The sequence below is a fragment of the Enterobacter vonholyi genome (genome assembly GCF_040834095.1).
Lineage (GTDB): Bacteria > Pseudomonadota > Gammaproteobacteria > Enterobacterales > Enterobacteriaceae > Enterobacter > Enterobacter vonholyi.
Map to the genome: position 1 here is coordinate 1 of NZ_CP162152.1, position 57,017 is coordinate 57,017.

Here is a 57,017-nt window from a genome sequence, read left to right on the forward strand (position 1 = left end):
GTGTCACTTTCGCTTTGGCAGCAGTGTCTTGCCCGATTGCAGGATGAGTTACCAGCCACAGAATTCAGTATGTGGATCCGCCCGTTGCAGGCGGAACTGAGCGATAACACGCTGGCTTTGTATGCTCCAAACCGTTTTGTGCTCGATTGGGTAAGGGACAAGTACCTTAATAACATCAATGGACTGCTGAACGATTTCTGTGGGTCAGATGCCCCGCAGCTGCGCTTTGAAGTGGGCACAAAGCCGGTCACCCAAACCGTACGTGAAACCGTGAACGTCGCAGCGCCTGCTCAGGCCGCTCCTGCTCCGGCCCCTCGCGTCGCACCTGCTCGTCAGGGCTGGGATAATGTCCCTGCACCGGCTGAGCCAACCTACCGCTCTAACGTTAACGTGAAACACACGTTCGATAACTTCGTTGAAGGTAAATCGAACCAGCTGGCGCGCGCGGCGGCTCGTCAGGTTGCTGATAATCCCGGTGGAGCCTACAACCCGCTGTTTCTTTATGGCGGCACGGGTCTGGGTAAAACGCACCTGCTGCATGCGGTGGGCAACGGCATTATGGCGCGCAAGCCCAATGCAAAAGTGGTGTATATGCACTCCGAACGCTTCGTTCAGGACATGGTAAAAGCCCTGCAAAACAATGCGATCGAAGAGTTTAAACGCTACTATCGTTCCGTTGACGCGCTGCTGATCGATGACATCCAGTTCTTTGCCAATAAAGAACGATCGCAGGAAGAGTTTTTCCACACCTTCAATGCCCTGCTGGAAGGCAATCAGCAGATCATTTTGACCTCGGATCGTTACCCAAAAGAGATCAACGGCGTTGAAGATCGTCTGAAATCCCGCTTCGGCTGGGGCCTGACCGTGGCGATCGAGCCACCGGAGCTGGAAACCCGCGTCGCGATCCTGATGAAGAAAGCCGATGAAAATGACATTCGCCTGCCGGGTGAAGTGGCGTTCTTCATTGCCAAGCGTCTGCGCTCCAACGTCCGTGAGCTGGAGGGGGCACTGAACCGCGTTATCGCCAATGCCAACTTCACCGGTCGTGCGATCACCATCGATTTTGTGCGTGAAGCGCTGCGCGATTTGCTGGCATTGCAGGAAAAACTGGTCACTATCGACAATATTCAAAAGACGGTGGCTGAGTACTACAAGATCAAAGTGGCAGATTTACTGTCTAAACGTCGTTCCCGCTCGGTGGCGCGTCCGCGTCAGATGGCGATGGCGCTGGCAAAGGAGTTAACCAACCACAGTCTGCCGGAAATCGGGGATGCGTTTGGTGGCCGTGACCATACGACCGTGCTGCACGCTTGTCGCAAGATTGAGCAGTTACGCGAAGAAAGCCACGACATAAAAGAAGATTTTTCCAATCTAATCAGAACATTATCATCGTGACGCTATGAAATTTACCGTTGAACGTGAACATTTATTAAAACCGCTGCAACAGGTGAGTGGCCCATTAGGCGGCCGCCCAACGCTGCCTATTCTCGGAAACCTGCTGCTTCAGGTCGCGGACGGTACGCTGTCGCTGACCGGTACAGATCTGGAAATGGAAATGATCGCGCGCGTTACGCTGACGCAGCCGCACGACGCGGGCGCGACCACGGTTCCGGCACGTAAATTCTTTGATATCTGCCGCGGGCTGCCGGAAGGCGCTGAAATCGCCGTGCAGCTGGAAGGCGACCGTATGCTGGTGCGTTCTGGTCGCAGCCGTTTCTCGCTCTCCACGCTGCCAGCAGCGGACTTCCCGAACCTGGACGACTGGCAGAGCGAAGTTGAATTCACCCTGCCTCAGGCGACGATGAAGCGTCTGATTGAAGCCACGCAGTTTTCCATGGCGCATCAGGACGTTCGTTACTACTTAAACGGCATGCTGTTCGAAACCGAAGGTGAAGAGCTGCGTACCGTGGCAACCGACGGCCACCGTCTGGCGGTCTGTTCTATGCCGATTGGCGACTCACTGCCAAACCATTCGGTGATCGTGCCGCGTAAAGGGGTGATTGAGCTGATGCGTATGCTCGACGGTGGCGACACGCCGCTGCGCGTGCAGATCGGCAGCAACAACATCCGTGCACACGTGGGTGATTTTGTCTTCACGTCTAAGCTGGTTGACGGCCGTTTCCCGGATTATCGCCGCGTATTGCCGAAGAATCCGGACAAAACGCTGGAAGCAGGCTGCGACAGCCTCAAGCAGGCCTTTGCCCGTGCCGCCATCCTCTCTAACGAGAAATTCCGCGGCGTGCGCCTGTACGTGAGTGAAAACCAGATCAAAATCACCGCTAACAACCCGGAGCAGGAAGAGGCAGAAGAGATTCTGGACGTCACCTACGCCGGGGCTGAGATGGAAATCGGCTTTAACGTCAGCTACGTACTGGATGTGCTGAATGCGCTGAAATGCGAAAACGTGCGCATCCTGCTGACCGACTCCGTTTCGAGCGTACAGATTGAAGATGCCGCATCACAGTCGGCTGCCTATGTTGTCATGCCAATGAGACTGTAATGTCGCTCACCCGTCTGTTGATCCGCGACTTTCGCAATATCGAAAGCGCGGATCTCGCTTTATCCCCCGGCTTTAACTTCCTGGTTGGCGCGAACGGCAGCGGCAAAACCAGCGTGCTGGAAGCCATCTATACGCTCGGCCACGGCCGGGCGTTTCGCAGTTTGCAGATTGGTCGCGTCATTCGCCACGAGCAGGAATCCTTTGTTCTGCACGGGCGTTTGCAGGGCGAGGAGCGGGAGACCGCCATCGGCCTGACCAAAGATAAGCAGGGCGACAGCAAGGTGCGCATCGACGGCACTGACGGCCATAAAGTGGCGGAGCTTGCTCTGCTGATGCCGATGCAGCTGATAACGCCCGAGGGGTTTACTTTACTCAACGGCGGCCCCAAATACAGAAGAGCGTTCCTCGACTGGGGATGCTTTCACAACGAAGCCGGATTCTTTAACGCCTGGAGCAACCTGAAGCGTCTGCTCAAGCAGCGTAACGCCGCGCTGCGCCAGGTTACCCGTTACGCCCAGCTGCGTCCGTGGGACATGGAGTTAATCCCTCTTGCGGAACAGATTAGCCGCTGGCGTGCCGAATACAGCGCTGGTATCGCCGAAGACATGGCCGACACCTGCAAACAGTTTTTACCTGAATTCTCTCTCACCTTCTCCTTCCAGCGCGGCTGGGAGAAAGAGACGGACTATGCCGAGGTGTTAGAGAGAAGCTTCGAGCGCGACCGCATGTTGACCTATACCGCGCACGGCCCGCACAAGGCGGATTTCCGCATTCGTGCTGACGGTGCGCCAGTGGAAGACACGCTGTCGCGCGGGCAGCTCAAGCTCCTGATGTGTGCGCTGCGCCTGGCACAGGGAGAGTTTCTGACCCGCGAGAGCGGAAGACGCTGCCTGTACCTGATAGATGATTTTGCCTCGGAACTTGACGACGCGCGGCGCGGGCTGCTTGCCAGCCGCTTAAAAGCCACGCAGTCGCAGGTTTTCGTCAGCGCCATTAGCGCTGAACACGTTATAGACATGTCGGACGAAAATTCGAAGATGTTTACCGTGGAAAAGGGTAAAATAACGGATTAACCCAAGTTGAAATGAGCGAGAAACGTTGATGTCGAATTCTTATGACTCCTCCAGTATCAAAGTCCTGAAAGGGCTGGATGCGGTGCGTAAGCGCCCGGGTATGTATATCGGCGACACGGATGACGGCACCGGTCTGCACCACATGGTATTCGAGGTGGTAGATAACGCTATCGACGAAGCGCTCGCGGGTCACTGTAAAGACATCGTGGTCACCATCCATGCGGATAACTCCGTCTCCGTCACCGATGACGGTCGTGGCATCCCAACCGGTATTCACCCGGAAGAGGGCGTCTCTGCGGCGGAAGTGATCATGACCGTCCTGCACGCAGGCGGTAAGTTCGACGATAACTCCTATAAAGTTTCCGGCGGCCTGCACGGCGTAGGTGTTTCGGTAGTAAACGCCCTGTCGCAGAAGCTGGAGCTGGTTATCCAGCGCGAAGGCAAAATCCACCGTCAGCTTTATACGCACGGCGTGCCGCAGGCACCGCTGGCCGTCACTGGCGACACCGACAAAACCGGTACCATGGTGCGTTTCTGGCCGAGCCTCGAAACCTTCACCAACGTCACCGAGTTTGAGTACGACATCCTGGCGAAACGCCTGCGTGAACTGTCGTTCCTGAACTCCGGCGTCTCGATTCGCCTGCGCGACAAGCGTGACAACAAAGAAGACCACTTCCACTACGAAGGCGGTATCAAGGCGTTCGTTGAGTATCTGAACAAGAACAAAACGCCTATTCACCCAAATATCTTCTACTTCTCCACCGAAAAAGACGGTATCGGCGTGGAAGTGGCGCTGCAGTGGAACGACGGTTTCCAGGAAAACATCTACTGCTTTACCAACAACATTCCACAGCGTGACGGTGGTACTCACCTTGCAGGCTTCCGTGCGGCGATGACCCGTACCCTGAACGCCTACATGGACAAAGAAGGCTACAGCAAGAAAGCGAAAGTCAGCGCCACCGGTGACGATGCCCGTGAAGGCCTGATTGCCGTGGTTTCCGTGAAGGTGCCGGATCCGAAGTTCTCCTCACAGACCAAAGATAAGCTGGTCTCTTCTGAGGTGAAATCGGCGGTTGAGCAGCAGATGAACGAACTGCTGAGCGAATACCTGCTGGAAAACCCGTCCGACGCGAAAATCGTGGTGGGCAAAATTATCGATGCGGCGCGTGCCCGTGAAGCGGCGCGTAAAGCGCGTGAAATGACACGTCGTAAAGGCGCGCTGGACCTGGCAGGCCTGCCGGGCAAACTGGCTGACTGTCAGGAACGCGACCCGGCATTGTCCGAACTGTACCTCGTGGAAGGGGACTCCGCGGGCGGTTCTGCGAAGCAGGGCCGTAACCGTAAGAACCAGGCGATTCTGCCGCTGAAGGGTAAAATCCTCAACGTTGAGAAGGCGCGCTTCGACAAGATGCTCTCTTCTCAGGAAGTGGCGACGCTCATCACCGCGCTGGGCTGCGGCATCGGCCGTGACGAGTACAACCCGGACAAACTGCGCTACCACAGCATCATCATCATGACCGATGCGGACGTCGACGGCTCGCACATTCGTACGCTGCTGTTGACCTTCTTCTATCGTCAGATGCCTGAAATCGTTGAACGTGGCCACGTCTACATTGCCCAGCCGCCGCTGTACAAAGTGAAGAAAGGCAAGCAGGAACAGTACATCAAAGATGACGAAGCGATGGATCAGTACCAAATCGCGATCGCCCTTGATGGCGCGACCCTGCACGCGAACTCGCACGCCCCTGCACTGGCCGGTGAGCCGCTGGAGCGTCTGGTGTCCGAGTTCAACGCCACGCAGAAAATGATCACGCGTATGGAACGTCGTTATCCGAAAACGCTGCTGAAGGAACTGGTTTATCAGCCAACCCTGACCGAGGCCGATCTGAGCGACGAGCAGACCGTCACCCGCTGGGTGAACGCCCTGGTGACCGATCTGAACGAAAAAGAGCAGCACGGCAGCCAGTGGAAATGCGATGTTCAGCAGAATGCCGATCAGCAGTTCGAGCCGATCGTTCGCGTGCGTACCCACGGCGTCGACACCGACTACCCGCTGGAGCACGAATTTGTGACCGGTCCGGAATACCGTCGTATCTGCACGCTCGGCGAGAAGCTGCGCGGCCTGATCGAAGACGATGCGTTCATCGAACGTGGCGAACGTCGTCAGCCGGTAGCCAGCTTCGAGCAGGCGCTGGACTGGCTGGTGAAAGAGTCCCGTCGCGGCCTCGCGATCCAGCGCTATAAAGGTCTGGGCGAAATGAACCCGGAGCAGCTGTGGGAAACCACCATGGATCCGGAAAGCCGCCGCATGCTGCGCGTTACCGTTAAGGACGCGATTGCTGCAGACCAGCTGTTCACCACCCTGATGGGCGATGCGGTTGAACCACGTCGTGCCTTCATCGAAGAGAACGCCCTGAAAGCGGCAAATATCGATATTTAATCGACGTTATACCGCACGATAACTGGCCGCGCGTTTAGCGCGGCTTTTTTATGGGCGCAGGCATATCCAGCGACATCACGGATGGTAAACGGCTCGCCAGCGTATCTATCGCTATTCTTACCCTCAGCGGCAGATGCGGCGTCTGCTGCCACACGGCATGAACGTTGAAATGCACATCCGGTGCCTGCTTCAGGAGCGGGACGAGTTTACCCTGGTGAATATCTTTGACGACCATCCAGCAGGGCAGCCATGCAATGCCGTGTCCGGCCAGCGCAGCGTCGCAGATCGCCTGCAAATCATCCATATTGAGTGATGACCGGGGTGTAAAGGTGTGCGACGTTCCTTCGTTATCCATCAGCTGCCAGGACAACACTCTGCCTGTGCTCAAATAGTTGATGGCCGTATGCTGGGATAAATCATTAACGCTTTGCGGCTGGCCTTTTTTCAGCAGATACTCCGGCGCGGCGCACAGCACCATGCGGTGTTCTCCCAGCTTTCTGGCGACCAGCACGCTGCTGTCCTGAAGCGTGCCGTTACGCACCGCCATATCAAACCCTTCCTCCACCAGATCCACCACGCGGTCGCTGAACGACATTTCAAGCTCAAGCCCGGGGTGTTCCTGCGCCAGTTCAATCAGCAGCGGCGCGACGCACTGGCGGCCAAACAGTACCGGCATGGCAACGCGCAGGCGGCCGCTGACCTGCTGTTTCCCCGTTTCAAGCAGCGACTCTGCGCCCCGAATCTCCTCCAGCGCGCGCAGGCAGCGTTCATAAAAAAGGGCGCCGTTATCGGTCAGCCTCTGGCTGCGGGTGGTGCGCTGAAAGAGCCGTACTCCAAGGCGTTCCTCTAGGCGAGCAATGCTTTTTCCCACCGCCGAGCGCGACAGGTGCAGGCGAACTGCGGCCTGTGCAAAGCTTCCTGCCTCCACGGCAGCGACAAAAACAGGAATATCCTTCAGCGTATCGGTCATGGATTGTATCCATTCAGGCATCAATAAAGAGAAAAATTATCGCCATTGGTGACGAAGAGTCAACGCTAGACTGTCGGTACTGAAGATTATTTGATCGCAGGAGAGAAAAATGACAGAGACAATGCAACGCTGGACGATGAACGCCCTCGGGCGCGAGAGCCTTACGCTTATTCAGGAGCCCATTCCACAGCCCGGTCCGGGTGAAGTGCGCGTAAGGGTGAATGCCGTCGCGCTCAACTATCGCGACAAAATGGTGATTGAAGGCACGATGCCGATTCCTCTTTCCTTCCCGTTTACCCCGGCGTCTGACATGGCGGGCGTCGTCGACAGCATTGGTGAAGGCGTCACGCGTTTCCAGCCAGGCGCCCGCGTCATCTCAACCTTCTTCCCGGAGTGGATCGACGGTAAACCGCAGGCTGACGCGCGCAATTTGCCCTATAAAACGTCCGGCGGATACTTCCAGGGAATGCTGGCCGAGTACGTGATTGTGAAGGAAGACGCGCTGGCGGCCTCCCCGGAGACCCTGGATGACGCCGAGGCCAGCACCTTACCCTGCGCAGGGCTTACCGCCTGGTTTGCGCTGGTGGAACGCGGCCAGCTGCGCGCCGGGCAATCGGTGCTGGTACAGGGAACGGGCGGCGTGGCGATTTTCGCCCTGCAAATTGCAAAAGCGCACGGCGCGGAGGTGTTTGTCACCTCGGGGAGCGATGAAAAACTGGCGCTGGCCAAAACGCTGGGGGCCAGCCAGGGCATCAACCGTCTGAAAGGCGACTGGGCTGAAAATACGCTGGCGCTGACTCAGGATCGCGGCATAGACCATATTATTGAAACCGTGGGCGGGGAGAACCTGAAGCATTCCCTGCGCGCCGTTGCCGTTCATGGACGCATATCGGTCATTGGCGTGCTGGCCGGGTCTGACATTTCGCTCTCTGCTGGCGAACTGTTGCTGAAATCTCCCGTCATTCAGGGGATCGGCGTAGGCCCCCGCAGGGCGCTGGAAGATTTCGTTCGCGCTGTTGACGTCACGGGACTGAAGCCGGTGATTGAGCATCGCTACCGCTTTAACGAGCTTGAACAGGCACTTGAACATCTGGATCGCGGCGCGTTCGGTAAAATCGTTCTCACCCGCGAGTAAGCCTTTGTTCCCCGGAATAAACGTAAAAGGGGTGTTCCTGTTGCGCAATGTAGCTCTATTTTTGTGTGCTTAATCGCGTTAGCATGAGGCAGCACTCATTTATCCCGGGGAACTCATGGCTATCAAACTCATTGCAATCGATATGGACGGCACGCTGCTGTTGCCGGACCACACCATTTCTCCAGCTGTTAAAAACGCGATCGCCGCGGCGCGCGCAAAGGGCGTGAATGTGGTCCTAACCACGGGGCGTCCGTATGCGGGCGTGCACAGCTACCTGAAAGAGCTGCACATGAATCAGCCTGGCGACTACTGCATCACCTATAACGGCGCGCTGGTACAGAAAGCCGCGGATGGCAGTACGGTTGCGCAAACCGCGCTAAGCTACGATGACTACCGGTTCCTGGAAAAACTGTCCCGTGAGGTGGGTTCCCACTTCCACGCTCTCGATCGCAATACGCTTTACACCGCCAACCGTGATATCAGCTACTACACGGTACATGAATCCTACGTTGCGACCATTCCGCTGGTGTTCTGTGAAGCCGAGAAAATGGACCCGGCGACCCAGTTCCTGAAAGTGATGATGATCGACGAGCCGGAGATCCTGGATAAGGCGATTGCACGCATTCCGGCCGAGGTGAAAGAGAAATACACCGTGCTGAAAAGTGCGCCGTACTTCCTCGAAATACTCGATAAACGCGTCAATAAAGGCACCGGCGTTAAATCGCTGGCCGACGCGCTGGGCATCAAGCCGGATGAAATCATGGCGCTGGGCGATCAGGAAAACGACATCGCGATGATTGAATTCGCGGGCATGGGCGTGGCGATGGATAACGCTATTCCGTCGGTGAAAGAAGTGGCTAATTTTGTCACCAAATCCAACCTCGAAGACGGCGTGGCCTACGCGATCGAGAAGTTTGTGCTGCAGTAACGCTTATTTTTAATCATCTGCCTCGGTTATCAACCGGGGCTTTTTTTTGCGCTGAATTTATTGAATTGTTCTTTTTGTGATCTTGATTGTAGTACAATATTAAATGATTGTACTACATTACAGCCATGACAAAGACGAACTCCCTCACGTTTGTACTGCAAAAGTGAGGTGAAATTCAGCGGTCGCGGTAAAGTAGTGATGGACATACAGAGCACAAGGACTCTCCATGACACTCAATAAAACCGATCGCATCGTCATCACGCTGGGCACACAGATTGTGGGTGGCAAATACGTTCCCGGTTCGCCGCTGCCGGCAGAGGCCGAACTGTGTGAGGAGTTTGAAACCTCGCGCAACATCATCCGGGAAGTATTCCGCTCGCTGATGGCGAAGCGGCTGATTGAAATGAAGCGCTATCGCGGCGCGTTTGTTGCCCCGCGTAACCAGTGGAACTATCTCGATACCGACGTGCTGCAGTGGGTGCTGGAAAACGACTACGACCCGCGGCTTATCGGCGCGATGAGCGAAGTCCGAAACCTGGTTGAACCGGCCATCGCCCGCTGGGCGGCGGAACGCGCAACTTCCGGCGATTTGGCCCAGATCGAGTCGGCTTTAAACGACATGATCGCCAATAACCAGAACCGGGAGGCGTTTAACGAGGCAGATATTCGCTACCACGAAGCGGTGCTGCAGTCGGTGCATAACCCGGTATTACAGCAGCTTAGCGTAGCGATCAGCTCGCTACAGCGAGCAGTATTTGAACGTACCTGGATGGGCGATGAGGCCAACATGCCGAAAACGCTCCAGGAACATAAAGCGCTGTTCGATGCGATACGGCATCAGGACGGCGATGCGGCAGAGCAGGCGGCACTTACTATGATTGCCAGCTCGACACGAAGGCTGAAGGAAATCACATGACATCTCGCTACATCGCAATTGACTGGGGATCGACCAATCTGCGCGCCTGGCTGTATCAGGGCGAGCAGTGCCTGGAGAGCAGGCAATCAGATGCAGGCGTGACGCGCCTGAACGGTAAATCCCCCGAGGCGGTGTTAGCAGAGGTCACACAAAACTGGCGCGACAGCGCCACGCCGGTGGTAATGGCGGGAATGGTAGGCAGCAATGTAGGCTGGAAAGTTGCGCCTTATCTGCCGGTTCCCGCCCATTTCTCCGCGATTGGCGAGCAGTTAACGTCCGTTGGCGACAATATCTGGATTATTCCCGGCTTGCGCGTTTCTCGCGACGACAACCATAACGTGATGCGCGGCGAAGAGACGCAGCTGCTTGGCGCGCGCGTGCTTTCTCCTTCTTCTGTCTACGTCATGCCCGGAACGCACTGCAAGTGGGTCCAGGCTGACGCTGAGCAAATCCACGACTTTCGCACCGTGATGACCGGCGAGCTGCACCATTTGCTGCTCAACCATTCGCTGGTCGGGGCCGGTTTACCTGAGCAGGAAGACTCGGCAGAGGCGTTTGCTGCCGGGCTTGAACGTGGGATCGCTTCTCCTGATGTCTTGCCGCACCTTTTTGAGGTTCGCGCCTCGCACGTGCTGGGAAATCTCCCGCGCGAGCAGGTCAGCGAGTTTCTTTCCGGCCTGCTGATTGGCGCTGAGGTTGCCAGCATGCGTGATTTCATCGCGCACGAGCAGGCCATCACCATTGTCGCAGGCGCATCGCTGACGTCGCGCTACGAGCAGGCGTTTCGCACCGTTGGGCGTAACGTTTCAACGCTATCCGGCGACACGGCATTTCAGGCAGGAATAAGGAGCATCGCTCATGCAGTGGCAAACTGATCTTCCCCTTATCGCAATTTTGCGCGGCATCACGCCCGATGAGGCGTTAGCCCACGTCGGCGCGGTTATTGACGCCGGGTTCGACGCGGTGGAAATCCCGCTTAACTCTCCGAAGTGGGAAAAAAGCATTCCGGCCGTGGTGGAGGCCTTCGGCGATAGGGCGCTGATTGGCGCAGGCACAGTGTTACGGCCTGAGCAGGTGGATGAACTGGCGAAAATGGGCTGCAAGCTTATCGTCACGCCCAACATTCAGCCAGAGGTGATCCGCCGCGCGGTAGGGCACGGCATGACCGTCTGCCCGGGCTGCGCCACCGCCACGGAGGCCTTTACTGCTCTCGAAGCAGGCGCACAGTCGCTCAAAATTTTCCCGTCATCGGCTTTTGGTCCGGACTACATCAAAGCGCTGAAAGCGGTATTGCCCGCCAGCGTGCCGGTCTTTGCCGTGGGCGGCGTAACGCCAGAAAACCTGGGCCAGTGGATGAGCGCTGGCTGTGTGGGCGCGGGGCTGGGCAGCGATCTTTATCGTGCCGGACAGTCCGTGGAGCGTACCGCACAGCAGGCGGCAGCATTTGTGAAAGCGTATCGAGAGGCAGTGAAATGAAAATAACCAAACTCACCACGTACCGTTTACCCCCGCGCTGGATGTTCCTGAAAATCGAAACCGATGAAGGGGTTGTGGGCTGGGGCGAACCGGTGATTGAAGGGCGGGCGCGTACCGTAGAAGCGGCGGTGCACGAGCTGGGTGAATACCTGATTGGTCAGGATCCGGCGCGCATTAACGACCTTTGGCAGGTAATGTACCGCGCGGGCTTCTACCGCGGGGGGCCGATCCTGATGAGCGCCATCGCCGGCATCGACCAGGCGCTGTGGGATATCAAAGGCAAAGTGCTGAACGCGCCGGTATGGCAATTGATGGGCGGCCTGGTGCGCGACAAAATCAAAGCCTACAGCTGGGTCGGCGGTGACCGTCCTGCGGATGTGATTGATGGCATCACGCAGCTGCGCAACATCGGCTTCGACACTTTCAAGCTCAACGGCTGCGAAGAGATGGGCATTATCGACAACTCGCGCGCGGTAGACCGGGCGGTGAATACCGTGGCGCAAATCCGTGAAGCCTTCGGCAACGAGATTGAGTTTGGCCTGGATTTCCACGGCCGCGTCAGCGCGCCGATGGCCAAAGTGCTAATTAAAGAACTGGAGCCGTATCGTCCGCTGTTTATCGAAGAGCCGGTGCTGGCCGAGCAGGCCGAGTACTACCCGAAGCTGGCTGAACAGACCCACATTCCTATCGCGGCGGGTGAACGTATGTTCTCGCGCTTCGAGTTTAAACGCGTGCTTGAAGCGGGAGGCATTGCCATCCTGCAGCCGGACCTCTCTCACGCGGGCGGCATCACCGAATGCTATAAAATTGCCGGGATGGCCGAAGCTTACGATGTGGCGCTGGCGCCGCACTGCCCGCTTGGCCCGATCGCGCTGGCTGCCTGTTTGCACGTCGACTTTGTCTCCCGCAATGCGGTGTTCCAGGAACAGAGCATGGGGATTCACTATAACAAGGGCGCGGAACTGCTCGATTTTGTGAAAAATAAAGAAGACTTCTGCATGGAAGGCGGTTTCTTTAAACCGTTAACGAAGCCGGGCCTTGGAGTGGAAATTGACGAAGCCAAAGTCATTGAGCTGAGTAAAAATGCGCCGGACTGGCGCAACCCGCTGTGGCGTCATGAGGACGGCAGCGTAGCGGAATGGTAATCGCCATCCCGTAGACCCGATAAGCCTCCGGGCAAAAATCATACATACAAAAATATAACCCTCTGTAAATTACAGGGCATGGTGAGCGGCTTCGCTATGCCCAAAATCTGGAGACAGATTGCGATGGATATTCCAGTTACCGCTACAAAAACCGGGCGTCGCCGCTACCTGACGCTGATTATGATCTTTATTACCGTGGTCATTTGCTATGTAGACCGCGCCAACCTTGCCGTGGCATCGGCCCATATCCAGGAAGAGTTTGGCATCACCAAAGCTGAAATGGGCTACGTCTTTTCTGCGTTTGCCTGGCTGTATACGCTCTGTCAGATCCCGGGCGGCTGGTTCCTTGACCGCGTGGGCTCACGTTTGACCTACTTTATCGCCATTTTCGGCTGGTCCGTGGCGACCCTGTTCCAGGGCTTCGCGACCGGGCTGATGTCGCTGATTGGCCTGCGCGCGATCACTGGGGTGTTCGAAGCGCCCGCGTTTCCTACCAACAACCGCATGGTGACCAGCTGGTTCCCGGAACACGAGCGCGCTTCCGCCGTTGGCTTTTACACCTCCGGGCAGTTTGTCGGCCTGGCGTTCCTGACGCCGCTGCTGATCTGGATCCAGGAGCTGCTGAGCTGGCACTGGGTATTCATCGTTACGGGTGGGATTGGCATTATCTGGTCGCTGATTTGGTTCAAGGTTTACCAGCCGCCGCGTCTGACCAAAAGCATCACCAAAGCCGAGCTGGACTACATCCGCGACGGCGGTGGCCTGGTGGACGGCGATGCGCCGGTGAAAAAAGAGGCGCGTCAGCCGCTGACCAAAGCGGACTGGAAGCTGGTCTTCCATCGTAAGCTGGTGGGCGTTTATCTGGGCCAGTTCGCGGTGACCTCAACGCTGTGGTTCTTCCTCACCTGGTTTCCGAACTACCTGACCCAAGAGAAGGGGATCGCGGCGCTGAAGGCGGGCTTTATGACCACCGTGCCGTTTCTCGCAGCATTCTTCGGCGTGCTGCTCTCCGGCTGGCTGGCCGATAAGCTGGTGAAAAAAGGCTACTCGCTGGGCGTGGCGCGTAAAACGCCGATCATCTGCGGCTTGCTGATCTCAACCTGCATCATGGGTGCCAACTACACCAACGATCCGGTGTGGATTATGACCCTGATGGCGGTGGCGTTCTTCGGTAACGGTTTCGCCTCTATCACCTGGTCACTGGTCTCATCCCTTGCGCCGATGCGGCTGATTGGTCTGACCGGCGGCGTGTTCAACTTTGTCGGCGGGCTGGGGGGGATCACTGTACCGCTGGTCATCGGCTACCTGGCGCAGGACTACGGCTTCGGCCCGGCTCTGGTCTATATTTCTGCCGTGGCGCTGATCGGGGCACTCTCCTACATCCTGCTGGTGGGTGATGTGAAACGAGTAGGCTAATCCCTGCGGATGTTTTACCCTGATGCACTCACCGTGCATCAGGGTATCCTCATGAAACAAATCACCTTCGCTTCCCGCAACCACCAGCTGACCAACATCAATACCTGGACGCCGGACAGCCAGTGGCTGGTCTATGACGTGCGCCCGTCAGGTGCGTCGTTCACCGGTGAAACCATCGAGCGGGTCAACGTCGGCACGGGTGAGGTGGAGGTGGTTTATCGCGCCACTGACGGCGCGCACGTCGGCGTGGTGACCGTTCATCCGGCACAGGACAAATACGTCTTTATCCACGGTCCGAGAAACCCGGATGCAGACTGGCACTACGATTTTCATCATCGTCAGGGGGTGATTGCGCATCACGGCCAGTTGAGCAACCTGGACGCGATGGATATCACTTCGCCGTACACTCCTGGCGCGCTGCGCGGCGGAAGCCACGTCCATGTCTTCAGCCCGAACGGCCTGCTCGTCAGCTTTACCTATAACGACCACGTGCTCCACGAGCGCGATCCCAAACTTGATTTACGCAACGTCGGCGTGGCGGCGCCTTTCGGTCCGGTAAACCCGCAGGGGAACCATCCCCGTGAATACCCGGGCGCTTACTGGAGCGTGCTGGTCAGCCGCACGACGCCCAATCCGCAGCCGGGCAGCGACGAGATTAACCGCGCTTACGAAGAGGGCTGGGTGGGCAACGACAGGCTGGCGTTTATCGGCGATACCCTGTCTGCAACCGGCGAGAAAGTGCCTGAACTTTTTATTGTTAATCTGCCCGAAGACGAGCAGGGCTGGAAGCGTGCGGGCGATGCGCCGCTACAGGGCACGACGGATACCCTGCCAGCTCCGCCAGCGGGAGTAGAGCAGCGTCGTTTAACCTTTACGCATCAGAGGGCGTATCCGGGTCTGGTAAACGTGCCGCGTCACTGGGTTCGCAGTAATCCGCAGGGGACACAGATTGCGTTTCTGATGCGGGATGATAACGGCATTGTGCAGCTGTGGCTGATCTCGCCGGAGGGCGGCGAGCCGCGCCAGTTGACGCGAAACGGAAGCGATATTCAGTCTGCATTTAACTGGCATCCTTCCGGCGATCGTTTGGGGTTTGTGCTCGAAAATAGGATCGCGTGCTGCGACGCACAGACCGGAGAGGTGACGTTTTTGACGTCCGATCACGGCAATCCGCCATCTGCTGATGCGGTCGTGTTTTCTCCGGACGGGCGCGTTATTGCATGGATGGAAGAGACAGCCGGTTTCCGTCAGCTTTGGGTAACGGAAACCGCGCAGCGCTAGCGTGGAGGCATGTCAGCGGGCGGGATGACGGCGTTTGTCGCCAGATTCTCCTGCTCGCTTTTTTCTACCCGTGAGCGTACGGAGTTGTCCTTACGAAACATATCCCACGGCAGCAGAAGCGTATCCGCCACGGCCGTAAACGGCATATCGAGGATTACCAGGGATTTGGTGCCCCAGTTTGTATCGTCATCGGAGAGCATCGTCGCGCTGGCTCGCGTCCCCGGATATGTTCCTTCTTTACCGCCGGTGTGAGACATCACGCTCGAACACCCGCAAAGTAAAACTACCCCGCTGAACGTCGTCAGCTTTATCAGAACATTTTTCATCATCACTCAGTCATCGTTAATGGCACTGCATAGACCTTCAACTCAGGGTTATAGCGAGCCTTATCCAAAATGGATAGCCCGATAACCCCGCACTGTGGCAGCCATCGCAATTTAACCCTTTGTGCTGTTGTCCCAGTCTAAGCGAGATGCAGGAAAGTGCAAAAAAAAGTGCAGGTGTCGTTCTTGAAAAGGCCGATTGCAGACCCATTTTAATCATGTAGCCCGATAACGAACTCGCCTGATGGGTGTTCGGGGGCGCAAAGGCCTGTCCATGGTGGAAGGCTACAATTTCTCGCTGATTTCAGGAGTTTTATTTATGCGTAACTTCGATCTTTCTCCGCTATACCGTTCTGCAATTGGTTTTGACCGCCTGTTTAATCATTTAGAAAATAACCAAAGCCAGAGCAACGGCTACCCTCCATACAATGTTGAGCTGGTTGACGAAAACCACTACCGCATCGCCATTGCCGTCGCCGGTTTTGCAGAAAACGAACTGGAGATCACCGCGCAGGACAACCTGCTGGTGGTGAAAGGTTCCCATACGGCCGAGCAGAAAGAACGTACCTACCTTTACCAGGGCATCGCCGAGCGCAACTTTGAACGCAAGTTCCAGTTAGCCGAGAACATTCACGTGAAAGGCGCGAACCTGGTCAACGGCCTGCTGTTTATCGAACTGGAACGTGTGATTCCGGAAGAGAAAAAACCGCGTCGTATCGAAATTAACTAATTATGCGGGTCGCGCGAGCGGCCCATCCAGACTTGCTTGCCGTAACGGGAGCATATGCGAATCCATCCGGATTTGCAGGAACAACTGCGCACAAAATTAAACTGTGCCGAACTCGCTTCTCAGAAGGAGATTTAGTATGCGTAACTACGATTTATCCCCCTTGCTTCGTCAGTGGATTGGTTTTGACAAACTGGCTAACGCCCTGCAAAACACCGCTGAACAACAGACGTTTCCGCCTTACAACATCGAAAAAAGCGACGATAACCATTATCGCATTACCCTTGCGCTGGCCGGTTTCCGCCAGGAGGATCTGGATATCCAGCTTGAAGGCACGCGTCTGACCGTGAAAGGTACGCCGGAGAAACAAGAGACCGAGACCAAATGGCTGCATCAGGGGCTGGTTAATCAGCCGTTTAGCCTGAGCTTTACTCTGGCAGACCATATGGACGTCTCCGGCGCAACGTTTACCAACGGGCTGCTGCATATTGACCTGACCCGTAACGTGCCGGAAGCCATCGCGCCACAGCGTATCGCCATTAGCGACCGGCCGGCGTTAAACAGTTAACAATCCCACCGAACCTGTAGGTCGGGTAAGGCGCAGCCGCCACCCGACACCGCTCACAGACCGCACAAGGCCCTGCCCCGGCAGGGCTTTTTTGTGCGCCATCGCCCATACAACCGCCCACGGCTCTGAGAGAATCCTTAGCATAACTAAGGTTATGCCAAGGAAGTGGATCATGAGTGATATCGCGTTAACCGTCAGCGTGTTGGCCCTGGTCGCTGTTGTTGGCCTGTGGATAGGGAATATCAAAATCCGCGGCGTCGGGTTTGGGATAGGCGGGGTGCTGTTTGGCGGCATTTTTGTCGGCCACTTTGCCGACCAGCTCGGGCTGGTGCTGAGCGCCGAGATGCTTCACTTTACTCAGGAGTTCGGCCTGATCCTGTTCGTCTATACCATCGGGATTCAGGTGGGGCCGGGTTTTTTCGCCTCTCTTCGTGTTTCCGGCTTACGGCTCAACCTGTTTGCCCTCGGCATTGTGGTGATGGGCGGGCTGGTCACCGCCATTCTGCATAAAATCTTTGCTATCCCGCTGCCCGTGGTGCTGGGCATTTTCTCCGGAGCGGTCACCAACACGCCCGCGCTCGGTGCCGGGCAGCAAATCCTCCGCGATTTGGGCATCGAACCCGGCATCGTCGACCAGATGGGGATGAGCTACGCCATGGCCTATCCGTTTGGCATTTGCGGCATTCTGCTCTCTATGTGGCTGGTCCGCGTCCTGTTTCGCATTAACGTCGATAAAGAGGCAAAGGACCACGAAACCACCCTCACCAACGGCCATATGCCGATCAAAACCATCAACATTCGGGTTGATAACCCCAACCTGAACAATATGGCGATTCAGGACGTGCCGATCCTGAACAGCGCCAATATCATCTGCTCCCGCCTTAAGCGCGACGATATGCTGATGGTGCCCGCGCCCGGCACCATCATTCAGCAAGGCGATCTGCTGCATCTGGTCGGCCAGCCCGGCGATTTAAACAACGCGCGGCTGGTGATTGGTCAGGAAGTGGATACCTCGCTCTCAACGCGCGGCACCGATATGCGGGTGGAACGCGTTGTGGTGACTAACGAGCACGTCCTTGGTAAAAAAATACGCGATCTGCAGGTAAAAGAGCGCTATGACGTGGTGATCTCCCGCCTCAACCGTGCGGGTGTCGAGCTGGTCGCCAGCCCCGAGGCCAGCCTGCAGTTCGGGGATATCCTCAACCTGGTGGGTCGCCCCTCGTCCATCGACGCCGTGGCGGATATGGTGGGTAACGCCCAGCAGAAGCTGCAGCAGGTGCAGATGCTGCCGGTGTTCATCGGTATTGGGCTTGGCGTGCTGCTCGGCTCCATCCCGCTGTACGTGCCGGGCTTCCCGGTGGCGCTCAGGCTGGGCCTGGCGGGCGGGCCGCTGATTATGGCGCTGATCCTCGGGCGTATCGGCTGCATCGGTAAGCTCTACTGGTTTATGCCGCCGAGCGCCAACCTGGCGCTGCGCGAGCTGGGCATCGTGCTGTTCCTGGCGGTGGTCGGGCTGAAGTCCGGCGGGGATTTCGTCGACACCCTGATCAAGGGCGAAGGGATGAGCTGGGTCGGTTACGGCATATTTATCACGGCTATTCCTTTGCTGACGGTGGGCATACTGGCGCGGATGTTCGCCAAAATGAACTACCTGACGCTGTGCGGCATGCTGGCGGGTTCCATGACCGATCCGCCCGCGCTGGCCTTTGCCAATAACCTGCACACCACCAGCGGCGCGGCCGCGCTCTCCTATGCCACCGTCTACCCGCTGGTGATGTTCCTGCGCATCATCACCCCGCAGCTACTGGCGGTGCTGTTCTGGGGGATGAGCTAGTAAATCTTCCGGGTGGATGCGCCGCAGATGGTAGTCCACCTGGTAATCACTGGTATTTCGGAACATCACGGAATAGTTGAGGAACTCGCCGCTGTCGCTGTAGGAGAGAGATGTAATTCGCAGCAGCGGCGTCTGTTCCGGCAGGTTCATATAACCGGCCAGCGTTTTATCTGCCAGCACCGGCGTCAGGCTCTCGTAGTTGCCGCTGATGGTGACCCCGCACTCCTTCTCGATGTAATCAAACTTTGACCCTTCAAGATGCGCCAGCGACAGGTTGCGAAACAGCTTCACCGGCATAAAACTGTCCTCCAGCATCAGCGGCTTCCCGTCCACGTAGCGCACCCGCCGGGAAAAGTAGATCCGCTCATCCACCTGGATCCGCAGCTGGCTGGCGATGGCGGGCGGGGCGGGCATCACTTCGAACTGTAAGACCTTACTCTGCACCTCTTTTCCCTGCTGACGCAACACCTCCACCAGCCCGGTCAGGTTGGTGGTTTCGTGGTGAACGTCTTTGCGTGACACAAACGTTCCGCTGCCGTGTCGGCGCTCAACCAGCCCCCAGCTCACCAGCAGATCCAGCGCCTTGCGGATGGTCATTCGCGCCACGCCGAACTCCTGCGCCAGCGCTTTCTCGCCCGGCAGCGGGCTGCCGATGTTGTAGTCCGACGAATTCAGCCGCAGCCGCAATCTGTCAGCAATCGATTTGTAGATCACCAGTAGACCTCTCTGCCCTTATCAGGGCGTAGATGGCGTCCTGACATGTCCATATTTACCGTAAAAAGTAGACCTGATTGGTCAAAATAAAACCATGAATGCGATCACGAATCGCAGCGGCACGCCATGTTCGCGCATCAGTAAGTTCTTATGCTCACCTCAGGCCAGCAAAAAACCATAAAGGCCTCTACCCCTACAGGTTGTTTCATGAGGATTTAAAAATGCTCAGTCAAATACAACGTTTTGGCGGTGCCATGTTTACCCCGGTGTTGCTGTTTCCGTTCGCCGGGATCGTGGTGGGAATCGCCATCATGCTTCGCAACCCGCTGTTTGTCGGCGAAGCCTTAACGGCCCCCGATCATCTTTTCGCGCAGATTGTTCACATCATTGAAGAGGGCGGCTGGGCGGTGTTTCGCAATATGCCGCTGATTTTTGCCGTCGGCCTGCCGATTGGCCTGGCGAAGCAGGCCCAGGGCCGCGCCTGTCTGGCTGTGCTGATTAGCTTCCTGACCTGGAACTACTTCATCAACGCGATGGGGATGACCTGGGGCCACTTCTTCGGCGTCGACTTCTCCGCCGAACCGACGGCGGGTAGCGGGCTGGCGATGATTGCCGGGATCAAAACGCTCGATACCAGCATCATCGGTGCCATCGTGATTTCAGGCATCGTCACCGCCATCCACAACCGCTATTTTGACAAGCCGCTGCCGGTGTTTCTGGGGATTTTCCAGGGCAGCTCGTTTGTCGTTATCCTCGCGTTCTTCGTCATGATCCCCTGCGCCTGGCTGACGCTGCTGGGCTGGCCGAAAGTGCAGATGGGCATTGAGTCTCTGCAGGCGTTCCTGCGCTCTGCCGGGGCGCTGGGCGTGTGGGTGTATACCTTCCTGGAACGCATTCTGATCCCAACCGGATTGCACCACTTCGTCTACGGTCCGTTCATCTTCGGCCCGGCGGCGGTGGAGGGGGGGATTCAGGTCTACTGGGCACAGCACCTGCAGGAATTCAGCCAGAGCACCCTGCCGCTGAAAACCCTCTTCCCGGAAGGCGGCTTCGCCCTGCACGGTAACTCAAAAGTGTTCGGTTCGATCGGGATTGCGCTGGCGATCTGGTACACCGCGTCGCCGGAAAACCGCGTCAAGGTCGCGGGGCTGCTGGTCCCGGCCACGCTTACCGCGGTGCTGGTGGGCATTACTGAACCGCTCGAATTCACCTTCCTGTTTATCTCGCCGCTGCTGTTTGCCGTTCACGCCGTGCTGGCGGCGACCATGGCAACGGTGATGTACACCTTCGGCGTGGTCGGCAACATGGGCGGCGGCCTGCTGGACCAGTTCCTGCCGCAAAACTGGATCCCGATGTTCCACAACCACGCCTCGACGGTGTTCACCCAGATCGGCATTGGCGTGTGCTTCACCGGAATTTACTTCGTGGTCTTCAAAACGCTGATTGCGCGTCTGAACCTGAAAACGCCGGGCCGGGAAGAGAGCGAAATCAAACTCTACAGCAAGGCCGACTATAAGGCGGCGCGCGGGCAAACCACCGCCCCGGCGGCGGCCAGCCAGCAGGTCGGACAGGCCGCCGGGTTCCTGCAGGCGCTTGGCGGCGCGGCCAACATCGAAAGCATCAACAACTGCGCCACCCGCCTGCGCATCGCCTTGGTCGATATGGCGAAAACGCAAAGCGATGACGTCTTCAAAGCCCTCGGCGCCCACGGCGTGGTGCGACGCGGCAACGGTATTCAGGTGATTGTCGGCCTGCACGTTCCTCAGGTGCGCGACCAGCTGGAATCGCTGATGAAAACCCCCTTAACGAATGAACAAACCACCCTGACAGAGGCTATATCATGAAAAAATTCTCAGTTGTCATTGCAGGCGGCGGCAGCACCTTTACGCCTGGTATCGTCCTGATGCTGTTAGCCAACCGTGACCGTTTCCCGCTGCGCGCCCTGAAGTTTTATGACAACGACGGCGCGCGTCAGGAGACCATCGCCGAAGCGTGCAAAATCATCCTTAAGGAGCAGGCTCCGGAGATTGAATTCAGCTACACCACCGATCCGAAAGCGGCGTTTACCGATGTCGATTTCGTAATGGCGCATATCCGCGTGGGCAAATACCCAATGCGTGAAAAAGATGAAAAAATCCCGCTGCGCCACGGCGTGCTGGGCCAGGAAACCTGCGGCCCGGGCGGCATCTCCTACGGCATGCGCTCTATCGGCGGCGTGCTGGAGCTGGTGGATTACATGGAGCAGTACTCCCCAAACGCGTGGATGCTGAACTACTCCAACCCGGCGGCGATTGTCGCGGAAGCCACGCGCCGTCTGCGTCCGAACGCCAAAATCCTCAACATCTGCGATATGCCGATCGGCATTGAAGGGCGCATGGCGCAGATAGTCGGCCTGAAGGACCGCAAAGAGATGCGCGTGCGCTACTACGGCCTGAATCACTTCGGCTGGTGGACGTCGATTGAAGACCTGAACGGCAACGATCTGATGCCGAAGCTGCGCGAATACGTGGCGAAAAACGGCTATGTTCCGCCTTCGGAAGATGCGCACACCGAAGCGAGCTGGAACGATACGTTCGCTAAAGCAAAAGACGTGCAGGCGCTGGATCCGGACACCATGCCGAACACCTACCTGAAGTATTACCTGTTCCCGGACTACGTGGTCGCGCATTCCAACCCGGAACGCACCCGCGCCAATGAGGTCATGGATCACCGTGAAAAGCATGTGTTCAGTTCCTGCCGGGCGATTATCGAGGCGGGCAAATCTTCCGCCGGTGAGCTGGAAATTGATGAACATGCGTCGTATATCGTCGATCTGGCGACGGCAATTGCCTTTAACACCCAGGAGCGGATGCTGCTGATTGTGCCTAACAACGGGGCCATCCATAACTTCGATGCCGACGCGATGGTTGAGATACCGTGCCTGGTGGGCCATAACGGTCCTGAGCCGCTTACGGTGGGCGATATTCCACACTTCCAGAAAGGGCTGATGAGCCAGCAGGTGGCGGTGGAAAAACTGGTGGTGGATGCCTGGGAGCAGCGCTCGTATCAGAAACTCTGGCAGGCGATTACCCTGTCGAAAACCGTGCCGAGCGCGTCCGTCGCGAAAGCGATTCTGGATGACCTGATCGAGGCCAACAAGGATTACTGGCCAGAGCTGCACTGATCGTCCTGACCGACATCGCCCTATGTCGGTCTCCTTGTCCTTGTCGATTTACGCTATGCTGAAGCCTGCCCGTAGCTCGACAAGGAACCTTCATGAAAATTTCCCGCCTCGGCGAAGCGCCGGACTACCGCTTCTCGCTGGCTAATGAACGCACGTTTTTAGCGTGGATCCGCACCGCGCTGGGATTCCTTGCCGCAGGGGTGGGTCTCGACCAGCTCGCGCCTGATTTTGCCACGCCGATGATTCGAGAGGTGCTGGCGCTGCTGCTGTGCCTGTTCGCGGGCGTGCTGGCGGTTTACGGCTACCTGCGCTGGCTGCGCAATGAGAAGGCGATGCGTCTGAAGCAGGATCTGCCCTATACGCACGGGTTACTCATCATCAGCGCGGTTTTGCTGGCGGTGGCGGGCGTGGTGATGGTGCTGGTGTTCTATGGCGGATAGCCGCAAAGCGCGACGGGAAGCGGACCCCGGCCTGCAGCCGGAGCGGACGTCGCTCGCCTGGCTGCGTACGCTGCTGGGGTATGGCGCGCTGATTGCCCTGGCGATTAAGCACAACTGGCACCGCACCGGGGTGCCGTTCTGGATCTCGCTTGTTGTGCTGGCGCTGGTGGCGATCGTTTTATGGCGCTATACCCGCAGCCGTAACCTGATGGACGTGGCGCAGAACGACTTTGTGCAGCCGAAGGCGGTGCGGGATAAGTTCCTGATTGCGCTGGCCGTGCTGTCTCTGTCTTTACTCTTCGCAGTGACTCACATTCAGCAAATTGTGAGCTTTTAAAGCCCGGTGGCGGCTACGCCTTACCGGGCCTACGATTAACGGCCTTTTGCTAAATACTTCGCCATCTCGTCTTCCGGCACCATCCCGCCGCCGGTCGCCCACACAACGTGGGTAACGTTCGCACCGGCACTGACGCGCACCGGCCCGGCCATCCCCGCCAGCGCCGACGGTTCCAGACGAATGCCTTCCTCCTGCGCCAGCCAGCCGAGCATGTCGTACATGCTCTGATCGGAAAGCGTATAGAACCCGTCGAGCAGGCGCTCCATCGTGCGACCCACGAAGCCGGAGGCACGTCCTACCGCCAGCCCGTCCGCCGCCGTCACGTTATCAATGCCCAGGTCCTGTACGGCAATCTCGTCGTGCAGGCCGGTGTAAACCCCCAGCAGCATGCACGGGGAGTGCGTGGGCTCCGCGAAGAAGCAGTGAACGTTGTCGCCAAAGGCCAGCTTCAGGCCAAACGCCACGCCGCCGGGGCCGCCGCCGACGCCGCACGGCAGGTAGACATACAGCGGATGCTCCGCATCCACCACGCGGCCCTGTGCGGCAAACTGCGCCTTCAGCCGCTCGCCTGCTACCGCGTAACCCAGGAACAGGGTGCGGGAGTTTTCATCGTCAATGAAGAAACAGTTCGGATCGCTTTCCGCCGCTTTGCGTCCCTGCTCCACCGCCACGCCATAATCTTGTTCGTATTCCACGACGATCACGCCATGGCTGCGCAGTTTGGCTTTCTTCCACTCGCGGGCGTCGGCGGACATATGCACCGTCACCTTAAAGCCGATGCGGGCGCTCATAATGCCGATGGACATACCCAGGTTGCCGGTTGAGCCCACGGCGATGCTGTACTGGCTGAAGAAGTCCTTAAAGCGCGGCTCCAGCAGAACGCTGTAGTCGTCTTCAACGCTCAGCAACCCGGCTTCCAGCGCCAGTTTTTCCGCGTGGGTCAGCACCTCATAGATACCGCCGCGCGCTTTAATCGAGCCGGAGATCGGCAAATGGCTGTCTTTTTTCAGCAGCAGGGTGCCGGGAATGGCCTTGCCGGACTCTTTCTCCAGCCGCGCCTGCATTGCCGGAATCGCGACCAGCTCGGATTCAATAATCCCGCCCGTTGCCGCCGTCTCAGGGAAGGCTTTCGCCAGATAAGGCGCGAAGCGTTTCAGGCGAGCGTGGGCGTTGTCCACATCGGCTTTGGTCAGCCCAACATGGGGCAGCCCTTCAGCCAGCGTCGTGGTGCGGGGGTTAATCCAGGTGGTTTCTTTCAGGGCAATCAGATCCTCAACCAGAGGAAACTGTGCGGTTAAAGTAGTGATAGTTGCGTTTTCCATAATACGTCTCTTCGCGCTCAGATAATGAAAGAAAGCAGGAATGTGCCACCAAGTGCAAGCACCGAGGCGATAAACGTCGCCGTCGTATAGTATTTGAAGGTCTCATTCAGGGTCGCGCCGCAGTATTGCTTCACCAGCCAGAAGAGGGAATCGGTTACGATCGTGCAGCCAATGGCGCCGGAACCGATGGCAATGGTGATGATCTCCGGGCTCACGTTCGGGTAGAGCGGCAGCATCGGCGCGACTATCGCCGTGGCGCCCATCATCGCCACCGTCGCGGAGCCGACGGCGGCATGCAGCACCAGCGCCACCAGCCAGGCGAGCAGGATAGGGTGCATGTGCAGGTTCGAGAGAATATGCGCCAGCGAGTCCGCCAGTCCGCTGGTTTTCAGGATGGCGTTAAACGCGCCGCCCGCGCCGATAATCAGCAAAATGTTGGCGATAGAGCCGAAGCCGTGCTCGGTATGCGTCAGCATCGTGCCCATGCCCATATGCTGGCGTATCCCCAGCAGGTAGTAGGCGACAAACACGGCGATAAACATCGCGGTGATCGGGTTGCCGATAAACTCCAGCAGCGAATACAGCGTGCCTTCTTTCGCCATATTCAGCTCGGCGATGGTTTTCAACAGCATCAGGGCAATCGGCAGCAGCACCGTGAACAGCGTGGCGCCCAGCGACGGCAGGGTGTGCTCTTCCCGCACCTTCAGGTCTGAAAATTCCGCCGGAACCGGTTTAAACGGCAGACGATTGCCGAGCAGTTTCAGGAACAGCGGGCCGCCGACCAGCGAGGCCAACAGGCCCACCATCAAACCGTAGACAATGACCGTTCCGACGTCCGCGCCTAATTTATTGGTCACAAACAGCGCGGCCGGATGCGGCGGCACTACGCAATGCACCGCCATCAGCGCGGTACAGAGCGGAATGGCCAGCTTGAGCAGCGACGTGTTGGTCTTTTTGGCGATGGAAAACGCCAGCGGGATCAGCAGTACCACGCCCACTTCCACAAACAGCGTAATGCCGCAGATAAGGCCTACCAGCACCATAATCACGTCCGCCGACAGCCAGCGGCAGCGCTGCAGTGCGATCCCGATGCGCTCTGCCGCGCCGGAGACTTCCATCATCTTGCCGAGAATGGTTCCCAGACCAATCACCGCCGCCAGGAAGCCCAGCGTACCGCCAATTCCGCTCTCGATGGCGTTCACCATATCCAGCGGGCTCATCCCCATCATCGCGCCGACGAAAAAGCTCGCCAGCAGCAGCGCGAGGAACGGGTGAAACTTCAGTTTTACGATGGTTAAAACAATCAACACAATGCTGACCAGCAGCGTTGCCACAACCCAGACCTGAGATCCCATATCTCACCTCACCCTTATGTCATCTGTGGGTATTGGACGAAAAAACGGCGTGGGCTGACAAACGATATAAATTGGCGTTCAGGTGAGCCAGATTGGATCAACTGAGTGACTGCGCTCTAAAAAGCGCACTTAATTCGTATTAGGTTCACATAAATTCACCCTTGAGCGGTATGCTGAGCGCAGAAAACCCGCGTGAGAATTGTGATGACCGATGCGAATGAAGCCAGAAACCGCCTGTTAAACGGCTGGCAACTGTCGAAAATGTATACCTTTGAAGTGGCCGCCCGGCATGAGTCCTTCGCCCTGGCGGCGGAGGAGCTGTCGCTCAGCCCCAGCGCGGTGAGCCACCGCATCAACCTGCTGGAAGAGGAGCTGGGCATTCAGCTGTTCGTCCGCTCGCACCGTAAAGTTGAGCTGACGCAGGAGGGAAAGCGCGTTTACTGGACGCTGAAATCGTCCCTCGATACCCTGAATCAGGAGATCCTGGATATCAAAAACCAGGCGCTGTCCGGCACGCTGACGGTCTACTCCCGGCCGTCGATCGCCCAGTGCTGGCTGGTGCCCATGCTGGGGGACTTTACCCGCCGCTATCCGTCGATTTCACTCACCATCCTGACCGGCAATGATTACGTCAATATGCAGCGAACGGGCGTCGATCTGGCGCTCTATTTCGACGATACGCCGCCAAACCACCTCTCTCATCACTTCCTGATGGACGAGGAGATTTTGCCCGTCTGCTCACCGCAGTATGCCCGCGAGCATGAACTGCTGAAAAACCCCGATAACCTCAGCCACTGCACACTGCTGCACGACCGTCAGGCCTGGAGCAACGATTCCGGGACGGATGAGTGGCTGAGCTGGGCGCAACACTTTGCGGTGAATATGCCGCCATCGTCGGGTATTGGTTTCGATCGTTCCGATTTAGCGATTATTGCGGCCATCAACCACGTCGGCGTCGCGATGGGCAGAAAGCGGCTGGTGCAGAAGAGGCTCGAACGGGGCGAGCTGATCGCCCCGTTTGGTGACAAGACCCTGAAATGCCATCAGCACTACTATGTCTCGACGCTTTCTGGCCGTCAGTGGCCGAAAATAGACGCCTTTATCGGCTGGCTGAAAGAACTGGCAGGTTGAAGAATTATTACGCTTTCGCTCTACACCAAATGTCAAAAAGCGTGCTAAATACAGGTAATGCTTTCGATTTATCCAGGGTAAACCGTGTTAAAGCCTTTTATTGCCTCTGCATTACTGATCTCTTCCGGCTGGGCGATGGCCGCTGAGCCGCCGCTGACGGCTGCCCGTTATGCGCAGCAGTTGGGCGTCGGGATGGATGTGGACTGGGCGCGCACCGAGCGCGGCATACGTGAATTCGACCCGCTGGTGGTCCGCGATTTTCGTGCAAAAGGCATTACCCACGTGCGCATCCGCGTGGCCGATGAGCCGACGGAAGCGCGGTTAATTCACCTGCGCAAGCTGGTAGAAGCCTGCGAGCAGTATGGCGTGATCCCGATAATTGCTTATCAGGCTGATGAATATAAAAACGACCCGAAAGCCGATAACGAGAAAGAGACGGTCAACTGGTGGATTGCCGTGGCACACTATTTCGGCCAAAGCTATCCGCAGCTGGGTTTTGATCTCATCTATGAGCCGGCCGACAAGCTTAACCACAGCCTGGCGTCGCTAAACCGCGTGTATGAAAAATCTATTAAAGAGATCCACGACATCGACCCCCAGCGCATGATTTTTATTGCGCCGCGCCTGCGTGCCGCTCCGGAGGATTTATCCAGCCTGAAGCTGCCTGCGCACAGTCAAAACTACCTGCTGGCGGAGTGGCATATTTTCCCGTGGGGGCCGCTGAAAAATGGTAGTAAATACCCGTGGACGTCCGGCACGGCGGCGGAGAAAACGGCTATCCATAATCGCATCAATACCGCCCTGCACTGGCAGCAAAAAACCGGTCACGTTAGCTGGGTCGGGGGCTGGGGCGTGGGGGAGTCAAACCACCTCACGCCAACCGCTTCGCAAATGGCCTTCGCCACCTTTATGGCCTGCGAACTGCAAAAAGCGAAAATCCCGTATGCGCTTAACGCGGATTTCCAGTTTTACGACGGGGAAGAGGGGGCCTGGCGGCCAGCGCCAGAGCCCTTACTGCAGGCGATGATAACGCCTGCCTGTGAAAAGCCCGGCGAGAAGCCGGGCCATCATGCGCTTAAACCGGCTGCTCGTGATGCGGAACGCGAGACGCCAGCGGCAGCCAGCACAGTAAAATCAGCAGCCCCATCAGCGTCATCAGCAACCCCAGACTAGACTGCCCGGTCTGCGGCATCATCGCCGACAGCCAGGCCAGCGCGCCGGAACCGATGTTCTGCAAACCGCCCACCAGCGCGCCCGCCGTGCCTGCGAGGAACGGGAACGGCTCCATCGCGCCGCTGGTGGCGAGCGGGAACAGCATCCCCGCGCCGAAGAAGAACAGCGCTGCCGGGATGAGCAGCGTCCAGACGGTCATCACGCCAAACAGCCCTGGGATCCACATCATCAGACCCGCCAGCAGGCAGCTGATCACCGACTGCCACATCAGGGTGGAGAAGCGCTTGTTCTGACGCCCGGCAAACCACGCGCCGAAGAACGCCGCTGGGATTGGCAGAATAAACAGAATGCTCACCACCATGCTGCTCAGGCCCAGCCCCGCGCCCAGCAGCACGCCGGAGCAGGCTTCAAACACCGCGATGCCCGCCAGGCCGCCGATCAGCATCAGCAGGTAGCAGGTGAACGCGCCGTTGCCGAACAGCGTTTTATAGCTGGCGATCAGCTTCGTGCGCGGCGCGTCCTGCGGCCGCGTTTCCGGCATCCAGCGCGCCATGCTGAAGGTGACAATCATGCAGAGCACCAGCAGGAAGGCGTAGCAGGCGCGCCAGGACCACATAGTGTCCAGCAGGCCGCCAATCAGCGGGGCCAGCAGTGGGCTCACCAGAATCCCCATATTCAACAGGCTATTGGCATGGCGCAGCTGAGTGCCCTGATACATATCGCGCGGTAGGGTTCGCGCCATCACGCCGCCGACGCCGGTTCCGACGCCCTGCAGAGCGCTGGCGGCAATCAATACGGTCAGGCTGTGGGTGGTCATCGCAATCACGGTCGCCACCATGAAAATGCACATACCGACTAAAATCACCGGACGACGCCCGATACGGTCGGAGAGCGGTCCATAGAACAGCTGCGAAACGCCATAGGTCAGCAGGTAGGCTGCCATCACGCTTTGTACTGCGCCCTCGCGGACGTTTAATTCCTTTGCCATGTCGGCAACCGCCGGAATGTAGATGGTTTGCGCCATCTGACCGACAGCCACCAGTAACACCAGCATCAACAATAAGTTAACGTTCCTTTGTTTTTTCATGTCGCTGAATGCTTTTGCCAAAAGAGAAAAATGAAGAATAAGTAACTGCGCATTCCCATAAATGCGCGAGGAATCTACCACAGAGAGATGGCAAATTAAGCATTGTCGTGGTGAATGAAAAAAACGTGAAAGGCAGGATTTGTAAACAATAACGGCAACTAATGTTGCCAGTGATTTACGCCAGACGTAGCAGAATGGCGCCGCCAGCGATACCCAGCGCCGCCGCGATGCGCAGGCCCGCAACCTTCTCTTTTAAAAGGACAAACGCGATTAGCGCGCCGAAGAGTATGGAAGTTTCACGCAGCGCCGCGACTACCGCCAGCGGCGCCTGCGTCATCGCCCACAGCGCCAGACCGTAAGAGCCCATGGTGCCAACCCCGCCGAGCAGCCCCTTTTTCCAGTGCAGGCGCAGGTAGCCGGACGCCTGGCGCCGACGCGCCACCATCGCCCAGCCGAGCAGGCAGAAGCCGTTCATAAAGAAGGTCCATAGCGTATAGCCCAGCGCGGTCTCCGACAGCCGCACGCCGGTGCCGTCCACAAGCGTATACCCGGCAATAAAGCAGGCATTCAGCAGCGCCAGCCAGATCCCTTTGCGTGACTGCATGCGCCCGTTCATCGCCATCGCCAGAATCGACAGGCAGATCACCCCAATGCCGGACCAGGCGAGCCAGGAGAGACGATCGCCGAGCGCCAGCACGCTGATCAGCGCCACCAGCAGCGGGGCGGTGCCGCGCATCAGCGGGTAGGTCTGGCTCATATCGGAGACTTGATAGGTCTTCGCAACCAGCACGGTGTACACCACCTGTAGGGCGCAGGAGACAATCAAAAACGGCCAGCTTTCAGCAGATGGCTGTGGGGAAAACGGCAGTAAGACCAGAGCGATAAGCGTGGCGGATCCGCTGACGCTTATGGCGGAATAGAGCTTGTCCGTTCCGGCCTTAACGATGGCGTTCCAGCTGGCATGCAGCAGCGCGGCGAAGAGCAAAATGCAGAATACGGTGATGGTCATGGCGTATCGGGTGGTGAATTGTCACTCAACTGTAACATTCACGCCCTGAAGCTGCCAGCCGCTTACACCGCACAAAAAAGGCGGTGCGTCACCCGCGGTTCGTCCGAGACCAGCGTAAATCCTGCCTGGCGATAAAACCCGTAGGCAGCGTCCGGCGCATGGGTATTGAGGAAATCAAACCAGATGCTGGCATCGGCCATCACCACGGTCAAAAGCTGCTTGCCAATTCCCAGCCCGCGGCACTTTTCGCTGACGTAGAGATGACGAATACGTCCGGCGCGCGGCTGCTGGCTGAACGGATCGCGATTCAGACCGCACACGCCGACCAGCTTGCCGTTGAGAAACGCGCCTAACAGCTTTTCGCCCGGCGCGTTAAAGCGGTTCTCACCCCGCTGCCAGCTCTCTTCGAGCCTGCGCAGCATATTGAAATTCAGTGCAATACTTTCCGCCTTCAGGGCGATATACCCCGGCTCGTCTGGCGTGACAGGCTCAATTAACAGACGCGACATAGCATTCCCTCGTTATTAAAGAGGGGCGGTTGCCCGCCCCTCTCAGGTGCGACTTGAACCTGAATTACCGAACGAATTTCAGGACAGCATCAAGCAGTTGCAGTACAGCAACAATGAGTTTGAGGATAAGTATCACCATATCCACTACGCTCATACGCGTCTCCTTTTGGTTAAAAGGAGCACGATGCTGGCGTACCTTTCCGCCGCCTGTTGCCAGCACCTGGATTGACGTAACACAGTGTGCTCACTTCAGAGGGTTAAGGCACTGACGGCACCACCCGTTTCAGCCAGGACTTCGTTGCGCCGGTAGAACTGCGGCCCCCTCGCTCACTGCGAACACCCTCAGTATAGATAAATACTGTATGCATGAACAGTATTTTTTGGACAAAATCAGGAAGGTGATCCATACTCAAAAACGTCAAAATCCGTGCCTCAATTGCGCGTTCGTCTTCGATCGCGTATACTTTTTTGCGTTGACGTAACACAGTGTGTTCTGCGGCGACCAACCGCAAAACCCTGATAAAAACCTCGCTTAGGCGGGGTTTTTTGTTTTCATCACCCAACAAACGAAACGTGATCCCTGACGCATTTTTGCGCAGATGAAAATTTTTCCATTGTCACGCCCGAAAACCTGTGTTTGTATAAATTCAATCAATGATTCCAAACACAGGTCCCCAATGACTTCATCCATCTTCACTTCGACCCTACTAAAAACTGCGCAACCAGCCGCAGTGGTCGTCGTGCGTGTGGTGGTGGTCGTCGGCAATGCGCCGTAGGGACTGGATCAACACACGAATCCAAAACCCCGCCGGCGCAAACCGGGCGGGGTTTTTCGTTTAGGACCCTCCCCGGAAAGTCGGCTCAGAAGAAAAGGACTGGAGCATGGCAAGTTCGGGCACAACATCCACCAAGACGCGTTTTACCGGCGCGCAGCTGATCGTTCATCTGCTGGAGCGACAGGGCATCACCACGGTTGCGGGCATCCCCGGCGGCACGGTGCTGCCGCTGTACGATGCGTTAAGCCAAAGCACGCAGATCCGCCACGTGCTTGCGCGTCACGAGCAGGGGGCAGGCTTTATCGCTCAGGGCATGGCGCGTACCCAGGGTAAACCGGCGGTCTGTATGGCCTGCAGCGGGCCGGGCGCAACCAACCTGGTGACCGCCATCGCCGACGCGCGCCTCGACTCCATTCCGCTGATCTGCATCACCGGCCAGGTGCCGTCCTCGATGATCGGCACCGATGCGTTCCAGGAAGTGGATACCTACGGCATCTCTATCCCCATCACCAAACATAACTATTTAGTTCGCGATATCAGCGAGCTTCCTCAGGTTATCAGCGATGCGTTCCGCATTGCGCAGTCCGGCCGCCCGGGCCCGGTGTGGATAGACATTCCTAAGGATGTCCAGACCGCAGAAATTGAGATCGACGTTCTGCCGGAGCCGGGTGAGCGAGCCCCCGCGCCGGAATTCAGCGCTGAGAGCGTGCGCGACGCTGCCGCCATGATTAACGCCGCCAAACGCCCGGTGCTCTATCTGGGTGGCGGGGCGATTAACGCCGCAGATGAAATCCGCGAGTTTGCAGAAAAAGCCAACCTGCCGACTACCATGACCCTGATGGCGCTCGGCATGCTGCCAAAAGCGCACCCGCTGTCCCTGGGGATGCTGGGGATGCACGGCGCGCGCAGCACCAACTACATCCTGCAGGAGGCGGATTTATTGATTGTTATGGGCGCGCGTTTTGATGACCGGGCGATTGGCAAAACCGAGCAGTTCTGCCCGAATGCGAAAATCATTCACGTGGATATCGATCGCGCCGAGCTCGGCAAAATCAAGCAGCCGCACGTGGCGATTCAGGGAGATGTGGCGGAAGTACTGACGCAGCTGATCCCGCAAACCGACGCAACCGACCGCGCCGACTGGCGTCAGCTGGTGGCCGATCTGCAGCGCGAGTTCCCGGGTGCCATCCCAACCGAAGGCGACCCGCTGAGCCACTATGGTCTTATCAACGCCGTGGCCGCCTGCGTGGACGACAGCGCGATTATCACCACCGACGTCGGCCAGCATCAGATGTGGACCGCGCAGGCCTACCCGCTGAACCGTCCGCGCCAGTGGCTGACCTCCGGCGGTCTGGGAACCATGGGCTTCGGCCTGCCTGCGGCGGTCGGTGCAGCGCTCGCCAACCCGGACCGCAAGGTCATCTGCTTCTCCGGTGACGGCAGCCTGATGATGAACATTCAGGAAATGGCGACCGCGGCCGAAAACCAGTTAGACGTGAAAATCATCCTGATGAACAACGAGGCGCTGGGGCTGGTGCACCAGCAGCAGAGCCTGTTCTACAAGCAGGGCGTGTTTGCGGCGACCTATCCGGGGATGATTAACTTTATGCAGATTGCTGCCGGCTTTGGCCTGCACACCTGCGATCTGAACGCGGAAGAGGATGCCCATGCGGCGCTGCAGGCGGCGATTTCTCGTCCGGGCCCGGCGCTGATCCACGTCCGTATCGACCCTGAACAAAAAGTGTATCCGATGGTGCCGCCGGGTGCGGCAAATACTGAGATGGTGGGAGAATAAGCCATGCAGAAACAACATGATAACGTCATTCTGGAACTCACCGTCCGCAACCATCCCGGCGTCATGACTCACGTCTGCGGGCTGTTTGCCCGCCGGGCGTTTAACGTGGAAGGCATTCTCTGTCTGCCGATTCAGGGCAGCGAGCACAGCCGCATCTGGCTCCTGGTGAACGATGACCAGCGTCTGGAGCAGATGATGGCGCAGATTGACAAGCTGGAGGACGTCACCAACGTGGCGCGCAACCAGTCCGATCCCACCATGTTTAACAAAATTGCGGTGTTTTTCGAATAGATCGCTCATTGCTTGAACACCCGCGCGCTTATCGTTAAGGTAGGCGCGTTTTTTTATCCGCCCGCCAGGAACGCGCCATGACCACCATCGCCCTTATCGACGACCACCTTATCGTCCGCTCCGGATTTGCCCAGCTTCTGAACCTCGAACCGGATTTTCAGGTGGTGGCCGAGTTTGGCTCTGGTCGCGAGGCGCTGGCGGGCCTGCCGGGACGCGGGGTGCAGGTCTGTATCTGCGATATCTCGATGCCGGATCTCTCCGGGCTGGAGCTGTTAAGCCAGCTGCCGAAAGGGATGGCGACGATCATGCTGTCGGTTCACGACAGCCCGGCGCTGGTCGAGCAGGCGCTTAACGCGGGCGCGCGCGGCTTCCTTTCCAAACGCTGTAGCCCGGACGAGCTGATTGCCGCCGTGCGCACCGTCTCCACCGGCGGCTGCTACCTGACGCCGGATATCGCCATCAAGCTGGCGGCCGGCAGGCAGGATCCGCTCACCAGACGCGAGCGTCAGGTGGCTGAGAAGCTCGCGCAGGGGATGTCGGTGAAAGAGATTGCGGCTGAGCTGGATTTGTCGCCAAAAACCGTGCATGTCCATCGCGCCAACCTGATGGAAAAACTCAACGTCAGCAACGACGTCGAGCTGGCGCGCCGCATGTTCGACAGCTGGCAATGAGTTCCGCTTTTTCACGGCTGATCGCCGTCGTCGCCAGCTTTTTTATCTTCTCCGCCGCGTGGTTCTGCTTGTGGAGCATTAGTCTGCATCTGGTGGAGCGCCCGGAGCTGGCGGTGCTGCTGTTTCCATTCGGCCTGCGTCTGGGGCTGATGCTGCAATGCCCGCGCGGCTACTGGCCCGTTTTGCTCGGGGCAGAGTGGCTGATGCTGGTCTGGCTGGCTCAGGAGGTTGCCCTCGCGCATCTTCCCTTATTGATGACCGGAAGCCTGCTCACGCTTCTCCCTGTTGCCCTCATTTCCCGCTATCGTCACCAGCGCGACTGGCGCACCCTGCTGCGGCAGGGGGCGGCGCTGATTGCCGCCGCACTGCTGCAGTCCCTGCCGTGGGTTGGCGACAAGGAGATGCTCAACGCTCTGCTGCTGACCCTCACCGGTGGCCTGACGCTGGCACCCACCTGCCTCGTGATCTGGCACTACCTCACCAGCACCGTCTGGCAGCCGCTCGGCCCGGGGCTGGTTTCCCAACCGGTGAACTGGCGCGCCCGGCATCTCATCTGGTATCTGCTGCTGTTCGTGGTAAGCCTCTGGCTTCAGCTGGGTTTGCCCGCCGAGCTTTCACGCTTCACGCCGTTTTGCCTTGCGCTGCCGATTATTGCTCTGGCCTGGCACTATGGCTGGCAGGGGGCGCTGATCGCCACCCTGATGAACGCCATCGCGCTGATCGCCAGCCAGACCTGGCACGACCATCCGGTGGATTTGCTGCTCTCGCTGCTGGCCCAGAGCCTGACCGGGCTGCTGCTCGGCGCGGGCATTCAGCGCCTGCGCGAGCTGAACCAGTCCCTGCAGACCGAGCTGGCGCGCAACCGCCGTCTGGCTGAACGCCTGCTGGAGACGGAAGAGAGCGTGCGGCAGGAGGTGGCCCGCGAGCTGCACGATGATATCGGCCAGACGATCACCGCCATCCGCACTCAGGCGGGCATTGTCCAGCGTCTTGCGGCGGAAAATGCGGGCGTGAAGCAGGGCGGGGCGCATATCGAGCAGCTTTCACTTGGCGTATATGACTCGGTGCGACGCCTGCTCGGCAGGCTGCGCCCGCGCCAGCTTGACGACCTGTCGCTGGAGCAGGCGGTACGCTCCCTGATGCGCGAGATGGAGCTGGAAAGCCGCGGCATTGTCAGCCATCTCGACTGGCGCATTAGCGAACCTGCGCTGAGCGAAGGCCAGCGCGTAACCCTGTTCCGCGTCTGTCAGGAAGGGCTGAACAATATTGTCAAACACGCCAGTGCCAGCGCGGTCACGATCCAGGGCTGGCAGCAGGACGAGCGCCTGATGCTGGTAATTGAAGACGACGGCTGCGGCCTGCCGCCGGGCTCCGGCCAGCAGGGCTTTGGCCTGGCGGGCATGCGCGAGCGCGTCAAGGCGCTGGGCGGCACGCTGAACCTTTCCTGTACCCACGGGACGCGCGTCAGCGTCAGTTTGCCGTTAAGGACGCATCATGTTTAAAACCCCAGCCAGCGCAGCCCCATTAAGCAACAAAGCGGAAATTGACGCCCGCTACCGCTACTGGCGACGTCATATTCTGATTACCATCTGGCTCGGCTACGCGCTGTTCTACTTCACTCGCAAAAGCTTCAACGCCGCCGCGCCGGAGATCCTCGCCAGCGGCGTGATGACGCGCACCGATATCGGCCTGCTGGCGACGCTGTTTTACATCACCTACGGCCTGTCGAAGTTCTTCTCCGGTATTGTTAGCGACCGCTCTAACGCCCGCTATTTCATGGGCGTTGGGCTGATCGCTACCGGGGTGGTGAACATCCTGTTTGGTTTCTCCACATCGCTTTGGGCCTTCGCCCTGCTGTGGGCGCTGAACGCCTTTTTCCAGGGCTGGGGCGCGCCGGTCTGCGCCCGCCTGCTCACGGCGTGGTACTCGCGCAACGAGCGCGGCGGCTGGTGGGCCGTCTGGAACACCGCGCATAACGTCGGCGGGGCGCTGATCCCGATGGTGGTCGGCGCCGCGGCGCTGCACTACGGCTGGCGCGCGGGGATGATGATTGCAGGTGGCCTCGCCATTCTCGCCGGGCTGTTCCTCTGCTGGCGCCTCCGCGACAGGCCGCAAACCGTTGGCCTGCCTGCGGTGGGCGACTGGCGGCACGACGAAATGGAGATTGCCCAGCAGCAGGAGGGGGCGGGGCTGACCCGTAAGGAGATCCTCACCAAATACGTGCTGAAAAACCCGTACATCTGGCTGCTGTCGCTCTGCTACGTGCTGGTCTACGTGGTGCGCGCGGCCATTAACGACTGGGGCAATCTGTACATGTCCGAGACGCTCGGCGTGGACCTGGTCACCGCTAACTCGGCGGTGACGATGTTCGAACTGGGCGGGTTTATCGGCGCGCTGGTAGCGGGCTGGGGTTCGGATAAGCTGTTCAACGGCAACCGCGGCCCGATGAACCTGATTTTTGCCGCCGGGATTTTGCTCTCCGTCGGCTCGCTGTGGCTGATGCCGTTCGCCAGCTACGTGATGCAGGCGGCGTGCTTTTTTACCACCGGCTTCTTCGTCTTTGGCCCGCAGATGCTCATCGGCATGGCAGCGGCGGAGTGTTCCCACAAAGAGGCGGCAGGCGCGGCGACGGGCTTTGTCGGGCTGTTTGCCTACCTTGGCGCATCGCTCTCCGGCTGGCCGCTGGCGCGGGTGATCGATATCTGGCACTGGAGCGGTTTCTTCGCGGTGATCGCCATCGCGGCGGGAATTTCCGCCCTGCTGCTGCTGCCTTTCCTGCACGCGCAGGCCCCGCGCGAGATGGGTGAAGCGTGATGCGCCTCACCTTTCTGGCCCGAGTGGCGTAAAACTAAGAAATTTTCCCGGTTTTACCTGGACGCTGTCTCAGGCATCTCTCCTGGCTGATTTTTACAATGCCTGCCATTCGCAGGTAAAAATCAGCTCAGGAGCAAACCATGCTGGCCTTCCTCAACCAGGTGCGCAAGCCGACCCTGGATCTGCCGCTCGACGTGCGGCGCAAAATGTGGTTCAAACCGTTCATGCAGTCCTATCTGGTGGTCTTCATCGGCTACCTGACCATGTACCTGATCCGCAAAAACTTTAACATCGCGCAGAACGACATGATCTCCACCTACGGGCTGAGCATGACGCAGCTGGGGATGATTGGCCTGGGCTTCTCCATCACCTACGGCGTGGGAAAAACGGTTGTGTCCTACTACGCGGACGGCAAAAACACCAAGCAGTTCCTGCCGTTTATGCTGATCCTCTCCGCCATCTGTATGCTCGGCTTCAGCGCCAGCATGGGCGCAGGGTCTGTCAGCCTGTTCCTGATGATCGCCTTCTACGCCCTGAGCGGCTTCTTCCAGAGTACCGGCGGGTCGTGCAGCTACTCCACCATCACCAAGTGGACCCCGCGCCGCAAGCGTGGTTCGTACCTCGGCATGTGGAACATCTCCCACAACCTCGGCGGAGCGGGTGCGGCAGGCGTGGCGCTGTTTGGCGCAAACTACCTGTTCGACGGCCACGTGATCGGCATGTTTATCTTCCCGTCGATTATTGCCCTGATTGTCGGCTTTATTGGCCTGCGCTACGGCAGCGACTCCCCGGAATCGTACGGCCTCGGCAAAGCCGAAGAGCTGTTCGGGGAAGAGATCAGCGAAGAGGACAAAGAGACCGAAGAGAACGAGATGTCCAAATGGCAGATCTTTGTTGAGTACGTGCTGAAAAACAAAGTGATCTGGCTGCTGTGCTTCTCAAACATATTCCTCTACGTGGTGCGCATCGGCATCGACCAGTGGTCCACCGTATACGCCTTCCAGGAGCTGAAGCTCTCTAAAGAGGTGGCGATTCAGGGCTTCACCCTGTTCGAAGTGGGCGCGCTGGTCGGCACCCTGCTGTGGGGCTGGCTTTCGGATCTTGCCAACGGCCGTCGCGCGCTGGTGGCCTGCGTCGCGCTGGCGCTGATTATCGCCACCCTCGGCGTCTACCAGCACGCCAGCAACCAGTACGTTTACCTGGCGTCCCTGTTCGCGCTCGGCTTCCTGGTGTTTGGTCCACAGCTGCTGATCGGCGTGGCGGCAGTCGGCTTCGTACCGAAAAAAGCGATCGGCGCCGCCGATGGGATTAAAGGCACCTTCGCCTACCTGATCGGCGACAGCTTCGCCAAGCTCGGCTTAGGTATGATTGCCGACGGCACGCCAATTTTCGGCCTCACCGGCTGGGCGGGCACCTTCGCGGCGCTGGATGCGGCAGCGATTGGCTGTATCGTCCTGATGGCGATGGTCGCGGTGCTGGAAGAACGTAAAATTCGCCGTGAGAATCGTGCGCAGAAATTAAAAACAGCCTGAGTGTGCAGGTAACGTCTTTGCCCGGTGTGTGATGCCGGGCTTTTTTATTTCCGCCGACGGCATTAATACCTTATCCCCCGTCCCGCAACGTCTTTTCAGTGCACTATTCTGGTTCTGCCCGCTGTTGACGCCGTGCGTTTCCCGCTATGATGAGCGGCTAGTCAAAGGAGAACGCATGGTCTGGATAATGCTGGCAACGCTTGCCGTGGTGTTTGTGGTGGGATTTCGCGTCCTGACCTCAGACTCCCGCCGCGCCATCAAACGTTTAAGCGAGCGTCTGGGCATCACCCCGATGCCGGTTGAGTCGATGATCGATCAGTTCGGCAAAATGCCGGGCAATGAGTTTATCCGCTACCTTGAGCGCCCGGACGAAGCGCATCTGCAAAACGCCGCGCAGGTGCTGCTGATCTGGCAGGTCTGCATTGTCGACGCCAGCGAGGAGAACCTGCACGCCTGGCACCGCATGCTGCGAAAAGCCCGCCTGGCGGCGCCGATCACCGATGCGCAAATTCGTCTGGCGCTTGGCTTTATGCGCGAGATGGAGCCCGATCCGCAGGAGCTGAACGCCTTCCAGCTACGCTATAACCAGCTCTTCCTGCCGGAAGAGGGCGTGTTTTATCTGCACTGATCCCCTCTAAAAACCACAAAAGTTGTCTAAACGTTAAATCCGTCACACTTTTGATGATAAACTGCGCGACTTTTCCGCACGTTTTTATCTTCAGGTGACGCCATGACAGAACATATCCAGCCCACGACCAGACCGCAGACCAAAGAGGTTTCACGCCCCAACTGGTCGGCGGTTTTCTCCGTGGCGTTCTGCGTCGCCTGCCTGATTACCGTTGAGTTTCTGCCGGTGAGCCTGCTGACACCGATGGCGCAGGACCTGGGCATTTCCGAAGGCGTGGCGGGGCAGTCCGTTACCGTCACCGCGTTTGTGGCGATGTTTGCCAGCCTGTTTATCACCCAGGTGATTGGCACTATCGACCGCCGCAAAGTGGTCATTCTGTTCAGCGTGCTGCTGACGCTCTCCTGCCTGCTGGTCTCCTTCGCGGAAAGCTTCACCCTGCTGCTGCTCGGTCGCGCCTGTCTTGGTCTGGGGCTCGGCGGCTTCTGGGCGATGTCCGCCTCGCTCACCATGCGCCTGGTGCCTGCGCGCACCGTGCCGAAAGCGCTGTCCGTCATATTTGGCGCGGTCTCCATCGCGCTGGTGATTGCCGCGCCGTTGGGCAGCTTCCTGGGCGGGATTATCGGCTGGCGTAACGTCTTTAATGCGGCGGCGGTTATGGGCGTGCTTTGCGTTATCTGGGTGTGGAAGGCGCTGCCGTCCCTGCCTGGCGAAGCGGCGCACCACAAACAGAACATGTTTAGCCTGCTGAAGCGTCCCGGCGTGCTGGCGGGGATGACCGCGATCTTTATGTCCTTTGCCGGGCAGTTTGCCTTCTTTACCTATATCCGCCCGGTGTTTATGACCATGGCGGGCTTTGACGTAGACGGCCTGACGCTGGTGCTGCTGAGCTTCGGTATCGCCAGCTTTGTCGGTACCTCGCTTTCGTCCCAGTTCCTGAAGCGCTCCCTGAAAGTGGCGCTGGCGGGTGCGCCGCTGGTGCTGGCTGCAAGCGCCGCGGTGCTGGTGATGTGGGGCAGCGATAAGTGGGTCGCGTCTGCCATTGCGATTATCTGGGGCTTTGCCTTTGCGCTGGTGCCGGTGGGCTGGTCGACGTGGATCACCCGCTCGCTTGCCGATCAGGCTGAAAAAGCCGGGTCGATTCAGGTGGCGGTGATCCAGCTGGCAAACACCTGCGGCGCGGCGATTGGCGGCGTGGCGCTCGACCACCTGGGGCTGACGTCACCGCTGGTGATTTCAGGCGCGCTGATGCTTTTGACCGCGCTGCTGGTGGCGGGCAAGGTTAAAGCACGTTGATTGATAAATAGTCACTTCATCGATATACTTGTACCGTAACTTGTACAGGAGGGAATATGCAGGTTGTGACGTTTACCGAAGCACGAAGCCGACTCAAAGATGTGTTGGACGACGTGAATGACAACGTGGAGACAACCATCATTAGCCGCCGAAACGGGGGTGACGCGGTGGTTATGTCTCTGCAGCACTACAACTCGATGATGGAAACCATCCATCTGATGAGTTCGCCTGCTAACGCCAGCCGACTGATGGAGTCAATCGCACAGGCAAATACCGGAAAAACCACGCAGAGGGATCTGATAGATGACCAGGCTACTGATTTGGACTGATAACGGCTGGGATGATTACCTGTGGTGGCAGGAGCAGGACAAGAAAACGCTTCGCAGAATGAATAAATTGATTGAAGATGCGAAGCGTCAACCTTTCGATGGCCTGGGTAAGCCGGAACCCCTTAAAGGTAACCTTTCCGGATACTGGTCCCGTCGAATCAATGATACCGATCGTCTGGTTTACGGGGTGTCAGATAGCGCTCTTACTATTTTAATGTGCCGCTATCACTATTATTCGTAGATCACGCCGATGTCCTCACCCGTCTTCTTGAATCCATCGAAATCAGTACAACCGACGACACGATCAGCAGCGTCCCCAGCCAGTCCGGCAGGGTGAACGCCACGCCCAGCAACACCACCGACAGCAGCGCGCTGCTCAGCGGCTCGGCGCAGCTCAGAATGCTCGCTTTCGGCCCGCCGATCGTCTGCGCGCCTTTCAGATACAGGCTGAACGTCAGCGCGGTGCCGATCACCACCAGGTAGAAAAACGCCAGCAGCAGGCTGCCGTCAATGACGAAGGTCGTCCCGCGCCCGGCGTAGAACGGCGTCAGCATTAACCCGGCAATCAACATACTCCAGCCGACAATCGGCAATGTGCCATAGCGGGCAATCAGCGTTGACGGATAGGTGGTGTAAAACGCGGCGGCAAACGCCGAGGCGATGCCGAAGAACAGCGCGGCTGGCGAGATGGAGAGCGAGGTTGGATCGCCGTGGGTGACCAGCAGGAACGTTCCGACAAGCGAGGTCACAATCGCGGATAAAACAAACACGCCGGGGCGCGTTTTCCGCGCCAGCGCGAACCAGGCCACGATAATGGTTGGTGACAGAAACTGCAGAACGGTAGCGGTCGCGGCGTTGGATTTTTCAATCGTCAGCAGGAAGGTGAGCTGCACGGTGAGCGCGCCGACCAGCGAGAAAAACAGCAGGCTGAGGGCGTCTTTGCGATGTTTGATGACCGAGAAAATCTTGTCGCCGTGAACGAAGGAGAGCGTCAGCAGGATCACGCCGGTAAACAGCAGGCGAACCATGGTCAGGTAAGGCGAAGAAATGTGGCTTTTCTCCATGATGTACTGCGCGCAAACGCCGGAACTGCCCCATAAAACGGCGGCGATCAGGACGTTCAGCATCCCTTTACGTGTAGAACCCATTTTCTCCCCTGTTATGTTGGTTTTTTTCTAGCATAACATGGGATCTTTCCGGGTGGCGCTACGCTTACCCGGCCTACAAAACCTTGTAGGCCCGTGCAAGCGCAGCGCCGCCGGGCGAAACAAACGGCGCTGTACTAGAACCACGCCTCCCACATCGCGCCGACGTTGAAGTCGTCGAGCGTTTCGTCTTTGGTGTTGTTCACGCGCGCGGTGCGTGCGTTATCCACTTTGCCGCCGGTCACGTAGAAGCGCAGCATCGGACGGAACTCTGGCCCCATGGCGATAGACATGTTCTGCGACAGGGTCAGCTTCCAGCCCTTGTTGTCGCCGCCGTTGTCGTAGTCAACGTGCTGCCAGCCTGCTTCCAGCCAGGTGGAGTGAACGTCGTTCCACCAGTGCATCGGACGCACGATGGCGTTGTAGTTCTTGCGGTTGTCGGTCTTATCGCGGCTGTTGTCGTAGTCGTGGAAGGCGAGGATATACTCCACCTGCGTGGCCTGGGTGAATTTGTACAGCCCTTCGAAGCTGGCGTAGACCGTGGTCAGATCCTCGGTTTTGTTGAACACGCTGTTGTCCGAATTATCGGAGTAGCGGGCAATCACCTTGTTCACGCCGCTGTCGTTGGTGTGGCTCAGCACCACGCCGCCCTGCCACGCGTTCAGACGTTCGTCGCTCTCCACCGCTTTGGAGTCAAAGCCGTAGTTGGCGTAAAGCTCCATGTCGATCGGTCCGAGCTTCATGCCGTGGATTTTTGAGGTCGCGGCGTAGTTGCCTTTGTCGCCCGTGCCGGACCCGCCGGTACAGGTGATGCGCGACGGGTTGGCTTCATCTTCCATCACTTCCGGGCTACAGGATTCCACCGCCGCCACGGCGGCGACGTCAAACTGCACGCCGCCGATGTCGAAGTTCTTCACCCCGGCGCCCTGGCCGTCGTGGTTCATCCAGAAGTAATCGTTGATGCCCTGCTGCGGGCGCTGGTGGAAGTCACGACCGGCCCAGAAATAGGCGTTCGGGTTGGAGGCCATAATGTTGGTCACCCCGGCGTAGGCTTTTTTCAGGTTAACTTCGTCGCCCCAGTGGTCGATCATCACGTTGATGTCCCAGATGGCGCCGTTTTCGCCTTTAAAGGCCTTGGAAAGCTGGAATTCCCCGCCGTTGCCTTCGTTGCCCAGACGACCAATGGCGGACGCGCCGTTGTATGAACCGTCCACCGCCACGTATTTCTGATCGGCGGCCTGGAAGTGCGCGCCGTATCGGGCGTAGCCGGTAAATTTAACCCCAAACGGAATCGCCATATCCGGAGATTGCGCCGCGCTTTGCGGCTCGGTCACCACGTCCGCTTTTTTCGCGACGGCAGCATCCATTTTGGCCTGACGTTCAGCCAGGGCTTTATCCACCGCTTTCGCCACAATGGCGTCGATTTGTTCCTGCGTGAATTCCTGTGCGAGCACGGAAATTGGGCAAAGCGCGGCGATAACCGCCATGGTTAATGGAAGTTTTTTAATCGTATTCATGGTTATCTCAATATAGTTTAATTTTATTCAGACAATAACCATCCCGCTCCGATCTGACAGAATATGTCGCTATCATCAGAACAAGTGGATTTCTAGTTTTAGGTACAGAGGTGTTACATTAATTTATTTCGACATAGGCTATCTCTGATATAAATGAATAATTTCTTCGGACAATTCACGCGCTAATAGCGAATTCATTAAATGATCCTGCGCGTGCACCATGATTAACGTCATCGGCTGGCGGGCTTCGCCCGCATCCTGCTCGATCAGTTTGGTCTGCATCTTGTGCGCCTGGCGCGCGTAGCCATCGGCCTCGCGCAGCAGGCTTTTGGCTTCGTCAATGTTTCCCTGACGCGCGGCGTGCAGGGCTTCAAAGCACAGGCTGCGGGACTGCCCGGCATTGACGATAATTTCCATTACGGCTTCTTCTAATGCGATCATAATCATGACTCTTTTTCAAAACTATTATTTAACGCGGTGGCGGCAAACCACTCCCCGCTTTTCTTAATGGTGCGTTTCTGCGTCTCTAAATCGAGCTGGATAAATCCGTAGCGATTTTTATACGCGTTGCACCACGACCAGTTATCTATAAACGTCCACATATGGTAGCCAAGACAATTACACCCTTCGCTAATGCCTTTATGCAGCCAGGCTAAATGTTCGGAAATAAACTCGATGCGGTATTGATCGTTAATCTGACCATTTTCAATAAAACGCTGCTCATTTTCGACGCCCATGCCGTTTTCAGAAATAAAGCAGCGAGGGTTGCCGTAATTGTCGCGCAGGTTAATCAGAATATCGTAGATACCCGGCTCGTAGATTTCCCAGCCGCGGTGCGGATTCATCTTGCGGCCCGGCATCTCGTAATTATCAAAGAACCACTCCGGCATAAACGGCGCCTGCGGGTTCACCGCGCTGTCGCGACACTTCACGCGACGCGGCTGATAGTAGTTAATGCCGAGCAGGTCGATTTTCCCTTCTGCAATCAGGAAACCGTCTTCCGGCTTGCAGGCGGGCAGCTGGTCGTAAGATTTCAGGAGCGCCACCAGATCCGCCGGGTATTCGCCGCGTAGGACCGGGTCGAGGAAGCTGCGGTTAAACATCAGATCCGCAACGTGCGCCGCCTTCACGTCTGCCGGGTTCTGCGAGCGCGGATACGACGGCGTCAGGTTCAACACGATGCCGATCTCCCCCGCGTAGTGCCCGGCGCGGTAGGCCTGCACCGCCTTCGCATGGGCCAGCACCGTGTGATACGCCACGGTGGCCGCCCGGCGGAAATCCACTACGTTGGGGTAGTGGAAGTCGTACAGATAACCGCCTTCCACCGGCACGATCGGTTCGTTGAAGGTAAACCAGTGCAGCACGCGATCGCCGAACAGCTCGAAGCAAATCTGCGCGTAACGTGCGTACGCGTCCACCACGTCGCGGTTTTCCCAGCCGCCTATTTCCTGCATCGCCATCGGCATGTCGAAATGGAACAGAGTGATAAACGGCGTGATGCCCTGTTCGTTCAGCTCGTCAATGACCTGATTATAAAAATCGACCGCGTCCGGGTTCACTTCACCGATACCGTCGGGGATCAGGCGCGCCCAGCTAATCGAGGTGCGAAAGCTGTTGTGGTTCAGCTGCTTCAACAGCTGAATGTCCGTTTTCCAGTGCTGATAAAACGTGGAGGTCTGCTGTGGCCCCACGCCGTTGTGAAAACGGTTCGGCTCGCGGGCAAACCAGTAGTCCCAAGTGGTTTCACCCTCTCTTGCCCCTTCCGTCTGGAGAGCGGAGCTTGCGCTGCCCCACCAGAAGTTATCGGGAAATGCGTATTTCATGACTCTTCCTCTTTGACTTAATTGCTGGCGGTCTCAGCGGCACCGACGGTTGCCTGGGCCTTCTGCTCTTCGTTTTTGATGAGCGTACGCTCATAGGCGCGCAGGAACGGCAGGTACATCAGCGCGGACATCACCATACAGACCAGGCACATCACCACCGGGCTCAACGCCCAGTTCGCCGCCCACGAGGCGCCGATCGGTGCAGGGGTAGTCCATGGGGTCAATGACACAACCTGTGCCAGCCAGCCGAGCTTGGTTGCCGCGTACGCCAGACAGGCGTTGACCAGCGGAACGAACACGAACGGGATAAACAGCATCGGGTTCATGATGATCGGCGCGCCGAACAGAATCGGTTCGTTGATGTTAAAGAAGCTTGGCACCACGCCCATTTTGCCGATGGTACGCAGGTGGGTAACGCGGCTGCGCAGCAGCAGGAACGCCAGCGGCAGTGTGGAGCCGACGCCGCCAATCAGCAGGTAGTGATCCCAGAAGCCCTGCAGGTAGACGTGCGGCAGCGCCGCGCCTGCTGCCAGTGCCGCCTGGTTTGCCGAGAGGTTGGCCATCCAGAACGGGTTCATGATGCCGGTGACAATCAGCGAACCGTGGATACCGGCGAACCAGAAGATCTGGCACAGCAGCACGGAGAGCAGAATGGCTGGCAGCGAGTCAGACGCGGACACCAGCGGCTCCAGCAGGTGCATAATCGCCTGCGGGATAATCATCCCGGTCTGCGCTTCAATGAACAGGTTCAGCGGGTGCAGCGTACCGATCACCACCATCACCGGGATCAGGATCTCAAACGAGCGCGCCACGCCGGTTGGCACTTCCTTCGGCAGACGAATGGTGACGTTGTTCTGCTTCAGCCATGCGTAAACGCGGGTGGCGTAAATCGCGGTGATCAGCGCGGTGAAGATGCCCTGACCGGAGAGATACTGGGTCGAGATTTTACCGTCGGCATACGGCGCGGCGACCAGCAGGAAGGCCATAAAGGCCAGCAGGCCGGACATCACCGGGTCGAGGTTAAACTGACGTCCCAGGCTCGCCCCAATCCCCACCGAGATGAAGAAAGTCATCACGCCCATGCTGAGGTTAAACGGCAGCATCAGCTGCTCGCGGTAGGTCTGGGAGAAATCCAGCCAGCCGCGGGCGAAGCTGTTGGTGGTATCCGCCGAGAACGGCGGGAAGATGAACACCAGCATAAACGAGCCGATGATCATGAACGGCAGCGCGGCGGTAAAGCCGTCGCGGATGGCAATCACATACTTTTGCTGGCCGAGCTTCGCGGCCAGCGGGGTAATTGACTGCTCAATCACCGCGACCATGGATTGATATAACGAACTCATGTGAACACCTTTTAGTGTGCCGCTTCGATGAGCGACAGAGCATAGTCCAGTACTTTATCGCCACGCTGCATGCCGTAGTCCATCATATCGATGGGCTGCACCGGAATGCCATGCGTCGCCGCCTTGTCTGAGAGTGTCTGTAACATGTATTTCACTTGCGGTCCGAGAAGGACAACCTGGTATTGCGGAAACTGCGTATCAAATTCGGAAACACCGTACGCATCAATCTTCACCGGCAAACCACGTTCTTTCGCGACATCGACCATTTTGCTGACCAGCAGGCTGGTGGACATCCCGGCAGAGCAGCACAGCATAATCTTGAACATCGACAACCATCCTCTAAATGTAAAAAGTTATTGCGAGGATGATTGGACATTATACGGAAACCGGTTTCCATTTTTAAAAAGCAGAACTGTGATAGCCATCAAGATCCAATACTTATGAGGCTAATTAACCGGATGTGTGTCACATAATTTGGCTGTTTTGACATCATTTGGAGTGGAAACGGAAAATCGGTTTCCATGAAAAACGGAAACGGATATACTCCGTTCTGGCTATAATGTGAGCCGAAGCGGTGATGGAATTTGCAGGCGCGAGGTAAGCCTGCCAGGGGAAAGAGATGTCGACAATCAATGATGTATCACGTCTTGCCGGGGTGTCTAAAGCCACGGTTTCGCGAGTGTTGAGTGGGTCGCGTGGCGTTAAGGAAGCCAGCCGTCAGGCCGTTCTGAAAGCTGTGGATGAGCTGAACTATCGTCCCAACGTGATTGCCCAGTCGCTGCTGAGCCAGTCGACGGGCTGCATTGGGGTCATTTGCGCGCAGGAGAATATTAACCAGACCACCGGTTATCTGTACGCGCTGGAAAAACAGCTCAGCCAGCATCAAAAACACCTGCTGCTGCGTTTCGCGCACGGTAAAGCGGAAGTGATGAACGCCCTTGAAGAACTTTCCTGCGGGCTTTGTGATGACATCCTGGTGATCGGCGCCCGTTTCCCGCTGGACGTCGACATGGACAACGTCATTCTGGTGGACTGCATGGAGTCTGATAATTCCAACAGCATCCAGTTCGATCACGCTTTTGCCGCAGAAACTGCCTGTAACTATCTCACCAGCCAGGGGCGTCGCCAGATTGCGCTGATCCACCCCCACGGCAGCGGTTTTGCCGACCAGGTGCTGCTCGGCTACAAGCACGCGCTGGAGAAAAATTTCCTGCCCTTTAATCGCAACCTGGTCTTTATGGACGCGACGTCTTCGTCCGTTGCGCTGCAGGAGCTGCTTAATAACGCCAGCACGCTGAACTTCAACGCGCTGCTGGTGGCGGACGAGCAGGAAGCCCAGCGGGTGATCCCGCAGCTGCAGGCGTTTAATAAATCGGTGCCGGATGACATCATGGTCTTTAGCCTTGCCGGATCGCTGCACCTGCCGGGTATTCCGGTGATCCCGGCGATTGAATATTCAATGGATGCCATGGCGGCGCGTATCGTGAGCTGGCTGACGGAGAAAACGCAGATGCTGGGCTCGTATGTGCTGCGCGGAGACTTAATTATTCCGGATGTGCGTAAGCGTTAAACATGTTTTCCAGGCCGGGTAAGCGTAGCGCCACCCGGCAAGCAGCATTCAATAATCTTCCAGACAATCCACCTGACCAACCGCCGCCCAGTAGGCGTCCAGGTTGTCGCGCTTCACGGCGGTAATAGCATTTTTGATCAGCAGCTGATTGGCCTCGGAGGACAAAATCATCTCCTGCCAGGCTTTATCGCTCTGCTTTTTCTGTGGCGTACAGGTTTTCTTAATATCTTTAAGGACCTGCTGCTTTATTTGCGCCTCTTTCACGGGATCGTCCTTTTCCTGAGCATGGACAAATGCGGCGAAGAGCAGACAAACCAGCAGGCAGACCAGGTGCGCAGCTTTCATCAACAACCCCCTTTTGACGTCACAGGCTTCCCATGAAATATATCGTTACATTCAGTGTAGCGACGCCAGCCGAAAGTATGAATTTTCTCCGTAGAGTATCTGTGAGATAGTCAAACAGCACACAAAAACAGGGAGAACGTCATGCAACTGAGCATTACCAATACGGTTACGCAGCAGGAAAAAGAAGAGTTATTCGTGGGGCTGCGTGCCTACAACGCGCAATTTTTGGATATGGCGACCTTTAGCGGCGACGTTGGCGTTTACGTGCGTGACGATAATGGCGCCATGCTGGGCGGGTTAATCGGTGTGCGAAAAGGCGACTGGCTGAATATCGACTATCTCTGGGTGAACGAGACCGTGCGCGGATCCGGCGTTGGCAGCCAGCTCATCAGAACGGCCGAAGAGGAAGCCAGACGCAAAGGCTGCAAGCACGCGCTGGTCGATACCGCCAGCTTCCAGGCGCGGCCGTTCTATGAAAAACAGGGGTACCAGCTGCAAATGTCTTTGCAGGATTATCCTTATCCGGGCATGCAGCGACATTACCTGGCGAAAGCCCTTTAAGCTTTGAATCCGTAGGCTGGGTAAGCGCAGCGCCACCCGGCCATAGCCGCATATAACTTATCCTTCTTATTGATTCTTTTTCGGTTTTTATTTCACCGCCTCGTTGTCGATATAGTCACTACAACATTCAGCAAAAGGAACTGTCTTGTGAAACGTCGATTGGGTGCTCTGGTACTGGCTGGCCTGCTGCTGGCAGGGTGCGATCAAAGTGGCAGCGATGCCAAACACATTAAAGTCGGCGTCATCAACGGCGCCGAGCAGGACGTGGCGGAAGTCGCCAAAAAGGTGGCAAAAGAGAAATATGGCCTGGACGTGGAGCTGGTAGGCTTCAGCGGCTCGCTGTTGCCTAACGATGCCACCAACCAAGGGGAACTGGATGCCAACGTCTTCCAGCATCGCCCGTTCCTTGCAGAGGATAACAAGGCGCATGGCTACAAGCTGGTGGCCGTGGCGAACACCTTTGTTTTCCCGATGGCCGGCTATTCCCGCAAAATCAAATCCGTCTCTGACCTAAAGGACGGCGCGACCATTGCCATTCCAAACGATCCGACCAACCTGGGCCGCGCGCTGCTGCTGTTGCAAAAAGAGAAGCTCATCACCCTGAAGCCGGATACCGGGCTGCTGCCAACGGCGCTGGATATTACCGCCAACCCTAAACAGCTGAAAATCATGGAGCTCGAAGGGGCGCAGCTGCCGCGCGTGCTGGACGACCCGAAAGTCGATGTCGCCATCATCAGCACTACCTATATCCAGCAAACCGGGCTGTCGCCGGTGCATGACAGCGTCTTTATCGAAGACAAAAACTCGCCGTACGTGAACATCGTTGTGACGCGCGAAGAGAACAAAGACGCGGAGAACGTGAAGGAATTTATCCAGTCGTATCAGTCGCCTGAAGTGGCGAAAGCGGCGGAGACGATCTTTAACGGCGGGGCGGTGCCGGGCTGGTAAAGGAACCGGCAGAAAACGCGGTGATTAAATTGGCCCGATTCCATCGGTAATCGCCCTTTAACCCACAGCGTTACCGGCGACGGCTGGCTATCCTCCTTATCACACCAACCGGAGGATAGCCCATGAACATTACCCACATTCGCAACGCCACCCAGCTGATTACCTACGCCGGAAAACGTCTTTTAATCGACCCGATGCTGGCCCCTAAGGGCGCTTATCCGGGCTTTCCCGGCACGGCGTATGCCGAACGTCGTAATCCGACTGTCGAGCTCCCCGTTGACGTCAACACGCTGCTGGACGCCGACGCGGTGATCGTCACCCATACTCATGACGATCACTGGGATCGCGCCGCGGCGGAACTGATCGCCAAAGACAAACCCATTTACGTACAAAACGAGCGTGACGCCGCGCTGCTGCGCAGCCAGGGGTTTAGCAACCTGACGGTCATGACCGACGAGACCACTTTCGGCGAGATTCGAATTGCGAAGACCCACGGCGGCCAGCACGGTACCGATCGCGCATACGCGGTGCCCGAACTGGCGGAGCGGCTGGGCGAGGCCTGTGGCGTGGTGCTCCGCCATCCTGATGAGAAGACGCTCTACATTGCCGGGGATACCGTCTGGCGTGACGAAGTGGCGGCCGATCTGCACAAGCACCAGCCGGACGTGGTGGTGCTGAACGCCGGCTATGCTCACGTCATTGGCTTTGGGCCCATTATTATGGGGCAGGAGGACGTGCTTAACGTCCATTTCCTGCTGCCGCAGGCCAAAATTGTGGCGAGCCATATGGAAGCCATTAACCACTGCCTGTTAACCCGCAGCGCGCTGCGTGAGTACGTTGAAGCCAACCAGGTGAGTGACGCAGTGAGCATTCCCCAGGATGGCGAAACCGTTATATTCTGAGTATCTAAAAGGGAAAGGAGAGACAAATGCCGCTAGTCAACGTCGCGATTGTCGCGGTAGACGGGTTCAGCCCGTTCCACTACTCCGTTCCCTGCATTCTGTTTGGCGACTCGGTCTCCGGAGAAAAGCGCTTTAACGTGACGATCTGCGCCGAAACGCCGGGATTCCTCACCTCAAAAGACGGATTTGCCCTCAACGCCACGCAGGATTTTACCGCCATTGGGCAGGCCGATATTGTTGTCGTTCCCTACTGGCAGCACGTTCTTGAACGCCCGCCGCAGTCGCTGCTCGATAGCCTGGTGCAGGCGAGAGACCGCGGCGCAGAAATCGTCGGGCTGTGTCTGGGGTCGTTTGTGCTGGCCTGGGCGGGGATCCTCGACGGTAAGCGTGCGGCCACCCACTGGGAGTTCGAACGTCAGTTTCAGTCCCTCTTCCCGAACGTTCGGCTGGATATTAATGCCCTTTACGTGGATGACGGCAATATCATTACCTCTGCCGGGACTGCCGCCGCGCTGGACTGCTGCCTGTATATCATTCGCCAGCGCTTTGGCAGCGTGGTTGCCAACCAGATTGCCCGCCGGATGATTGTACCGCCCCACCGCGAGGGCGGTCAGGCGCAGTTCATCGCCCAGCCGGTACCCAAAGATACCCGCGACGGACGCATTAACTGCCTGATCGACTATCTTCAGCAGCACATCACCGAACCGCATAGTCTGGACTCGCTGGCGGAGGTCGTCTCGATGAGTCGCCGCACCCTGACCCGTCATTTTGTTAACGCTACGGGGATGAGCGTCGCCGACTGGCTGACCGCCGAACGCCTGCGGCGCAGCCAGGTCCTGCTTGAAGCCGGAAATATGCCGATTGAGCGCATGGCTGAGCTGGTGGGATTTAATTCCGCCGTCACCTGGCGACAGCAGTTTAAGGCTCGTTTTGGGGTGAGCCCTGCGGAATGGAGAAAAACCTTTCGTCTTCACAGCTAGTTTATTTTGGCTAACTCAAGATTTAAGGCTTAGTTAAATAATTTATTATTTTTTCTTAATCGACCTCTCATTTTTCTAAAAAAATATTTTATTTGATGAGCCCTAACGCAAATTAGATATACTCGCATTAAGAATGCTCTTATATTTCGAAAATATTAATTGCGAATAATTTTGTGGCATGGATGAATAGCAATAAAATAAAAAAGAGAATAATTTCATTAGCAAATTATATTATTTTTATCTTATCGGTTGCGCTTTTTTCAGCGAGCGCTAACGCTGCCCCCTTGTCTCCAGCCGATCGCGATTCCATTCAACAGCAACAGCAGCAGCTTTTATTACAGAACCAGCAACAGCGTGAGGAGCTGGAGCGGAGTATTCCTCGCCCCGCGCCCGCCAGACCGCTGCCTGTTACCGGCGCCGGGCCCTGTTTCACCATTCATACCATTACCCTTTCCGGTGCGACCCTCATTTCCCCGAAAACCCGGCAGACCCTTGTCGCGCCATGGCAGGGCCGCTGTCTGGATATGGCGAAAATAACGGCGCTTCTCGCCCATATTTCTGACTGGTATATCAGCCGGGGATATATCACCAGCCGCGCTTTTCTTACCGAGCAGGATCTCTCCGGCGGTCAGCTGAATATTGTGGTGCTGGAAGGACGGCTGGAAGCGATCCGCCTGGAAGGCGAAACGCCGCACATGCTGAAAATGGCGTTTCCGGGACGGGTGGGCGGCATCCTTAATTTACGCGACATCGAACAGGGTATGGAGCAAATTAACCGTTTGCGTACCGACCCGGTTCAGATTGAAATTCTTCCGGGAACGCAGGCCGGATATTCCATCGTTAACCTCACGGCAAAACCGGAATTTCCCTTAAGTGTATCCGTAAGCCTGGATAATAGCGGGCAGAAGAGCACCGGTGAAAACCAGCTGAATGGCGTGCTCACCGCGAATAATATGCTGGGGCTGGCGGATAAATGGTTTGTCAGCGGCGGGCGCAGCAGCGATTTTGCCAGCGCGTACGATGCGCAGAACTTCCAGGCGGGCGTCAGCGTGCCGTTTGGCTACGGCCTGCTGGACTACAGCTACGTCTGGAGTAACTACCGGACCACCATCAGTAACCAGGGGTTTAACTGGCTCTCCACGGGCGATACGAAAACCCACCGCGTTAACGCGTCCTGGGTGGTCTTTCGCAACGGGGAGGTGAAAACCGGCATTGCGGCTGGCGTGGTTCAGCGATCCAGCCGCAACTGGCTCAACGACGCGCCGCTTCAGAGCAGCACGCGCAACCTCTCCAGCCTGGTACTGGGCATTACGCACACGCAAAAAATGCTGGGCGGCGTGGCGACCTTCAACCCGACCTGGAGCCACGGCATGCCGTGGTTCAGTGCCGAAACCGACGAAGATAAGTCCGGGGATGTGCCGCGTGCGGAATTCCGCAAATGGAGCCTGAACGCCAGCTTCCAGCGGCCGATTACCCGTAATGCCTGGTGGCTGACCAGCGCCTATGGCCAGTGGTCGCCCGACCGGCTGTACGGCTCTGAGCGCCTGACGCTCGGCGGCGAAAGCTCCGTGCGCGGTTTTAAAGAGCAGTACCTGTCCGGGGATAACGGCGGCTACTGGCGTAACGAGCTGGGGTATTCCCTCTTCACCCTTCCGGTGATTGGCGCAGTGAGCGCAACGGTCGCCGTTGACGGCGGCTGGCTGGAAAAAGACCGTCAGGACCGTTTTGCCTCCGGCACGTTATGGGGAGGCTCGGTGGGGCTGAGCAGCGCAGGGCGCTGGTACAGCAGCCAGATTTCGGTCGGCACGCCCCTGCACTACCCCGACTGGCTCGGCCCGGATCATGTGAGCGTTAACTGGCGCATTGCCTTCATGCTTTAAGAGACTCTACGACTATGGATACCCGTCACCCACCCGTTCGTTTCTCGCAGCGTCTGATCAGCTGGATTGTCTGCGGCTTAATGGTCTGGCAGCCGATGGCACCTGCCGTCGCGGCGGCGCTGACGCCGACCGGGCAGACCACGGTCGATCGGGCGGGGAACGGGGTGCCGGTCGTCAACATCGCCACGCCCAACGGGGCGGGTATCTCGCATAACCAGTTCGGTGAGTATAACGTCGGCAAAGAGGGGCTTATCCTCAATAACGGTACGGACCGTTTAACCCAGACCCAGCTGGGCGGGCTTATCCAGAACAACCCCAACCTGCAGGCCGGGCGGGAAGCGAAAGGCATTATCAACGAAGTCACGGGCGCCAACCGCTCGCAGCTGCAGGGCTACACGGAAGTCGCCGGTAAAGCAGCAAACGTTATGGTGGCCAACCCGTACGGCATTACCTGTAACGGGTGCGGATTTATCAACACCCCGAACGTCACCCTGACCACCGGCAAGCCGCAGTTTGACGCCAGCGGTAACCTGCTGGCGCTGGAGGTGACGAAAGGGGCCATCACGGTTGAAGGCCAGGGGCTGGATGCCAGCAAGAGCGACGCGCTGTCGATTATTGCGCGCGCGACGGAAGTGAACGCCGCGATCCACGCGAACGACCTGACGGTGACCGCAGGGGCGAACCGCGTGGGGGCAGACGGCAGCGTCAGGCCGATTGCCGGTGAGGGCGCCGCGCCCGTGGTGGCCGTGGATACCGGCGCGCTCGGCGGGATGTATGCCAACCGTATTCGCCTGGTCTCCAGCGAGACGGGCGTGGGGGTGAACCTCGGCAACCTCACCGCGCGCCAGGGCGACATTCAGCTGGACGCGGGCGGGAAACTGACGGTCACGAACAGCCTGGCCAGCGGCTCGATTAGCGCGAACGGCGCGGGGGTGGCCCTCAGCGGCAGCCATCAGGCCGGGGGGGCGCTGAGCGTGGCCAGCTCGCGGGATGTGGAGCTCAGTAACAGCACGCTCGCCAGCCAGGGCGATATGCGCCTTTCCGCTGCGGGGAAAGTGCAGATGACAGGCGGCGGGACAAACAGCGCGGGCGCGCTTGCGGTGAGCAGCGGGCAGGGGATGACGCTCAGCAATACCTCCCTGGTCTCCCGCGGCGCGGCGACGCTGGACAGTAAAGCCACCCTGACCGTCAACGGCGGCGGCGTGTCGGCACAGGGCGGGGCGCTGACCGTCACGAGCAAACAGGGAGTGGCGCTTGCGGATGCGACGCTGACGGGCAAGGCCGACACCACGCTGTCCACCGGCGGCAGCCTGACGCAGCGCGGCGGCAGCGTCACCAGCAAAGGCGCGCTCAGCGTGGCGGCCGGGAAGGATATCACGCTGACGAATACCCGCAGCGGAAGCAATACCCGCGCGACGCTCAGCAGCGGCGGCACGCTGTCCTCCACGGCCAGCGCGGTCTCGGCAGGAGAGAATCTGGCCCTGAGAGGCGGACAGCTGATGATGGACGGCCAGAGCCGGGCCGATGCCGCGGGCGACGTCCGCCTGACGGGCAGCGCCGTCAGTAACCAGGGGCAGGTGAATGCGGGGCGCGACATTGCCCTCTCCGGCGACAGGGTGTCCAGCAGCGGCCAGCTGGCAGCGAAAGGCCGCCTGGACGTGAACGCGGGAGAGCTGACGAACGGCGGCACGGCGCAGGGTAACGACGTCACCCTGAAGGGGCAGACGGTCACTAACAGCGGTACCCTGCAGAGCGCCGGCAACCTGGCGCTGAGCGCCGGTACCCTGGAGCAGCGGGGCACGCTCAGCGCGAAAGGCAACGCGAACGTCACGGTGCAGCAGGCCCTGCGTAACAGCGGCAGCCTGCTGGCTGACGGGGCGATGAGCGTGACGGCAGACGCGCTTGAGCAGAACGGCACCCTGTCCGGCGCGACGGCGCTGACGGCGCAGGCCGGCACCCTGACCAGCGGTCAGGCGTCCCGCACCACCAGTCAGGGTAACGTACAGATTACCGCGACCCGCAGCGCCAGCCTGAACGGGCAGACGGACGCGGCGGGGGCATTAACCGTCAGCACCGGCGACCTGACCACCGGCCAGGATGCGCACCTGCAGAGCGGGCAGGGGCTTACCCTGCAGGCGCAGAATGCCGCGCTGAACGGCACGCAGGCGGCGAAAGGAGCCCTGTCGGTGACGGCGGGCACCCTTGCGCACGCCGGGAAATCCACCGGTAACGCGCTGAGTTTTAACGCAACCGGCGACCTGACCAGCGGCGGCGAGCTCACCGCCGGTACCCTCAGCCTCAGCGGAAATAACATCCTCCAGTCCGGCGTCGCAAAAGCGGACCGCATGACCCTGACGGCCCCCGGGCGCATCACCAGCAGCGGTACGCTGGTTGCCGGTACGCTGGCGCTGGACGGTGCCTCGGTGGAGAACGGCGGGCTGCTGCAGGGGACCACCCAGCTCGACCTGAAGACCGGGTCGCTCACGAACCTCGCCGGCGGGTCGGTCTACAGCGCGCAGGATTTAACGCTGAACGTTCCGGTGCTGGCCAACGGCGGGCTTATCACCACCGACGGCACGCTGCGCATTAAAGGCGACACGCTGACAAACCAGGGTGAAATCAACGGCGTCAGCCTGAGCAGCGACTACCTCAGCCTGACCAACAGCGGACGCCTGCTGGCGGACGACCGGCTCACCCTGAACGGCACTGCGTTTGCTAACGCGGGCAATATTGCGGCCGGCGACCTGCACATCACGGCGGACAGCCTGCAGAACCAGGGCACCGTCGGGGGGGACGCGGCCCTGACGCTCGGCGTGGCAGACCTTACTAACCGGGGCGCGCTGCGCAGCGGCGGAACGCTGACGCTTAACGGTGAAACGCTGGCCAACAGCGGCGAGCTCAG

The 57,017-nt window shown here is 58.2% G+C and carries 55 protein-coding genes and 1 other annotated feature (1 of these 56 running past the window's edge); of the genes, 39 read left to right on the plus strand and 16 right to left on the minus strand.

Going from position 1 to position 57,017, the window contains the following annotated elements; all coding sequences use genetic code 11:
* From dnaA to gyrB, 4 genes are read left to right on the plus strand one after another with little or no spacing between them, the layout of a single operon-like run.
* Nucleotides 1-1,395, plus strand: a complete 1,395-nt coding sequence (gene dnaA, locus AB3N39_RS00005; protein WP_010426558.1) for a chromosomal replication initiator protein DnaA — start codon at nt 1-3, stop codon at nt 1,393-1,395.
* A 4-nt stretch (nt 1,396-1,399) separates the two neighbouring features.
* The gene (gene dnaN, locus AB3N39_RS00010) at nt 1,400-2,500 is read left to right on the plus strand and encodes a DNA polymerase III subunit beta (RefSeq protein ID WP_008500170.1); all 1,101 of its coding nucleotides are present in this window, start codon (nt 1,400-1,402) and stop codon (nt 2,498-2,500) included.
* Nucleotides 2,500-3,573, plus strand: coding sequence for a DNA replication/repair protein RecF (gene recF / locus AB3N39_RS00015; RefSeq protein WP_048030318.1), 1,074 nt, complete (start codon nt 2,500-2,502; stop codon nt 3,571-3,573). Before dnaN ends, recF begins: the two co-directional genes overlap by 1 nt.
* 28 nt (nt 3,574-3,601) lie before the next feature.
* Complete coding sequence (gene gyrB / locus AB3N39_RS00020; RefSeq protein ID WP_111964243.1) at nt 3,602-6,013, plus strand: DNA topoisomerase (ATP-hydrolyzing) subunit B; 2,412 nt, start codon at nt 3,602-3,604, stop codon at nt 6,011-6,013.
* A 34-nt stretch (nt 6,014-6,047) separates the two neighbouring features.
* On the opposite strand, the gene AB3N39_RS00025 is transcribed toward gyrB, so the two are convergent.
* Complete coding sequence (locus tag AB3N39_RS00025; RefSeq protein WP_133293457.1) at nt 6,048-6,983, minus strand: LysR family transcriptional regulator; 936 nt, start codon at nt 6,981-6,983, stop codon at nt 6,048-6,050.
* A 109-nt stretch (nt 6,984-7,092) separates the two neighbouring features.
* Between AB3N39_RS00025 and AB3N39_RS00030 the strand changes: the two genes are divergently transcribed.
* From AB3N39_RS00030 to AB3N39_RS00065, 8 genes are all read left to right on the plus strand, one after another.
* On the plus strand, nt 7,093-8,118 hold the full coding sequence (locus AB3N39_RS00030; RefSeq protein WP_252093516.1) for an NAD(P)-dependent alcohol dehydrogenase: 1,026 nt from the start codon (nt 7,093-7,095) through the stop codon (nt 8,116-8,118).
* A gap of 115 nt (nt 8,119-8,233) precedes the next feature.
* The gene (gene yidA, locus AB3N39_RS00035; protein WP_133293459.1) at nt 8,234-9,046 is read left to right on the plus strand and encodes a sugar-phosphatase; all 813 of its coding nucleotides are present in this window, start codon (nt 8,234-8,236) and stop codon (nt 9,044-9,046) included.
* Between the two features lie 226 nt (nt 9,047-9,272).
* Nucleotides 9,273-9,962, plus strand: a complete 690-nt coding sequence (gene dgoR, locus AB3N39_RS00040; RefSeq protein WP_003861109.1) for a D-galactonate utilization transcriptional regulator DgoR — start codon at nt 9,273-9,275, stop codon at nt 9,960-9,962.
* Nucleotides 9,959-10,837, plus strand: a complete 879-nt coding sequence (locus AB3N39_RS00045) for a 2-dehydro-3-deoxygalactonokinase (protein ID WP_133293460.1) — start codon at nt 9,959-9,961, stop codon at nt 10,835-10,837. Before dgoR ends, AB3N39_RS00045 begins: the two co-directional genes overlap by 4 nt.
* Nucleotides 10,821-11,438 (plus strand): 2-dehydro-3-deoxy-6-phosphogalactonate aldolase, encoded by a 618-nt coding sequence (locus AB3N39_RS00050; RefSeq protein ID WP_143344450.1) that lies wholly within the window; start codon nt 10,821-10,823, stop codon nt 11,436-11,438. The genes AB3N39_RS00045 and AB3N39_RS00050 overlap by 17 nt, the downstream gene beginning before the upstream one ends.
* Nucleotides 11,435-12,583 carry a galactonate dehydratase gene (gene dgoD / locus AB3N39_RS00055; RefSeq protein WP_136195852.1) on the plus strand — a complete coding sequence of 383 codons (1,149 nt, stop codon included), beginning with the start codon at nt 11,435-11,437 and terminating at the stop codon, nt 12,581-12,583. The genes AB3N39_RS00050 and dgoD overlap by 4 nt, the downstream gene beginning before the upstream one ends.
* A 78-nt stretch (nt 12,584-12,661) precedes the next feature.
* On the plus strand, nt 12,662-13,999 hold the full coding sequence (locus tag AB3N39_RS00060; protein ID WP_048702291.1) for an MFS transporter: 1,338 nt from the start codon (nt 12,662-12,664) through the stop codon (nt 13,997-13,999).
* Between the two features lie 51 nt (nt 14,000-14,050).
* The gene (locus AB3N39_RS00065) at nt 14,051-15,280 is read left to right on the plus strand and encodes a DUF3748 domain-containing protein (protein ID WP_367896985.1); all 1,230 of its coding nucleotides are present in this window, start codon (nt 14,051-14,053) and stop codon (nt 15,278-15,280) included.
* Here the strand turns inward: AB3N39_RS00065 and AB3N39_RS00070 are convergent.
* The gene (locus AB3N39_RS00070; RefSeq protein WP_096150942.1) at nt 15,277-15,609 is read right to left on the minus strand and encodes a YceK/YidQ family lipoprotein; all 333 of its coding nucleotides are present in this window, start codon (nt 15,607-15,609) and stop codon (nt 15,277-15,279) included. The genes AB3N39_RS00065 and AB3N39_RS00070 overlap by 4 nt on opposite strands.
* 248 nt (nt 15,610-15,857) lie before the next feature.
* Nucleotides 15,858-15,929 (plus strand) — a sequence feature (ROSE (Repression Of Heat Shock gene Expression) occurs in the 5'-region of heat shock genes and acts as an RNA thermometer to modulate expression.).
* Between AB3N39_RS00070 and ibpA the strand changes: the two genes are divergently transcribed.
* From ibpA to AB3N39_RS00085, 3 genes are all read left to right on the plus strand, one after another.
* On the plus strand, nt 15,923-16,333 hold the full coding sequence (gene ibpA, locus AB3N39_RS00075) for a small heat shock chaperone IbpA (RefSeq protein WP_008500162.1): 411 nt from the start codon (nt 15,923-15,925) through the stop codon (nt 16,331-16,333). (Overlaps the previous feature by 7 nt.)
* A gap of 136 nt (nt 16,334-16,469) precedes the next feature.
* On the plus strand, nt 16,470-16,898 hold the full coding sequence (gene ibpB / locus AB3N39_RS00080) for a small heat shock chaperone IbpB (protein WP_008500161.1): 429 nt from the start codon (nt 16,470-16,472) through the stop codon (nt 16,896-16,898).
* 172 nt (nt 16,899-17,070) lie between these two features.
* Nucleotides 17,071-18,732: a putative transporter gene (locus AB3N39_RS00085; RefSeq protein ID WP_143344453.1), complete on the plus strand. Its 1,662-nt coding sequence runs from the start codon at nt 17,071-17,073 to the stop codon at nt 18,730-18,732.
* On the opposite strand, the gene AB3N39_RS00090 is transcribed toward AB3N39_RS00085, so the two are convergent.
* A complete protein-coding gene (locus AB3N39_RS00090) occupies nt 18,700-19,446 on the minus strand; it encodes a GntR family transcriptional regulator (RefSeq protein WP_133293465.1) in 747 nt (248 codons plus the stop codon). The two genes, AB3N39_RS00085 and AB3N39_RS00090, sit on opposite strands and share 33 nt — an antisense overlap.
* A gap of 221 nt (nt 19,447-19,667) precedes the next feature.
* Between AB3N39_RS00090 and AB3N39_RS00095 the strand changes: the two genes are divergently transcribed.
* The 4 genes from AB3N39_RS00095 to AB3N39_RS00110 all read left to right on the plus strand — a co-directional run bounded on the left by AB3N39_RS00095 (nt 19,668) and on the right by AB3N39_RS00110 (nt 23,386).
* The gene (locus tag AB3N39_RS00095) at nt 19,668-21,290 is read left to right on the plus strand and encodes an alpha-glucoside-specific PTS transporter subunit IIBC (RefSeq protein ID WP_133293466.1); all 1,623 of its coding nucleotides are present in this window, start codon (nt 19,668-19,670) and stop codon (nt 21,288-21,290) included.
* A complete protein-coding gene (locus tag AB3N39_RS00100) occupies nt 21,287-22,609 on the plus strand; it encodes a 6-phospho-alpha-glucosidase (RefSeq protein ID WP_111964251.1) in 1,323 nt (440 codons plus the stop codon). The genes AB3N39_RS00095 and AB3N39_RS00100 overlap by 4 nt, the downstream gene beginning before the upstream one ends.
* Before the next feature lie 92 nt (nt 22,610-22,701).
* Nucleotides 22,702-23,049, plus strand: a complete 348-nt coding sequence (locus AB3N39_RS00105; protein WP_133293467.1) for a YidH family protein — start codon at nt 22,702-22,704, stop codon at nt 23,047-23,049.
* The gene (locus AB3N39_RS00110) at nt 23,039-23,386 is read left to right on the plus strand and encodes a DUF202 domain-containing protein (RefSeq protein ID WP_115876759.1); all 348 of its coding nucleotides are present in this window, start codon (nt 23,039-23,041) and stop codon (nt 23,384-23,386) included. The genes AB3N39_RS00105 and AB3N39_RS00110 overlap by 11 nt, the downstream gene beginning before the upstream one ends.
* A 35-nt stretch (nt 23,387-23,421) precedes the next feature.
* Here AB3N39_RS00110 and dsdA read toward each other — a convergent pair whose 3' ends face one another.
* Both dsdA and dsdX read right to left on the minus strand, forming a co-directional pair.
* Nucleotides 23,422-24,708: a D-serine ammonia-lyase gene (gene dsdA / locus AB3N39_RS00115; protein WP_133293468.1), complete on the minus strand. Its 1,287-nt coding sequence runs from the start codon at nt 24,706-24,708 to the stop codon at nt 23,422-23,424.
* Between the two features lie 17 nt (nt 24,709-24,725).
* Nucleotides 24,726-26,063, minus strand: coding sequence for a D-serine transporter DsdX (dsdX, locus tag AB3N39_RS00120; RefSeq protein ID WP_133293469.1), 1,338 nt, complete (start codon nt 26,061-26,063; stop codon nt 24,726-24,728).
* Nucleotides 26,064-26,267: 204 nt separating this feature from the next.
* On the opposite strand from dsdX, the gene dsdC reads away from it, so the two are divergent.
* Nucleotides 26,268-27,194 (plus strand): DNA-binding transcriptional regulator DsdC, encoded by a 927-nt coding sequence (gene dsdC, locus AB3N39_RS00125; protein ID WP_023309825.1) that lies wholly within the window; start codon nt 26,268-26,270, stop codon nt 27,192-27,194.
* Between the two features lie 84 nt (nt 27,195-27,278).
* Complete coding sequence (locus tag AB3N39_RS00130; protein ID WP_348942517.1) at nt 27,279-28,367, plus strand: cellulase family glycosylhydrolase; 1,089 nt, start codon at nt 27,279-27,281, stop codon at nt 28,365-28,367.
* Here the strand turns inward: AB3N39_RS00130 and emrD are convergent.
* The 4 genes from emrD to tisB form a co-directional block, all read right to left on the minus strand.
* On the minus strand, nt 28,270-29,454 hold the full coding sequence (gene emrD / locus AB3N39_RS00135; protein WP_325848792.1) for a multidrug efflux MFS transporter EmrD: 1,185 nt from the start codon (nt 29,452-29,454) through the stop codon (nt 28,270-28,272). The genes AB3N39_RS00130 and emrD overlap by 98 nt on opposite strands.
* A 175-nt stretch (nt 29,455-29,629) precedes the next feature.
* Nucleotides 29,630-30,463, minus strand: a complete 834-nt coding sequence (locus tag AB3N39_RS00140) for an EamA family transporter (protein ID WP_325849574.1) — start codon at nt 30,461-30,463, stop codon at nt 29,630-29,632.
* Between the two features lie 62 nt (nt 30,464-30,525).
* Entirely contained in the window at nt 30,526-30,972 is a 447-nt protein-coding gene (locus AB3N39_RS00145; protein WP_021242692.1) for a GNAT family N-acetyltransferase, read from the minus strand.
* Between the two features lie 64 nt (nt 30,973-31,036).
* Nucleotides 31,037-31,126: a type I toxin-antitoxin system toxin TisB gene (gene tisB / locus AB3N39_RS00150; RefSeq protein ID WP_008500146.1), complete on the minus strand. Its 90-nt coding sequence runs from the start codon at nt 31,124-31,126 to the stop codon at nt 31,037-31,039.
* Nucleotides 31,127-31,649: 523 nt separating this feature from the next.
* Here tisB and ivbL point away from each other — a divergent pair.
* From ivbL to AB3N39_RS00205, 11 genes are all read left to right on the plus strand, one after another.
* Nucleotides 31,650-31,748: an ilvB operon leader peptide IvbL gene (gene ivbL, locus AB3N39_RS00155; RefSeq protein WP_057979964.1), complete on the plus strand. Its 99-nt coding sequence runs from the start codon at nt 31,650-31,652 to the stop codon at nt 31,746-31,748.
* 106 nt (nt 31,749-31,854) lie between these two features.
* Complete coding sequence (ilvB, locus tag AB3N39_RS00160) at nt 31,855-33,543, plus strand: acetolactate synthase large subunit (RefSeq protein WP_115876750.1); 1,689 nt, start codon at nt 31,855-31,857, stop codon at nt 33,541-33,543.
* 3 nt (nt 33,544-33,546) lie between these two features.
* Nucleotides 33,547-33,834: an acetolactate synthase small subunit gene (gene ilvN / locus AB3N39_RS00165; protein WP_008500144.1), complete on the plus strand. Its 288-nt coding sequence runs from the start codon at nt 33,547-33,549 to the stop codon at nt 33,832-33,834.
* A 77-nt stretch (nt 33,835-33,911) separates the two neighbouring features.
* A complete protein-coding gene (gene uhpA, locus AB3N39_RS00170; RefSeq protein ID WP_022646555.1) occupies nt 33,912-34,505 on the plus strand; it encodes a transcriptional regulator UhpA in 594 nt (197 codons plus the stop codon).
* Complete coding sequence (gene uhpB, locus AB3N39_RS00175) at nt 34,502-36,007, plus strand: signal transduction histidine-protein kinase/phosphatase UhpB (protein ID WP_143344458.1); 1,506 nt, start codon at nt 34,502-34,504, stop codon at nt 36,005-36,007. The genes uhpA and uhpB overlap by 4 nt, the downstream gene beginning before the upstream one ends.
* Entirely contained in the window at nt 36,000-37,319 is a 1,320-nt protein-coding gene (locus tag AB3N39_RS00180) for an MFS transporter (RefSeq protein WP_111964259.1), read from the plus strand. Before uhpB ends, AB3N39_RS00180 begins: the two co-directional genes overlap by 8 nt.
* A 140-nt stretch (nt 37,320-37,459) precedes the next feature.
* A complete protein-coding gene (gene uhpT, locus AB3N39_RS00185; protein ID WP_023309834.1) occupies nt 37,460-38,851 on the plus strand; it encodes a hexose-6-phosphate:phosphate antiporter in 1,392 nt (463 codons plus the stop codon).
* A gap of 175 nt (nt 38,852-39,026) precedes the next feature.
* On the plus strand, nt 39,027-39,479 hold the full coding sequence (locus AB3N39_RS00190; RefSeq protein ID WP_115876746.1) for a DUF1198 domain-containing protein: 453 nt from the start codon (nt 39,027-39,029) through the stop codon (nt 39,477-39,479).
* Nucleotides 39,480-39,581: 102 nt separating this feature from the next.
* Complete coding sequence (gene nepI, locus AB3N39_RS00195; protein WP_325814541.1) at nt 39,582-40,772, plus strand: purine ribonucleoside efflux pump NepI; 1,191 nt, start codon at nt 39,582-39,584, stop codon at nt 40,770-40,772.
* 56 nt (nt 40,773-40,828) lie between these two features.
* Nucleotides 40,829-41,101, plus strand: a complete 273-nt coding sequence (locus AB3N39_RS00200) for a type II toxin-antitoxin system Phd/YefM family antitoxin (RefSeq protein WP_041911702.1) — start codon at nt 40,829-40,831, stop codon at nt 41,099-41,101.
* Entirely contained in the window at nt 41,076-41,342 is a 267-nt protein-coding gene (locus tag AB3N39_RS00205; RefSeq protein ID WP_325814542.1) for a Txe/YoeB family addiction module toxin, read from the plus strand. The genes AB3N39_RS00200 and AB3N39_RS00205 overlap by 26 nt, the downstream gene beginning before the upstream one ends.
* A 1-nt stretch (nt 41,343) precedes the next feature.
* Here the strand turns inward: AB3N39_RS00205 and AB3N39_RS00210 are convergent, their stop codons facing one another.
* From AB3N39_RS00210 to AB3N39_RS00235, 6 genes are all read right to left on the minus strand, one after another.
* Nucleotides 41,344-42,249 carry a DMT family transporter gene (locus AB3N39_RS00210; RefSeq protein ID WP_133293475.1) on the minus strand — a complete coding sequence of 302 codons (906 nt, stop codon included), beginning with the start codon at nt 42,247-42,249 and terminating at the stop codon, nt 41,344-41,346.
* 134 nt (nt 42,250-42,383) lie between these two features.
* Nucleotides 42,384-43,763, minus strand: coding sequence for a carbohydrate porin (locus tag AB3N39_RS00215; protein WP_111964264.1), 1,380 nt, complete (start codon nt 43,761-43,763; stop codon nt 42,384-42,386).
* Nucleotides 43,764-43,901: 138 nt separating this feature from the next.
* Nucleotides 43,902-44,204 carry a PTS lactose/cellobiose transporter subunit IIA gene (locus tag AB3N39_RS00220; RefSeq protein WP_008500136.1) on the minus strand — a complete coding sequence of 101 codons (303 nt, stop codon included), beginning with the start codon at nt 44,202-44,204 and terminating at the stop codon, nt 43,902-43,904.
* Between the two features lie 2 nt (nt 44,205-44,206).
* A complete protein-coding gene (locus AB3N39_RS00225; protein ID WP_248175553.1) occupies nt 44,207-45,586 on the minus strand; it encodes a glycoside hydrolase family 1 protein in 1,380 nt (459 codons plus the stop codon).
* A gap of 17 nt (nt 45,587-45,603) precedes the next feature.
* Nucleotides 45,604-46,929 (minus strand): PTS sugar transporter subunit IIC, encoded by a 1,326-nt coding sequence (locus AB3N39_RS00230; protein WP_023309840.1) that lies wholly within the window; start codon nt 46,927-46,929, stop codon nt 45,604-45,606.
* A gap of 11 nt (nt 46,930-46,940) precedes the next feature.
* Nucleotides 46,941-47,255, minus strand: coding sequence for a PTS sugar transporter subunit IIB (locus AB3N39_RS00235; protein ID WP_032644367.1), 315 nt, complete (start codon nt 47,253-47,255; stop codon nt 46,941-46,943).
* Nucleotides 47,256-47,548: 293 nt separating this feature from the next.
* Between AB3N39_RS00235 and AB3N39_RS00240 the strand changes: the two genes are divergently transcribed.
* Nucleotides 47,549-48,499 carry a LacI family DNA-binding transcriptional regulator gene (locus AB3N39_RS00240; RefSeq protein ID WP_133293477.1) on the plus strand — a complete coding sequence of 317 codons (951 nt, stop codon included), beginning with the start codon at nt 47,549-47,551 and terminating at the stop codon, nt 48,497-48,499.
* A 48-nt stretch (nt 48,500-48,547) separates the two neighbouring features.
* Here AB3N39_RS00240 and AB3N39_RS00245 read toward each other — a convergent pair whose 3' ends face one another.
* Nucleotides 48,548-48,844: a YicS family protein gene (locus AB3N39_RS00245; protein WP_367896986.1), complete on the minus strand. Its 297-nt coding sequence runs from the start codon at nt 48,842-48,844 to the stop codon at nt 48,548-48,550.
* 141 nt (nt 48,845-48,985) lie between these two features.
* On the opposite strand from AB3N39_RS00245, the gene AB3N39_RS00250 reads away from it, so the two are divergent.
* The 6 genes from AB3N39_RS00250 to AB3N39_RS00275 all read left to right on the plus strand — a co-directional run.
* A complete protein-coding gene (locus tag AB3N39_RS00250; RefSeq protein WP_115876737.1) occupies nt 48,986-49,405 on the plus strand; it encodes a GNAT family N-acetyltransferase in 420 nt (139 codons plus the stop codon).
* 147 nt (nt 49,406-49,552) lie between these two features.
* Nucleotides 49,553-50,353 (plus strand): lipoprotein NlpA, encoded by an 801-nt coding sequence (nlpA, locus tag AB3N39_RS00255; protein WP_367896987.1) that lies wholly within the window; start codon nt 49,553-49,555, stop codon nt 50,351-50,353.
* Nucleotides 50,354-50,475: 122 nt separating this feature from the next.
* On the plus strand, nt 50,476-51,255 hold the full coding sequence (locus tag AB3N39_RS00260) for an MBL fold metallo-hydrolase (RefSeq protein ID WP_367896988.1): 780 nt from the start codon (nt 50,476-50,478) through the stop codon (nt 51,253-51,255).
* 26 nt (nt 51,256-51,281) lie between these two features.
* Nucleotides 51,282-52,235, plus strand: a complete 954-nt coding sequence (locus tag AB3N39_RS00265; protein ID WP_367896989.1) for a GlxA family transcriptional regulator — start codon at nt 51,282-51,284, stop codon at nt 52,233-52,235.
* Between the two features lie 182 nt (nt 52,236-52,417).
* Complete coding sequence (locus AB3N39_RS00270) at nt 52,418-54,115, plus strand: ShlB/FhaC/HecB family hemolysin secretion/activation protein (RefSeq protein ID WP_367897318.1); 1,698 nt, start codon at nt 52,418-52,420, stop codon at nt 54,113-54,115.
* 14 nt (nt 54,116-54,129) lie between these two features.
* Nucleotides 54,130-57,017 carry the beginning of a hemagglutinin repeat-containing protein gene (locus AB3N39_RS00275; RefSeq protein ID WP_367896990.1) on the plus strand. Its footprint extends 9,247 nt past the window's final position, so the window shows 2,888 of its 12,135 coding nt (coding positions 1-2,888); the start codon lies at nt 54,130-54,132; its stop codon lies off the right edge, out of view.

Coding starts and splice junctions, on each gene's coding strand:
- ilvN (WP_008500144.1), top strand. CDS start 33,547: ATGCAGAAACAACATGATAACGTCATTCTGGAACTCACCGTCCGCAAC.
- ivbL (WP_057979964.1), top strand. CDS start 31,650: ATGACTTCATCCATCTTCACTTCGACCCTACTAAAAACTGCGCAACCA.
- AB3N39_RS00200 (WP_041911702.1), top strand. CDS start 40,829: ATGCAGGTTGTGACGTTTACCGAAGCACGAAGCCGACTCAAAGATGTG.
- AB3N39_RS00030 (WP_252093516.1), top strand. CDS start 7,093: ATGACAGAGACAATGCAACGCTGGACGATGAACGCCCTCGGGCGCGAG.
- AB3N39_RS00025 (WP_133293457.1), bottom strand. CDS start 6,983: ATGACCGATACGCTGAAGGATATTCCTGTTTTTGTCGCTGCCGTGGAG.
- uhpT (WP_023309834.1), top strand. CDS start 37,460: ATGCTGGCCTTCCTCAACCAGGTGCGCAAGCCGACCCTGGATCTGCCG.
- AB3N39_RS00095 (WP_133293466.1), top strand. CDS start 19,668: ATGCTCAGTCAAATACAACGTTTTGGCGGTGCCATGTTTACCCCGGTG.
- AB3N39_RS00205 (WP_325814542.1), top strand. CDS start 41,076: ATGACCAGGCTACTGATTTGGACTGATAACGGCTGGGATGATTACCTG.
- AB3N39_RS00210 (WP_133293475.1), bottom strand. CDS start 42,249: ATGGGTTCTACACGTAAAGGGATGCTGAACGTCCTGATCGCCGCCGTT.
- dgoD (WP_136195852.1), top strand. CDS start 11,435: ATGAAAATAACCAAACTCACCACGTACCGTTTACCCCCGCGCTGGATG.
- AB3N39_RS00110 (WP_115876759.1), top strand. CDS start 23,039: ATGGCGGATAGCCGCAAAGCGCGACGGGAAGCGGACCCCGGCCTGCAG.
- uhpB (WP_143344458.1), top strand. CDS start 34,502: ATGAGTTCCGCTTTTTCACGGCTGATCGCCGTCGTCGCCAGCTTTTTT.
- AB3N39_RS00085 (WP_143344453.1), top strand. CDS start 17,071: ATGAGTGATATCGCGTTAACCGTCAGCGTGTTGGCCCTGGTCGCTGTT.
- gyrB (WP_111964243.1), top strand. CDS start 3,602: ATGTCGAATTCTTATGACTCCTCCAGTATCAAAGTCCTGAAAGGGCTG.
- AB3N39_RS00190 (WP_115876746.1), top strand. CDS start 39,027: ATGGTCTGGATAATGCTGGCAACGCTTGCCGTGGTGTTTGTGGTGGGA.
- AB3N39_RS00245 (WP_367896986.1), bottom strand. CDS start 48,844: ATGAAAGCTGCGCACCTGGTCTGCCTGCTGGTTTGTCTGCTCTTCGCC.
- AB3N39_RS00100 (WP_111964251.1), top strand. CDS start 21,287: ATGAAAAAATTCTCAGTTGTCATTGCAGGCGGCGGCAGCACCTTTACG.
- AB3N39_RS00240 (WP_133293477.1), top strand. CDS start 47,549: ATGTCGACAATCAATGATGTATCACGTCTTGCCGGGGTGTCTAAAGCC.
- AB3N39_RS00105 (WP_133293467.1), top strand. CDS start 22,702: ATGAAAATTTCCCGCCTCGGCGAAGCGCCGGACTACCGCTTCTCGCTG.
- AB3N39_RS00260 (WP_367896988.1), top strand. CDS start 50,476: ATGAACATTACCCACATTCGCAACGCCACCCAGCTGATTACCTACGCC.
- AB3N39_RS00050 (WP_143344450.1), top strand. CDS start 10,821: ATGCAGTGGCAAACTGATCTTCCCCTTATCGCAATTTTGCGCGGCATC.
- dsdA (WP_133293468.1), bottom strand. CDS start 24,708: ATGGAAAACGCAACTATCACTACTTTAACCGCACAGTTTCCTCTGGTT.
- AB3N39_RS00250 (WP_115876737.1), top strand. CDS start 48,986: ATGCAACTGAGCATTACCAATACGGTTACGCAGCAGGAAAAAGAAGAG.
- emrD (WP_325848792.1), bottom strand. CDS start 29,454: ATGAAAAAACAAAGGAACGTTAACTTATTGTTGATGCTGGTGTTACTG.
- dsdX (WP_133293469.1), bottom strand. CDS start 26,063: ATGGGATCTCAGGTCTGGGTTGTGGCAACGCTGCTGGTCAGCATTGTG.
- recF (WP_048030318.1), top strand. CDS start 2,500: ATGTCGCTCACCCGTCTGTTGATCCGCGACTTTCGCAATATCGAAAGC.
- dnaN (WP_008500170.1), top strand. CDS start 1,400: ATGAAATTTACCGTTGAACGTGAACATTTATTAAAACCGCTGCAACAG.
- ilvB (WP_115876750.1), top strand. CDS start 31,855: ATGGCAAGTTCGGGCACAACATCCACCAAGACGCGTTTTACCGGCGCG.
- AB3N39_RS00140 (WP_325849574.1), bottom strand. CDS start 30,463: ATGACCATCACCGTATTCTGCATTTTGCTCTTCGCCGCGCTGCTGCAT.
- nepI (WP_325814541.1), top strand. CDS start 39,582: ATGACAGAACATATCCAGCCCACGACCAGACCGCAGACCAAAGAGGTT.
- AB3N39_RS00060 (WP_048702291.1), top strand. CDS start 12,662: ATGGTGAGCGGCTTCGCTATGCCCAAAATCTGGAGACAGATTGCGATG.
- dgoR (WP_003861109.1), top strand. CDS start 9,273: ATGACACTCAATAAAACCGATCGCATCGTCATCACGCTGGGCACACAG.
- AB3N39_RS00045 (WP_133293460.1), top strand. CDS start 9,959: ATGACATCTCGCTACATCGCAATTGACTGGGGATCGACCAATCTGCGC.
- ibpB (WP_008500161.1), top strand. CDS start 16,470: ATGCGTAACTACGATTTATCCCCCTTGCTTCGTCAGTGGATTGGTTTT.
- AB3N39_RS00215 (WP_111964264.1), bottom strand. CDS start 43,763: ATGAATACGATTAAAAAACTTCCATTAACCATGGCGGTTATCGCCGCG.
- AB3N39_RS00065 (WP_367896985.1), top strand. CDS start 14,051: ATGAAACAAATCACCTTCGCTTCCCGCAACCACCAGCTGACCAACATC.
- yidA (WP_133293459.1), top strand. CDS start 8,234: ATGGCTATCAAACTCATTGCAATCGATATGGACGGCACGCTGCTGTTG.
- dsdC (WP_023309825.1), top strand. CDS start 26,268: ATGACCGATGCGAATGAAGCCAGAAACCGCCTGTTAAACGGCTGGCAA.
- AB3N39_RS00070 (WP_096150942.1), bottom strand. CDS start 15,609: ATGATGAAAAATGTTCTGATAAAGCTGACGACGTTCAGCGGGGTAGTT.
- AB3N39_RS00230 (WP_023309840.1), bottom strand. CDS start 46,929: ATGAGTTCGTTATATCAATCCATGGTCGCGGTGATTGAGCAGTCAATT.
- uhpA (WP_022646555.1), top strand. CDS start 33,912: ATGACCACCATCGCCCTTATCGACGACCACCTTATCGTCCGCTCCGGA.
- AB3N39_RS00235 (WP_032644367.1), bottom strand. CDS start 47,255: ATGTTCAAGATTATGCTGTGCTGCTCTGCCGGGATGTCCACCAGCCTG.
- tisB (WP_008500146.1), bottom strand. CDS start 31,126: ATGAGCGTAGTGGATATGGTGATACTTATCCTCAAACTCATTGTTGCT.
- AB3N39_RS00220 (WP_008500136.1), bottom strand. CDS start 44,204: ATGATCGCATTAGAAGAAGCCGTAATGGAAATTATCGTCAATGCCGGG.
- AB3N39_RS00225 (WP_248175553.1), bottom strand. CDS start 45,586: ATGAAATACGCATTTCCCGATAACTTCTGGTGGGGCAGCGCAAGCTCC.
- AB3N39_RS00270 (WP_367897318.1), top strand. CDS start 52,418: ATGAATAGCAATAAAATAAAAAAGAGAATAATTTCATTAGCAAATTAT.
- AB3N39_RS00180 (WP_111964259.1), top strand. CDS start 36,000: ATGTTTAAAACCCCAGCCAGCGCAGCCCCATTAAGCAACAAAGCGGAA.
- AB3N39_RS00145 (WP_021242692.1), bottom strand. CDS start 30,972: ATGTCGCGTCTGTTAATTGAGCCTGTCACGCCAGACGAGCCGGGGTAT.
- AB3N39_RS00265 (WP_367896989.1), top strand. CDS start 51,282: ATGCCGCTAGTCAACGTCGCGATTGTCGCGGTAGACGGGTTCAGCCCG.
- ibpA (WP_008500162.1), top strand. CDS start 15,923: ATGCGTAACTTCGATCTTTCTCCGCTATACCGTTCTGCAATTGGTTTT.